At 60.1% G+C, this 57671-nt stretch carries 32 protein-coding genes and 1 pseudogene (2 of these 33 only partly in view); 20 read left to right on the top strand and 13 right to left on the bottom strand.

Annotation, left to right across the window (positions count from 1 at the left end; genetic code table 11):
• Nucleotides 1-102 carry the 3' end of a DUF6894 family protein gene (locus ACSQ3G_RS16405; RefSeq protein WP_436110785.1) on the top strand. It extends 165 nt beyond the left edge of the window, so only the last 102 of its 267 coding nucleotides appear in the window; its start codon lies beyond the left edge, outside the window; its stop codon occupies nucleotides 100-102.
• Between the two features lie 15 nt (nucleotides 103-117).
• Here the strand turns inward: ACSQ3G_RS16405 and ACSQ3G_RS16400 are convergent, their stop codons facing one another.
• A complete protein-coding gene (locus tag ACSQ3G_RS16400; RefSeq protein ID WP_105403137.1) occupies nucleotides 118-651 on the bottom strand; it encodes a hypothetical protein in 534 nt (177 codons plus the stop codon).
• The gene (locus tag ACSQ3G_RS16395; protein ID WP_436110784.1) at nucleotides 593-1405 is read right to left on the bottom strand and encodes a helix-turn-helix transcriptional regulator; all 813 of its coding nucleotides are present in this window, start codon (nucleotides 1403-1405) and stop codon (nucleotides 593-595) included. The genes ACSQ3G_RS16400 and ACSQ3G_RS16395 overlap by 59 nt, the downstream gene beginning before the upstream one ends.
• A gap of 640 nt (nucleotides 1406-2045) precedes the next feature.
• Here ACSQ3G_RS16395 and ACSQ3G_RS16390 point away from each other — a divergent pair.
• From ACSQ3G_RS16390 to ACSQ3G_RS16365, 6 genes and pseudogenes are all read left to right on the top strand, one after another.
• Complete coding sequence (locus ACSQ3G_RS16390) at nucleotides 2046-3701, top strand: hypothetical protein (protein WP_436110783.1); 1656 nt, start codon at nucleotides 2046-2048, stop codon at nucleotides 3699-3701.
• 124 nt (nucleotides 3702-3825) lie between these two features.
• Nucleotides 3826-5859, top strand: coding sequence for a hypothetical protein (locus tag ACSQ3G_RS16385; RefSeq protein WP_436110782.1), 2034 nt, complete (start codon nucleotides 3826-3828; stop codon nucleotides 5857-5859).
• Nucleotides 5860-5870: 11 nt separating this feature from the next.
• On the top strand, nucleotides 5871-8024 hold the full coding sequence (locus tag ACSQ3G_RS16380; protein ID WP_436110781.1) for a type I secretion system permease/ATPase: 2154 nt from the start codon (nucleotides 5871-5873) through the stop codon (nucleotides 8022-8024).
• A gap of 9 nt (nucleotides 8025-8033) precedes the next feature.
• On the top strand, nucleotides 8034-9374 hold the full coding sequence (locus ACSQ3G_RS16375; protein ID WP_105403132.1) for an HlyD family type I secretion periplasmic adaptor subunit: 1341 nt from the start codon (nucleotides 8034-8036) through the stop codon (nucleotides 9372-9374).
• Between the two features lie 976 nt (nucleotides 9375-10350).
• Complete coding sequence (locus tag ACSQ3G_RS16370; protein ID WP_436110780.1) at nucleotides 10351-10800, top strand: acyltransferase family protein; 450 nt, start codon at nucleotides 10351-10353, stop codon at nucleotides 10798-10800.
• A gap of 54 nt (nucleotides 10801-10854) precedes the next feature.
• Nucleotides 10855-10953, top strand: a pseudogene (locus tag ACSQ3G_RS16365) (IS5/IS1182 family transposase); the annotation flags it as partial.
• On the opposite strand, the gene ACSQ3G_RS16360 reads toward ACSQ3G_RS16365, so the two are convergent.
• Entirely contained in the window at nucleotides 10947-12521 is a 1575-nt protein-coding gene (locus ACSQ3G_RS16360; RefSeq protein ID WP_436110779.1) for a hypothetical protein, read from the bottom strand. The pseudogene ACSQ3G_RS16365 and the gene ACSQ3G_RS16360 sit on opposite strands and share 7 nt — an antisense overlap.
• Nucleotides 12522-12811: 290 nt before the next feature.
• Between ACSQ3G_RS16360 and ACSQ3G_RS16355 the strand changes: the two genes are divergently transcribed.
• Nucleotides 12812-14386: an O-antigen ligase family protein gene (locus ACSQ3G_RS16355; RefSeq protein ID WP_436110778.1), complete on the top strand. Its 1575-nt coding sequence runs from the start codon at nucleotides 12812-12814 to the stop codon at nucleotides 14384-14386.
• 40 nt (nucleotides 14387-14426) lie between these two features.
• Here ACSQ3G_RS16355 and ACSQ3G_RS16350 read toward each other — a convergent pair whose 3' ends face one another.
• Nucleotides 14427-15440 carry a glycosyltransferase family 2 protein gene (locus ACSQ3G_RS16350; RefSeq protein ID WP_436110777.1) on the bottom strand — a complete coding sequence of 338 codons (1014 nt, stop codon included), beginning with the start codon at nucleotides 15438-15440 and terminating at the stop codon, nucleotides 14427-14429.
• Between the two features lie 242 nt (nucleotides 15441-15682).
• Here ACSQ3G_RS16350 and ACSQ3G_RS16345 point away from each other — a divergent pair, with 242 nt between their 5' ends.
• Nucleotides 15683-16888, top strand: coding sequence for a glycosyltransferase (locus ACSQ3G_RS16345; protein ID WP_436110776.1), 1206 nt, complete (start codon nucleotides 15683-15685; stop codon nucleotides 16886-16888).
• 24 nt (nucleotides 16889-16912) lie between these two features.
• Here ACSQ3G_RS16345 and ACSQ3G_RS16340 read toward each other — a convergent pair whose 3' ends face one another.
• From ACSQ3G_RS16340 to ACSQ3G_RS16325, 4 genes are all read right to left on the bottom strand, one after another.
• On the bottom strand, nucleotides 16913-17902 hold the full coding sequence (locus tag ACSQ3G_RS16340) for a glycosyltransferase family 2 protein (protein ID WP_436110775.1): 990 nt from the start codon (nucleotides 17900-17902) through the stop codon (nucleotides 16913-16915).
• On the bottom strand, nucleotides 17902-18657 hold the full coding sequence (locus tag ACSQ3G_RS16335) for a P-loop NTPase family protein (protein ID WP_436110774.1): 756 nt from the start codon (nucleotides 18655-18657) through the stop codon (nucleotides 17902-17904). The genes ACSQ3G_RS16340 and ACSQ3G_RS16335 overlap by 1 nt, the downstream gene beginning before the upstream one ends.
• 104 nt (nucleotides 18658-18761) lie before the next feature.
• Nucleotides 18762-20252: a GumC family protein gene (locus ACSQ3G_RS16330; protein WP_436110773.1), complete on the bottom strand. Its 1491-nt coding sequence runs from the start codon at nucleotides 20250-20252 to the stop codon at nucleotides 18762-18764.
• A 54-nt stretch (nucleotides 20253-20306) separates the two neighbouring features.
• Nucleotides 20307-21560, bottom strand: a complete 1254-nt coding sequence (locus ACSQ3G_RS16325; RefSeq protein ID WP_436110772.1) for a polysaccharide biosynthesis/export family protein — start codon at nucleotides 21558-21560, stop codon at nucleotides 20307-20309.
• A 131-nt stretch (nucleotides 21561-21691) separates the two neighbouring features.
• Here ACSQ3G_RS16325 and ACSQ3G_RS16320 point away from each other — a divergent pair, with 131 nt between their 5' ends.
• The 6 genes from ACSQ3G_RS16320 (at nucleotide 21692) to ACSQ3G_RS16295 (ending at nucleotide 27944) form a co-directional block, all read left to right on the top strand.
• Complete coding sequence (locus tag ACSQ3G_RS16320) at nucleotides 21692-22918, top strand: hypothetical protein (RefSeq protein ID WP_436110771.1); 1227 nt, start codon at nucleotides 21692-21694, stop codon at nucleotides 22916-22918.
• A 267-nt stretch (nucleotides 22919-23185) separates the two neighbouring features.
• Complete coding sequence (locus ACSQ3G_RS16315; protein ID WP_436110770.1) at nucleotides 23186-24184, top strand: glycosyltransferase family 61 protein; 999 nt, start codon at nucleotides 23186-23188, stop codon at nucleotides 24182-24184.
• Nucleotides 24181-24810: a serine O-acetyltransferase gene (locus ACSQ3G_RS16310; RefSeq protein ID WP_436110769.1), complete on the top strand. Its 630-nt coding sequence runs from the start codon at nucleotides 24181-24183 to the stop codon at nucleotides 24808-24810. The genes ACSQ3G_RS16315 and ACSQ3G_RS16310 overlap by 4 nt, the downstream gene beginning before the upstream one ends.
• 28 nt (nucleotides 24811-24838) lie before the next feature.
• Entirely contained in the window at nucleotides 24839-26476 is a 1638-nt protein-coding gene (locus tag ACSQ3G_RS16305) for an AMP-binding protein (RefSeq protein ID WP_436110768.1), read from the top strand.
• Nucleotides 26473-26706, top strand: coding sequence for a phosphopantetheine-binding protein (locus ACSQ3G_RS16300; RefSeq protein WP_046666358.1), 234 nt, complete (start codon nucleotides 26473-26475; stop codon nucleotides 26704-26706). The genes ACSQ3G_RS16305 and ACSQ3G_RS16300 overlap by 4 nt, the downstream gene beginning before the upstream one ends.
• The gene (locus ACSQ3G_RS16295; protein ID WP_436110767.1) at nucleotides 26706-27944 is read left to right on the top strand and encodes a type III PLP-dependent enzyme domain-containing protein; all 1239 of its coding nucleotides are present in this window, start codon (nucleotides 26706-26708) and stop codon (nucleotides 27942-27944) included. Before ACSQ3G_RS16300 ends, ACSQ3G_RS16295 begins: the two co-directional genes overlap by 1 nt.
• 28 nt (nucleotides 27945-27972) lie before the next feature.
• Here ACSQ3G_RS16295 and ACSQ3G_RS16290 read toward each other — a convergent pair whose 3' ends face one another.
• A complete protein-coding gene (locus ACSQ3G_RS16290) occupies nucleotides 27973-29412 on the bottom strand; it encodes an exopolysaccharide biosynthesis polyprenyl glycosylphosphotransferase (RefSeq protein WP_436110766.1) in 1440 nt (479 codons plus the stop codon).
• Between the two features lie 274 nt (nucleotides 29413-29686).
• On the opposite strand from ACSQ3G_RS16290, the gene ACSQ3G_RS16285 reads away from it, so the two are divergent.
• Nucleotides 29687-31426, top strand: a complete 1740-nt coding sequence (locus ACSQ3G_RS16285; RefSeq protein ID WP_436110765.1) for a GMC oxidoreductase — start codon at nucleotides 29687-29689, stop codon at nucleotides 31424-31426.
• Here the strand turns inward: ACSQ3G_RS16285 and ACSQ3G_RS16280 are convergent.
• The 3 genes from ACSQ3G_RS16280 to ACSQ3G_RS16270 form a co-directional block, all read right to left on the bottom strand.
• Nucleotides 31398-32594: a glycosyltransferase family 2 protein gene (locus tag ACSQ3G_RS16280; RefSeq protein WP_436110764.1), complete on the bottom strand. Its 1197-nt coding sequence runs from the start codon at nucleotides 32592-32594 to the stop codon at nucleotides 31398-31400. The genes ACSQ3G_RS16285 and ACSQ3G_RS16280 overlap by 29 nt on opposite strands.
• 279 nt (nucleotides 32595-32873) lie before the next feature.
• Entirely contained in the window at nucleotides 32874-33524 is a 651-nt protein-coding gene (locus ACSQ3G_RS16275; protein ID WP_436110763.1) for a 4'-phosphopantetheinyl transferase family protein, read from the bottom strand.
• 2 nt (nucleotides 33525-33526) lie between these two features.
• On the bottom strand, nucleotides 33527-37993 hold the full coding sequence (locus ACSQ3G_RS16270) for a MupA/Atu3671 family FMN-dependent luciferase-like monooxygenase (RefSeq protein ID WP_436111728.1): 4467 nt from the start codon (nucleotides 37991-37993) through the stop codon (nucleotides 33527-33529).
• 458 nt (nucleotides 37994-38451) lie between these two features.
• Here ACSQ3G_RS16270 and ACSQ3G_RS16265 point away from each other — a divergent pair, with 458 nt between their 5' ends.
• The 3 genes from ACSQ3G_RS16265 to ACSQ3G_RS16255 all read left to right on the top strand — a co-directional run bounded on the left by ACSQ3G_RS16265 (nucleotide 38452) and on the right by ACSQ3G_RS16255 (nucleotide 47786).
• Entirely contained in the window at nucleotides 38452-44985 is a 6534-nt protein-coding gene (locus ACSQ3G_RS16265; RefSeq protein WP_436110762.1) for a type I polyketide synthase, read from the top strand.
• Between the two features lie 125 nt (nucleotides 44986-45110).
• Entirely contained in the window at nucleotides 45111-46574 is a 1464-nt protein-coding gene (locus ACSQ3G_RS16260) for an oligosaccharide flippase family protein (protein WP_436110761.1), read from the top strand.
• Nucleotides 46575-47000: 426 nt separating this feature from the next.
• Nucleotides 47001-47786 carry a helix-turn-helix transcriptional regulator gene (locus ACSQ3G_RS16255; RefSeq protein WP_105403112.1) on the top strand — a complete coding sequence of 262 codons (786 nt, stop codon included), beginning with the start codon at nucleotides 47001-47003 and terminating at the stop codon, nucleotides 47784-47786.
• Between the two features lie 392 nt (nucleotides 47787-48178).
• Here the strand turns inward: ACSQ3G_RS16255 and ACSQ3G_RS16250 are convergent, their stop codons facing one another.
• Nucleotides 48179-49282, bottom strand: coding sequence for a hypothetical protein (locus tag ACSQ3G_RS16250; protein WP_436110760.1), 1104 nt, complete (start codon nucleotides 49280-49282; stop codon nucleotides 48179-48181).
• A 740-nt stretch (nucleotides 49283-50022) separates the two neighbouring features.
• Between ACSQ3G_RS16250 and ACSQ3G_RS16245 the strand changes: the two genes are divergently transcribed.
• Nucleotides 50023-57671, top strand: the 5' portion of a protein-coding gene (locus tag ACSQ3G_RS16245; RefSeq protein ID WP_436110759.1) for a beta strand repeat-containing protein. It continues 6019 nt past the right edge of the window; the window shows 7649 of its 13668 coding nt (coding positions 1-7649); the start codon lies at nucleotides 50023-50025; the stop codon falls past the right edge of the window.

Raw genomic sequence — 57671 nt, 5'->3', positions numbered from 1 at the left:
ATTTCCATCACCGACGATGCCGGCCATCTCATATCGATCGTCACGCTGGCCGACGCGCTCAAAGGTTTCCTGCCCGGCATTGCGGTATCGGGCCTCGGGTAAGGCCTTGCTGAGGGTTTAGGTGGGGAAGCCGTAACGTTCGGTGATGTCCCAGAACATCCTGTTGATCGCGACGAGCGAATTGATGCTTTCCCGGATCCGGCCGATCTCGCGTGCATCGAGCTCCTCGATTTTTCCGTATTTGATCTCATCCCTGCTTTCGAAGATCCGCATCGATTGCGTGATGTTGCGGCCGCTGTCGGGATCGAATGAATAAATACAGTGATTGTATTTGTTGCGAAGCTTCGCTTCGTCTGAAAGACGGCGAGTGGTCTCCAGGATTTCCTTGCGGCAGGCCGGCGCGGTCTTGCGCATCTTGGTCAGCCGTTCCACGAGATCGACCCGGGCCCGGGTCGTATTCAAGGTCAGGAAGATGACGATCGCCGTTTCCTTGTCCACCTTGGCAAGGCCTGCGATCATGTGGATCAGCAGGCTTTCCGTATTGGTCCAGGTATAGTTCAACTGCCCGATCAGGAGCAGGATGTCCTGGAGCCTAGTACTTGTCGCCTGAGATGGAGCGGCCGTCCTGACCGCGGTTCGTGTCGCCTGCATGGTCGGTCGTATCCTTGCGTCTATATTCGAAATAGAGAGCGACGACTTCTGTTCTGTTATGCACGCCGAGTTTGGTGATAATGTTGTGGATATGTATCTTAACGGTATGCTCGGATAGACCGAGCGCGGCCGCGATGATCTTGTTCTGATTGCCCATGGCCATCCTGACAAGAATTTCGTTTTCGCGTTTTGTCAGCTTTTCGATCGCCGGCTTGCCGGCTTGATAAAAGGCTGGCTTGAGATCCGCCGGCTCTTCGCCTTCGAAAGGTGCGCTTCTCTGGGTCCGGTAAACTGTAGAAGGGAAATATGTACCACCCTTCAATATGATCCGCAGGCCCGACAGGAAGACGTCGAGATTGACGTTGAACGGCAGGATACCCTGGACGATGTCCAGCTCTTTCGCCCTTCGATGATCGGAGGCTATCTCGCCATCGTCGGTCCCCATCAGCGCAAGGGTCGCAGCAGGATGGTGCCTGGCGAGCTCCGGCCAATACTCGGCGAGAGCGGAGGCGAGGCGGACATCCGCCAGCACGAGCTGGACCGGATTGTCGAATTCCACCGACGCCAGTTTCAGGTCGGGGACCGTCTTGACGGAGAGCCATGGAAACTCGCTTTCGATGGCCGCCGTCATTGCGGTGGAGATTGTCCCAGGTGAGCAGATGAAGAGGAGTGTCCGGATCGCATTCATTCTCTTCAAGGCGTTTGTCGCCAGATCCAAGCCGACATGTTGCGAAAGACCATGCGGAATTTGCATGGAAATATCCCCCTCCCGTCGTTGATCGAAAGTACACGCAAAGTGGTGCTCCGAAGATCTTATTAGGGAACGGTAAACCAAGAGCCGAATGCTGGGAATAGACCGAAGGATTTATGAAATAGATCGAATCGGCCACGGAATGGGGCCTTCAAGGTCGTTTCCAGCCGAACGAACCATGATCAGGCAGCGTTTCCTCCCGTTGTGAATGAGTTGCTGCATACATAAGGGTAATTTCGCGCGGATGTGGTATACGTCTTCTTGGTTAGATCATATAGCCCATCTAACTATGCTCACGTAGTATTCATCACGTTGCGCTAGATCGAAATATCACCTTATTTCTTCTGCTCATTCAGGACACAGTGCTCTCGTCCCGAAGCACTGGAAGAACGAGCGCTGAAGAACGCTCGTCGGCGCAAAATGTAGCGAGTATCCGATCCACGCGGCGCCGCTCATTCCAAGTCCCTCGGGAAACGTAGGGGAGAGGAAAAAAATCAGACATCACGAGAGAAAGACCGGCGAACGGTCGCGTTGACGCGCGCCTTGTCGCCAGAGGCAAATGACTCATTTCAACCGCGACGAGCAAAGACCCCAAAAAGATGAATGGTGGTCACGTCGTCGCAGTCACTAAGAGGACTGTGTGATGGTAGACAAACGCAGCGTGTTCGACACATTGGTCGACGATCCTGATAGCCAGGAGCAGGAGCAGGAGCAGCAGCAGCAACAACAGGAACAACAGCAGCAGCAGCAACAACAGGCCAGCGACCAAACCCAGAGCCAGTCGAGCGATTCGACGAACCTCAACGGCAACGGGAACGGTAATGGCAACCTGAACCTCAACGGTAACGGCAGCCTGAACCTCAATGGCAACGGCAACTTCAATGCAAACGTCAACGAGACCACTGTCACGGTGGATGTCGGTGTCAACCTTGAAGAATACCTGCCGTCGGACGACGACTTTGCAGACATCGATATGACGGACAGTTCCATCGACGGGATGTTCAACATCCGCATCGATGATGTGCTCAATGGCTCGCTTAACGGCGAGGGCAATGATGTCGGCAATGTCTTCAGTCAGGTCGCCAACCTCCAGGACAACGACAAGCTCGAAAGCGCCAGCGTCAGCAATGACGGCTCGTTCGAAATGAATCCTACCGCTGAAGGTGGTTTTGCGATCGCCTCCGAAGGGATCAATGCCGGCGGCGGCGGCGGTGACGGCGGAAGCAACGCCGATGCCGACGGCGGTGACGGCGGCAACGGAGGTACGGCGCTCGGCGGGTTCGCACTTGGTGGCGACGGCCTCGGTGGCCTGGCCGCAAGCGCTGCAATTGGCGGTGACGGCGACGGCGGCGATGCCGACGGCGGCGACGGCGACAGCGACGCCGACAGCGGCGATGCCGACGGCGGCAACGGCACTGGCGGCGATGGCGGGCGTGGCGGCGACGGCCTCGGTCTGGGTCTTGGCCTGGGTCTCGGCCTTGGCGCAGGACTTGCATTTGCTGGTGACGGCGATAGCGGCGGCAGCAACACTGCCGGCGACGGTGGCGACGCCGGCGACGCGGATGGCGGCGACGCCGACGAAGGCGGTGACGGCGGCGATTCCGAAGGCGGCGATGCGGGAGCTCTCGTCGGTGGAAGCCTCGGCTTCATCAACCCGATCTTCGTTGAAAACAACGGCGGCAACGGCGAAGACGCCGGCAACGGCGGGGATAGCGAAGGCGGCGACGGCGACTCCGAAGGCGGCAGTGGCGGCGAAGCCTCGGATGCCGGTAATGGCGGTGACGGCGGCGGTGCCCTCGGTGCCGGTCTCGGTGCCGGCTTCGGCGCCGGTCTCGGTGCCGGTTTGGGCGGTGACGGCGCAGCCGGCGGTAGCGGTACCGGTGGCACAGCGGCAACCGGTGCGGCAACCAGCGGTGATGCTACCGGTGGTGACGCAACATCCGGGGCTGGCGAAGGCGGCGGGGCACTCAGTGGCGCATGGGCCGATGGTACCGGCGGCGGAGCCGTCGGTGGATGGGCATTCGGCGGAGCCGGCGCAGCCGGCGGCGCAGGTGGCTGGGCCACCACCGGTGACGGCGCAGCCGGCGGCGATGGCGGTACCTGGGGCTCGAGCAACGGTGACGATGGTTTCGTGACCGGGACGAGTTCAGCATCGTCCGATGCCGTCATCGAAACTCACGCCTTCAACCAGGAAATCGTGATGGGTGCGAACCTGCAGCAGAACGCGATCGATATGACGATCGTCGGCGGGAACCTTTCCAGCACGGTGGCCGGCGACGACACCGAAGATGGCGTCTAAGCGACACAGCTCCCTGCTTTAGGCAGGGACTTCACATCGTGGACTGCGCAGACCATCCTGCGCAGTCCCTCATTCCGAACGACCTGTGATGTGATGCAGGCATGCCAATACAAAGGCAGCGGTCATGACGACGATGGACACAATCACCGAGGAAATCGCTCATTTCATCGGCCTCTTCCACACGAACGTCGAGGATGCGCGCCTGCGGGATAGTTATCAGGACTTCTCGCTCGACACGCCCGAACAATTCATCCCGACATCAGCGGCGATCCGCTCCAATTTCGAGGCGCCTTACGATCTGCTCGGGTTCGATCCGGGCGTGGTCTACAGGGCGCCTGCCAGTTTCACACCGATCTGGCATCCCCATTTCGTCGGCCGATTCGATCATCCGCCGATTCCCACGATGGAAATCAAGACGTATCACGGCCGGCATGAGATGCCGCAATACGAGTACCCGTTCTACCCAAGCGGCAAGTCTTTCACCTGGGAAATACAGCCTCCCGGCTCGGTTGCGAACTTCATCGTTCAGGTCGCCTCGCTTTCCGACAACGACAGCTTCGGCGTCGGTGGACATGGCCTGACGTTCAATCCCACACCGGTTGACAACGGCGAGCTGCTGCAGACGGCCAAGGATGTCCTTGCGGACGCACCTATCGGCGATCTCGAAATGCCCAAGTCCTCGGACGACCTTATCCAGATCATCGAGGCCGTCGCGAGCCAGCTGGAGGCCCTTGCGGCCGAATCCGACGGACCGATGGAGGCTTTCTTCCATCAATCCACCACGATCGAAGGCATTTACGTCAACGGCGTGCTGGTCGACGAGGCACCGAAGCTGGAGGATCATCATTCCTTCAGTGAGGATGAAGATGATGCAGATGATGCCGCCGACGCTGGTGATGAAGCCGATGCGGAGGACGATGCTCCGCCATCCAACGTCCACGTCTATGCGGATGGATCAGTCGAGGTGGAAGTCTCGGTCGAATTGGTCGGCGGCAACAATACCGTCGTCAATGATGCCGTTCTCAAGAATATCTGGACCGGCGCGACGGTAACCGCGGTCGTTGGCAATCACTTCGAGATCAACGCAGTCATCCAGGTGAACGTCATCCAGAATACCGACGCGATCACCTCGGCCATCAGCGGCTGGACGAACGACGGCGCGCCGGATGAAATATTCAATATTGCGACATTCCAGAGGGTCGATCCGCTAGAGGGCGGCAACGCTCCGGCAAATGCCGGCGGCGGCTATCCCGCAAGCTGGGCGGTCACGGAGATCCATGGCGATCTGCTGATCGCCAACTGGCTGGAACAGTACATTTTCATGTCCGACAACGACATCGGCATCCTGTCGTCTTCCGGCGCCACGACCAGGGTCATCGCTGGCGACAATACCAGCGTCAACCAGGTCTCGATCTACGAGCTCAGCCAGGCCTATGATCTGATCCTGATTGGCGGCAATCTGTACGATGCCAATATCATCCATCAGACGAACATATTGTTCGACAACGACGTCGTCGGTGCGGTTACGGGTTTCGGAACGACCGGCGAGGGCACGATATCCAGTGGCGGAAATCTGCTCTGGAACCAGGCTCATATCTACAATATCGGCGGCGCCGACCGCTTTAGCACTCTGCCTTCGGCCTATCTGGATGCGGCCAACGATTTTGCCGCCGGCGGAAGAGATATTTCCCAGGGCATTCTGACCGACCCGGCGTTTGCGGGAACAGGCGGACTGCGCGTTCTTTATATCAGCGGTGACTTGCTGAATATCCAGTATATCAGCCAGACCAACATCGTCGGCGACAGCGACCAGATCGCCTTGGCGCTGAATGCCCTCAACCCCCACGCGGATGCGACGTGGTCGATCTCGACCGGGGGAAATGCGCTCGTCAACAACGCGGCGATCGCCGACCTGGACTCTCTCGGCATTACCTATGTGGGCGGCGAGCAATACTCCCAGGAAACACTTTTTCAATCGGGATTGATTTCGAGCAGTCCGGAATGGGCCGCGCACGATCCCGACGCGCTGGTCAACGAAGCGGTGGCTTTTCTCGACGATTCCATGCTGGAAGCCGATCCGACCGAGCTCGGCTTCGGCGTGCCTGTAGATTCCGACGGCCAGTATCAGGATGACGGACTACAGCATGTGCTCGGATAATGGGGGGAAACATGTCGGATGTCCAAAAAAGGGCCGATCTTGAACAGGCCCACGATCACGATGAAGGTCAGCAACCTGCCGGTGAGGAAATCTATGAAAAATTGGAGCGCGCTGTGGACGAATGCCTGAAATTGTCACCCGGTGGCGCAGCCCCTTCAGCAACGATATCCAGACTGGAACCCAGAAACGCATCGCAGAACCCATCCCGGCCGAATGAAAACTCCGCCGGAGCCGATATTCTGCCCATGCCTGCCAATGACAGGATCATCGAACCGGAAATCGAGCCGAAGCCAACGGTGCGCGAAGCGACGGAGGCGAAGGCGCCGGAAGGCATGATCACGATCGATGCCGACACCGGACCCTTGCGGACCGAAACAAAGACCTTCGGAAAATCGCCGTCAACCGGCGGCGGCCGCGGCGGCGACGGAACGTTTCACAAGCGTCTCGCCCCCGTCGACTTCTCGGCCAGCCTGCGCGCAGGCATCAATGCCGTGCGGCGGAACCTGGCGGTCGTCATGCTGTTCACCATCGCCAGCAATGTCCTGGTGCTGGCGATCCCGATCTACCTGTTCCAGATATCGGACCGGGTGCTGACCAGCCGCTCTCTCGACACCCTGATGATGTTGACGATCGTGATCGTCGGTGCCGTCATCCTGCAGGCTGCCTTCGATGCGCTTCGGCGGTTCATCCTGATGCGGACCGCGGTGGAAATTGCGGCACAGCTCGGGGCACCGATCCTGAGCGCGGCGGCCCGCGCCTCGCTTCAAAGCAATGGCCGCGAATATCAGGTACTCGGCGATCTTCAGCAGGTTCGTTCGTTCCTGGTCTCCAGGACCTTGCTCTCGTTCCTCGATGCGCCGATCGCCCCTCTGTTCGTGGTGGCGGTCTTCCTCATCCATCCGCATCTGGGTCTGATCGTAGTCCTGACGGCCCTCATGCTGCTTGTTTTCACCCAGATCAACCAGCGCATGACGGCCGAGCCGTTTGCCGAAGCCAATACGGCGCAGATAAAGGCCAATCTTCATCTGGAATCGATGTCGCGTAATTCGCAGATCATCAATGCGCTCGCCATGATCCCCGAGACGGTACAGATCTGGGGCAAGGATACCGCCACCTCGCTGAAGTCGCAGGTCATTGCCCAGGACCGGAATATCACCATTGCGGCCATATCGAAGGCCTGTCGTCTTCTGACGCAGATCGCGATGCTCGGCTGGGGCGCCTACCTGTCGATCGAAGGGCAGATCACCGGAGGCATGGTGATTGCGGCGTCCATCATTGCGGGTCGCGCGCTGGCGCCGATCGAAGGGGCCATCGAAGGATGGAGCCAATACAGCCAATCCCGCGCGGCCTACGGTCGAATAACGGCGCTGCTGAAATCCTCACCCTTGAATTTCGACCGCCTGAACCTGCCGAAACCCGAGGGGCGCCTCGATGTCGAACGCCTCCTTTATGTGCCGCAGGGCACCAAGCGCGTCGTGCTCAACGGCGTTTCGTTTGCCCTGCAGCCAGGAGATTCGCTGGCGATTATCGGCAATTCCGGTGCTGGCAAGACCACTCTTGGAAAAATGCTCGTCGGATCGATCCTGCCGACATCGGGCAGCGTCCGCCTGGATCTGATGGACCTGAGGAACTGGGACCAGCGGCAGTTCGGCGAAAACATAGGCTACCTGCCGCAGGATGTGCAGCTCTTTCCGGGCACGATCAAGGCCAATATCGCCCGCATGCGGCAAGATGCGGACGACGAGCAGATTTACCGCGCCGCGATGCTGGCTGATGTTCACGAGATGATCGCCAGCCTGCCCCACGGATACGAAACCGTGGTTGCGGCGGATGGCTCTCCCCTTTCGGGCGGCCAGAAGCAGCGCATCGCGCTCGCCCGGGCATTCTTCGGCGATCCGAGGATGGTGGTGCTGGACGAGCCGAATTCCAACCTCGACAATGCGGGTGATGCGGCGCTGCTTCATGCACTTGAGCATGCCAAGGAACACAAGATAACCGTCGCGACGATCACGCAACGTCCGGCACTCCTCAGCAACGTCGACAAGGTTCTTCTGCTGGTCAACGGCACCGTTGCGCTGTTCGGGATGCGGGCGGATGTGCTGAAGGCCATCGAGGCCCGCGGCATCGATATCAATACCGGTTCATTCGGCCATCTGTTGCAATAGGGGTTGGGCATGTCTGCTGTTGCCAAGGTACACGATCTCGAATGGTACTCGGAGGTTCCCCGGTCGGTCTGGAAACAGACGGTGACCGGTCTGGCGCTGACGGCCATAGCGTTTGGCGGTTTCGGCACCTGGGCTGCGACGGCTCCGCTTGCGGCGGCCGTCATTGCACAGGGCAGTTTCGTCGCAACCGGCCGCAACAAGATCGTGCAGCATTTCGAGGGCGGCATCATCAGGGAGCTGCTGGTCAGCGAGGGTGATCAGGTTGTCGAGAACCAGCCGGTGGTCAGGCTCGACGAGACCGCATCGCAGGCCAAGAAACGGGAATTCTTCCTCAGGCGCGTCAGGCTGGAGGCGACGGCCGCCCGGCTTACCGCTCAATCCGAGGGCGCCGACTCCATGGCGATTTCGCCATACCTGAACGACTTCAGGGATGACCCGGATGTTTCCGCGATCATCCTCACCCAACAGCTCAACTTCAAGGCCCAGCGCATGAAGCTGGCGACCGAGCTTTCCCTGCTGAAGCAGAACATGAAGGCGCTGGAGTTCCGCAGCGAAGGCTATGTCCGGCACCGCGAGGCCATGTCTCGCCAGCTTGCGATGCTCAAGGAGGAATACGATATCAAGCGGGTCCTGTTGACCAAGGGATTGCTGCGGGCAACCGAGGTCAGAGCGCTTCAGCGGGCGATCGCCGATGCCGAAGGGCAGATCGGCCGGCTGGAGGCGGAGGTATCGGAAACCGGGGCCCAGCTCCTGAAGGGGCAGCAGGAGATCATGCGCGCCGAGGAGACATATCGGGAGGAAGCGCTCGACCGCCTGCAATCGATCCAGGGCGAGCGTGATACTTCACGTGAACAATCCCGCGAAGCCGACGACGTTCTGCGCCGTGCGACGATCCTTGCTCCGGTGTCCGGTACCGTCGTGCGGACATATTACCATACGACCGGCGGCGTTATCGAAAGCGGCAAGGGGATCATGGAGATCCTGCCTGCCGGCGTGCCGCTGATCATCGAGGCAAAGGTGCCTCGCAACGAGATCGACAGCGTCAAAGTCGGCCAGAAAGCCACGGTCCGTCTCATAGCGTTGAACCAGCGCACGACCCCGGTCCTGGAGGGCGAGGTGTTCTATGTCTCGGCGGACGCAATGGAGGATAGCAAGGCGGGGCTCGCAAACCACGACGTCTACGTCGCGCGCATCAATATCTCGTCCGACGAGATCGCCCGGATCAAGGGGTTTACTCCGCAACCCGGCATGCCGGCGGAAATCATGATCCAGACTGCGGTCAGAACGTTCTTCAGTTATCTGGTCAAGCCGATTGTGGACAGCATGTCGAGGGCGTTCACGGAGCGCTGATAAGCCCCATCTGCTCGGGCCTACGCCAGGGGGCTACCTCTTAAGGCGTAGGCTCGCTGCTGTCTTCAACGCGTCCTCGCGAAGCCATTCGCCTTTACAGGCTTCCATCCGGCGCTCCGGAGACGGGCGGCAGGCTGGTTTTCCTCGCTTGTTCCTAAAAGAAACCCTCGCCGATGAAACAGCGAGGGCGTCCGCAAGACGGGAAATACTCGAGGCTGACAGGACGCCTCGGGCAACATAACACCACGAGCGTTGACAAATGTCAGGTTCACCAAAAGGAGAAGGCCCGACCGTTTTTCCCGTTCGAGCCTTCAGCAGTCTGTTTGGCAGAAGTATTATTCCTTTATCTGCAAGAGACATCAACTCAATCAAAAGGATTAGGTTCTCTCATTCGTTGTGGATAGGATAAAATTTAATAATCACAGGTTGTTTTCTATTTTTACATGCGCGGCTTCGGGTGAAGTACACGAAACTCGACGGCAATTCGTTCGGCGTTTGGCTGGCTAAATTAGGCGTTCGAAAATTACACTTGAGGTGTGGCCTGATTGCAATATCGTCGATCTATGATTGTGTTATTTTATAGTGCGGACTTGAGCAGAACGCCTCGGGTTTCGGCGTAGTAGACTGGCCGGCTGCCCCCTAGGCAGCCGGCCAGTTGTTTGATCGATACTTTCATCGCGATGCCTTCGGTGCTGTGCCATGAAAGCGTGAATATTCCGGCCCCGTGAATCATACAGGCCGACAGCGTCGACAAAGATCTGACGATCGTGTCTGTTGATCTTCCTTCCAAGATCGTAGTTTCGGACGCCACCATTCCTGGTGGCTTTCACGCTTTGGCTATAGATGACATCCGCCGTCGGGCTGGCTTCTTCACTCTCCAGCTCGTAGGCCTCCCAATCGGGCGGAAAGTCCTCCGGCTCTGTGAACCGCACCATCCTCGGCCGGACAGACTTCTGAGCGTGATGGCCTATTGGGCATGGCGGGTGCCGAAACTGGTGCCGCTTTTCGGAGCCTTGCCGGGATAATCTTTCTAGCCGGCGTCTCCTCGGGTAATGCCTTTGGCGTGGTCTGCTCGGCCGCCGCATTCGTTCTTTTCGGCTCGGCGGTGTCCGGGCGGATCAGTTCCGGGCTGAACTGGCGATGGCTGCAGTTCCTGGGGTTGATCTCCTACTCGCTCTACCTGACCCATAACCTGGTTATAGGCGCGGTGTTTCGGGTAGCCGCGATGGTCGGAGCCGTCTCGCCGCTGGAGGTCCTCATTTGGTGGATCGTGTCGCTGCTCTGCTGCGTTGCCTTTGCCGCTACATTCTGGCTGCTGATAGAGCGGCCCAGCATGGAGTTGTCGAAGCGACTCGGCCAGCGCAAGGCCCCAGATTTGCCTCCGCAGAACGTCGCTCTTCTCACCGTTCGGCATCTGCCGCAATGATGTCGCGCCTTGCTTCCGCGTCGGGAGCGTCCTGGCCGGCTCGGCGATGGATGAAGGCTGGCGAAGGACGTCGAGAAATCCGTTGCCTCAGCAGCGGCGTGGATCGCTCATACACGCCGCATGACGATACGGCCGGCGGGAGATTGCTATCGCGCAATCCTTACGGAGCCCGATTCTGATTGGAGCTCCCTCCGCATGAGGATCTTCTCTATTGCCAGCCACTTGGGATTACTGTCGCTCTCATTTTCCAACAGCCCCCAACTGCCCCACTTGCTGGCATACGTCATCGAAGAATATAGGGCATAGGCATCTCCACCGGATCGCTGCCAGATATTCAGATGGAGGAGGTAGAGTTCACCCATCCGTCTGTCACGATTTGCCGCTATGAAGAGGTTCGTCAGCCTCTCGTTGTTTTCCGCACCACTATGTCCGACAAGATGTTGTCCGCCTTCATAGGCGTAAAGCTTGACGCCATATTTCCTGGCAACGGAAGCCTGCGTCTCGATCATCTTCCGATTGTCGTTCAATACATCCCGTTCAAGTTCCGTGAACAACTGGGCCAAAGGCCATCTGGAAACCTGTTCGGTTCGCTCAGGCGACCCGAGACCGCCGCCGAAATAGGGCGCGATGGCAAGGACGTCCGCATGCGCCCGCACGCCCTTCCACGATAGTATCGTTTCACTGGTCCAATCATTTACGGATTGAGCGGCATAAATCCCAACGATCCTTTGCGCCTGTCCGCGAAATACGTCTTTCCAGATGGCAAGAATTTCCGTTGTCCGCTGGGCGTAATAGCGGAGTTGGGCTTCGAACTCATTGCTCGACAGTCCCAGCGCGAGCCCCTTTTCCTTCGCATACTCGGCTTGGCCGAAGCCGGAATTCCAGACTTCGTTGGAATACTCCACATTCACCACCAGGTTTCCGTCCAGGCCGTCTTTCACCTGCTGTGCGAACCGGCGGATGTAATCGTCATCGGCCTGGTGAGGCATGTTGAACCAGGGGTCGATTTGTAGCTCGTTACTCAGTTCGATCATGTACTCGAGCGGCGTTCCGGCATCGGATTTACCGAAGTGGCCGACGCGCGGCCGATCATCCCAGCTGCGGACCGTCGAGTTATTGGTAGCCATCCAATCCATGAAGCGTAGCGTAGACATGCGCTTCAATCGCTTGAGGAAGGGCTCGCGAAATCGTTGTGTCGGCCTTTTGCCTCGTTCGTAGACACGGATGTTGCGGACCGGATCGGAAGGATCGGTTTCCATCATGATTGTGGTGAAAGCCGCGTCCTTGCGAAGATTGCGCACATCATCGCGTCCAGGCAGACGCGCCTCCAGTTCGGCGCCGTCGCGATATCCGAGTTTTCCCTTGCCATCATAATAAACTGAGAGGTTCACAGGCAGATTTCTCCGTTCACGAGAGAAAATCAGGGCGCTCTCGATCGTGGAGTTCTCCGGGACGCTCAAGGGGTAACCGTCGGGTGTCATCGGCGGCAACGGCGTGTCCCATGTAAAGGGCGCACCTTTGATCTGCAAACGCCAGCGCGAGGCGTTATAGGCCAGGTCGGAGAAAGCCTGCTCGGTCGCCCAATAGTTCATCGGGCTTAGGTTCACGCCCAAACGGCTTGGATAATCCTCGCGGGCCGAGGCTTGCCCAAGCGAAAAGCCGTTGAAAGGTTCGCTGGCTGCAAGACCTGCCAGCATTTGAAGAAGCGTTCGGCGGTTCACGGCAGATGTCCTCCGTATTCGCTCGGATATCTATTGCAGTGCTTGTCGCGGAACGTAGCCGTCCACTGCCAATGACGAGATAATACAAGGCGCCCGCAAGCAAGGTGCGCATTAGTCGTATGCCGCCTCCAAAGTTAGTAGGTGGAAATTCCTTTTACCGTGTGGCGACCTGCAGCCGAATGAGTAGCATTTCCCGTAGCGGGATACTTTGCTCGATAGCGGCAGGTGGCGGGGATAGAGACAATATGCAGGCGCTCCTCAGATCATTGCGGCGAGGCAAGAGACGTTAGATGCCAGAATTCCTGCGCTCTCTTGTCTATGTATTGATAGTTACTGCCCCCGCCCTTTATGTCGGCGGGAAGATAGCGGTGCCGATAATCGGCCTGGCTGAGTTCCGCCTTTGGCGAAATTGTTGGCTGCTGGCGACCGTCATCACCTTTCTATCCAGAGGCTTTTTTGACTTTGCCGTCGCACTGGCTTTCGTGAGCTTTTATGTTCACCGACACTCCCGGCAGCCGGCTTTTTTCTATATAGTCCTGATGTTCGTTGCACCCTGCGTGCCTATCCCCAGCGGCATACCCGGCATCTTCAACAAGATCCTCGAGCTTGACCCTCCTCGTTGGCTGGCGATTACAATTCTCCTGCCGATTGCGCTCAGGTTATTGAGGGACCGAGGCACTCGGGAAGTTCGGGGCTTGGATGTTCTTGTGATTGCCTTCGTCGGCTATACCTCGCTGCTTTCCGTAAGGTTGGGAGATTTCAATGCCATTCTTCGGGTTCTGGCCGGCAATTTTCTCGATATCTGCCTTCCTTACTTTGTCTTCAGCCGAGTGATCCGCTCCAGTCTTGATATGAACAAAGCGCTTCTCGCCTTCGTAGTCGGCGTGCTGCCCCTGAGCGCCATCGGGGTTCTGGAGATATCGAAAAGCTGGCGGCTCTATTATGTCGTCGTCCAGGAATGGGACGTGGTTCTCATAACCGCCTATCTTTTTCGAGACGGGCTCTTGCGTGCTTCGACCACGTCTATCGAAGCGATCGCATTCGGCTTCGTCTGCATGACCGGGGCTGGTTGTCTCCTGGCTCTTCGAACCCCAGTCTCGCTGGGTGCCTGGCGTTATGCGGCACTAGGGATACTGGTGCTCGGGCTGCTTTCGAGCGTGTCACGAGGCCCGTGGTTGGGTTTTGCATTCTGTATCTTGTTCTTGACCATCACCAGCCCGAAGAGGTCTTTCAGACTTGCTCTTGCAGGTTTGCCGGTGGTGGGCGCGTTGCTGTTCCTGCATCCCCCATTTCTTGACCGCTTCATAAACCTGCTTCCGTTTGTCGGATCGGCAGACAAGAGCAGCGAAACTTACAGATCCAGCCTTTTCGAAAATTCCTTGATAGTCATCCAGCGTTATCCGCTGTTTGGTTCGGATTCATTCCTGAAGGAACCAGAGATGCAGACCATGATACAAGGGCAGGGCATCATTGATATAGTGAATACTTACCTGCAGGTGGCGCTATATTACGGCTTAATCGGATTGTTTCTGTTTGTCTTGTATTTTGCCTTGATTTCATCAAAGCTGGCTCACAAATCATTCGGAGATGGCTTGGATCAGGTGAACTGCAAAGCAGTTTTAGGTATCCTGGTAGCGATGCTCCTGGTGATCATTACAGCCAGCAGTGTGTCTTTCATACCCTATATATATTGGACTTTCTCCGCCATGTGCGCCGCAATTCTCGCTCCGAACTTCGCCAGAAACCGGGAAAATCTTCCACTGCAGGTCACGAGACGTCTGAAGGTCGTTGGCTTGAACCCGGTGGCCCACCAGGATTTTCCGGACGATGGCAGAAAGAAGATGCGAGTGTTGGGGATGCACTGAAGGGACGCAAGCGCGAACCTTCGACATATATTGATTTGAACTATTTATACTCGATGATCCCCTGTCGACGATTGATCAGCCGGTTCAGGTAGAACTGCGCGATGCCCTGCATTTCCGGGAATTTGCCCAGGACGTCGAAAGTTGCGAAAAGCAGAGTATTCTCGAGCGCCGGTCGCGTACGCCGAGCCAGGCGCCACAGCTGAAGCGGATAGAGCAGCAGAAGCGCCAGGGCGGCAGGATGAAAAGCCGCGCCCGCGATTGCGACCAGCGGCAGCAAGCCGCCCCAGAAAACTGCGCGGCGGAGATTTTTCGTCCATATCCGGGATGGCGATGTCCGATGGAGATGAGATACCTGCGCATAGGCATGCCCGCAACGCACGCTTCTCCGCCACCATTGGCTCAGGCGGCTTATATCCGCATCGTGGCGTGTCATTTCGGAAGGGAGGCGCCAGATCTTCCAGCCTCTCTCGCGCAGGCGGACGCAAAGTTCCGGCTCCTCTCCCGCGATCAGCCCCGCGGAGTAACCTCCGAGATCCCTGAGGACGAAGGCTCTGATGAGGATATCGCCGCCGCATGCCTGGACTTCGCCCGGGGTCCCATCCCATTCGCGGTCGCACATGGCATTGAAGATGGTGCGTTCCGGATACCGTTCGCGCCGTCGTCCGAAGACCAACGCAACATCCTTGCGCATGACCAGAAAGGTCGTGGCTGTCGCTATCCATCCGGTGTCGAGTTCGCAGTCCCCATCCAGGAACTGCACAAAAGCGGTTTCGGGCCAGCGCCGCATGACGGCGTCGAAACCTGCATTGCGCGCGCGCGCCGCGGTGAAGGGAATTGTCATATCCAGCGGCACTACCTCCGCGCAGAGGCCGGCCGCCGCTTCGACGCTTCCGTCGGACGAGGCCGAATCCACGTAGACCGTGCGGTTGCGATGGGTTTTGAGCGAACTGAGGCAGTCGATGAGACGCTGTCCTTCGTTGCGTCCGATCACCACGATGCCGACATCGGCGCCGATCCCGGTATAGCCGCGGTGCCTTAGGATATCTGCGTCCATGTGTGCTTGTTCCCGGCCGTTGGTTTGGCGGTCGTCGCCAGTCGCGATCTCGGCCTGCCAACCTGGTAAGCCTATATTCCATTTGTAGAATTCGAGATCGCGGCTGTAAATTTACCTCTTTGGTGGAAGCCGATGCCGCGGCCCTAAGCTCTTTGTCCCACTGAGCCTCCGAAGCCCTTTTTGATATACCGGTTCCAAGGGGAATTGCCGACGATCGGCAAAGATGAAGGGATGTTCGTGGAATGCGGATTGCGTATTTCACCAACCAGTATCCGGCGCCGAGCCACACGTTCATACGGCGCGAAATCGTAGCGCTGGAGGCGAGGGGGAATCGGGTCCAACGATATGCGGTGCGTCCTTTTCGTGGCGTGCTGAAGGATTCCGACGACATCGCAGAAGCTCGACGTACCAGGCATATCCTGCGCAGCCCGATGATACGGGCCATGGCGAGCGTCGCCCGCCAACTGCTTTCCCGCCCCGGGAATTCCTTGAAAGCACTGGGAACTGCGTTCCGGTTCGCGAGGACGGCCGGCGGACGTTACCCGCACCACCTCGTATATTTCTTCGAAGCGATGATCCTGGCCGATTGGTGCCGCAGGGACGAGATCGATCACCTGCATGTGCATTTCGGCACCAATCCCGCGACGGTTGCGACACTGGCGCATCAAATCGGCGGCATGAAGTTCAGTTTCACCGTCCACGGGCCGGAGGAATTCGATCGGCCCGAAACGCTGGGGCTCGGCGACAAGATCAAGGCTTGTTCATTTGTCGTCGCCGTCAGCTCCTATGGACGCAGCCAATTGCTGCGCTGGGCCGACCTTGGAGATTGGCGGAAGATCGAGGTCGTTCATTGCGGCATCGACCAGCGCTATCTGAGCGACGACGTGGACGTGCATGGCACCAGCCAACGTCTTGTCTGCATTGCCCGGCTGTCCGAACAGAAAGGTCATCTCCTTCTGCTGCAGGCGGCGGCAAACCTGCGGGCCGAGGGGATGTGCTTCCAACTCGTCCTGGTCGGCGACGGCCCGTTGCGGGCTGAAATAGGACACGAAATCGAACGGCTCGGCCTCGGCGATACGGTCGTGCTGACCGGCACGATCTCGCAGGACGATGTGCGCAGCGAAATCCTTCGGGCCAAGGCTCTGGTCCTGCCGAGTTTCGCGGAGGGCCTTCCCGTTGTGCTGATGGAAAGCATGGCTCTGAAGCGCCCGGTGATCTCGACCTATATCGCCGGCATCCCCGAGCTGGTTCAACCGGACAATGGCTGGCTGGTTCCCGCCGGCGATCTGGAGGCGCTGACCGGCGCAATGCGGCAGGCGCTGTTCGCAAGCGATGTCGAGTTGTTTCGCAAAGGCGAGGCGGGGCGGCGCCGGACGCTCGAACGGCATGACATCAACAGATCGGCGGCGGCGCTGGAAATACTGATGGCCCGACCGGCAGTTGTTTAAACCGGTCGGTATTTGCGAAGGCGGTCAGACCCTGCGAAACGGCCCTGAATGACGAATGAAATCCTGCAGCAGATGTGGCGGTCCGCTTGAGGGCTTGCCTTCTGCGAGAAGGCGGATGCGCCAGGCGATGTGTCCGCAAAGCCAGGCAAGGTCGGAAAGGACCGAGAATGCGGCTCCGTGATGCTTGAGATGGTAGCGCCGCCGGGACTCGAACCAGTAGGCTGGCCGCCTGGACGGCTTGACGTGTCGCGTCACGCCCGTCGACTGGCCGACCAGGTGGATGATGCGGCTTTGCGGCACGTGCCAGCAGGACCATCCGGCGCGCGCTGCCCGGATACAGAAGTCGACCTCCTCGTAATAGAGGAAATACCCTTCGTCGAGCATGCCGATCTGGTCGAGGACCTCTGTCCTGATCATCAGGCTGGCCCCGGAAACCCAGTCGATCCGGCTTGGCTCCTTCGGCATGTCGGGAACGATACGCCAGCGCCCGAGCAGGCGGGTGACCGGGCCGAGCCTGGCCTCGCTTTCGAATTCATTGGCAATAGAAGGAAAGCGGAAAGCGCAGGCCTGGCCCCGCCCGTCCGGATGTTCCAGACGGCTGCCGGCAATGCCGGCATCAGGCTTGCCGTCCATGAATTCCACCAGACGGGTAATGCTGCCGGGGCGGGCGATGGTATCGGGATTGAGGAGCAGGACATAGTCCGGCCGGCCGAAGTTCGCCGTGGCATACTCGATGCCTCGGTTGTTGCCGTAGGCAAAGCCACCATTGGTCTCGAGCGGGAGACATACGGCGTTCGTCCAGCCGTTCTTCTCTATGGCGGCCGCAATGAGTTCGGCCGAACGATCGCCGGAGCCACCCTCGACGGCAACGATCCGTGTCCCATCCGGAACCGTGCCCGGCACGCTCAAGGAGGCAAGGCAATCGATGGTCAGATCGGCGGTCCGATAGTTGACGATGACGACGACCAGTTTCAGCCGGGAGGCGTCGTCTTGCCGGCTATGTTCGACGTCCATCAAAGGCCGTGCCTCTTCGTCTTGTTCAGGACCACCTGCATGTTTTTTTCGGAGCCGAGATAGCTCCGGCAGATTTCCAGTTCCGAAAGCCTTGACTTACCGATGGCGAGTACGATCACGGCGGTGTCCGACATATCGACGAACGGGATCACCTCGTCCGAACTCAACATCGGCGGTAGATCGAAGAGAACGATCGTCGGCTTCAGCATCTGTCGCGCGAATTCCACCTGCGCCGTCATGCGGGCCAGGTCCGCCGGCAGGGGAATTCTGCCGGGCCCCCAGGCGGTGCGCAGCAGATGGCAATGAAGGCCCCGTATATCCAGCGTCGTCAGCCATCCGCGGATCGGGTCCTCCAATGGCGGACGAGGCGGCAGTCCGAGTATGTTGCCGATTGCGGGATCCCGGAAATTTGCGTCGACCAGCAGAACATTGGATCCGGGTACGCGGGCAAAGCTGAGCGCCAGATTGATGGCGGTTACTGTGGTGCCGCAGCCGATCGTCGGGGCGGTCACGGAGATCACCCGCGTGTCCTCATCCCTGTGTTCGGTCAGCAGCTGGTTTCGCAGGACGTCATAGGCGTGTGCTATCGAACTGTCGCTGTCGAAAGCGATGATGCGATTTGCATACAGAAAGGTGGGAGAGACCGGCGAGAGATCCGGCGGACATTCCTCGTAGGAATGGATTCCATTGACCGAGCCGTTGAGATAGCCGGCATTCAGCTCGGCGAGACCGGTGCTGTCCAGTCTTTCCGCCATTCTTCCTCGAGCTGAGATATTCTTGATGATTTCCATAAAATTCCCTGCCCTATCCCATCGGTGCGAATTTCAACTAAAGGCGGTCCGGCCGGATTGGTGTGATGTCACCCTCCCGCGATCGGACTTGGGTTGGTGAATGCGGAATTGCGGAATGCCTTGGCTATGCGTCGCTTCGGCTTCCAATGTGGAATGACCACCAGAGTTTCTCCCGCCAGAGCGCGGCTGAGATCAAACGTGCCGCGAACGGTCCGGTCAAACAGATGCCCGGCGTAAATTCCTGCAGCCGCGGCCATCGCCGCTGCGGCGCAAGCCGCGCCGGCCAAATGAAGCCGCCGCGGTCCTGAAGCAATTTTGGCAACTTCCGGCTCCTCGATCACCTCGATCTGCAGGGCGGCATCGCCTTCCTCCAGGCGCTCGCCGAGACGCGCGGCATCGAGCTTGGTCTGCATCTCGTCCATGTTTCGCTGCAGCGAGACCTTCTCGGCTTCGTTCGCTTCGATCTGCGCTCCAACTTCGGGAGCGTGAGAGATGAGCTCCCGCAGCCCGGCGATGCGTTCGACGAGGGACTTCCTTTGTGCGAGGTTCTGTTGCTGGCGTGGCTTTGCCATTGCGATACGTTCAGCAATCAGCATGAGTTCGGGTGAAAGCGTCTTGATCTGTTCCGGCGTCGGCATGGTCGCCGATCCATCGCGCGGTGCGGCGGGTGCAACCTGAGTCCGCATCTCTTCGAGACGCTGCTTCATGGCACGGATTTGCGGATGGGTATCCGAATAAATGATGGACTTCACTGCGAACTCACGCTCAAGCTCGATGAGCTGCCCATGAAAACGCGTAACCTCTGTCGTCTGCCCGGGACCAATACGCAGCTGCGCCTCATAGATCCCGATCTCTTCATTCAACGCAATGGCCGCCCGATCGAGCGTCGCGAGTTCCAGTTCCTTGGTCTGAAGCTCGATCAGCAGGGTTGGGATCCGGGTGGGATGGGACTCCTTGTTTTCTTCGAGATATCTGGTCCAGGCACCTTCCCTCTCGTGGAGGCGTTGCGTGACGTTATTGACTTCCTGCGTCAGGAACTTGGTCGCTTCCGAAGCACGCGCCGTGCGGATGCGCCGGTTTTCTTCGATGACCTGCGACACGAGGTCCGACACCATATTCGCGGAAACGACGGGATCGTCATATTTAAAGCCGATCCTGACGGAGGCATTGCTTGCGGTGCGGTCGGCTCCGTCGGTCACCGATATCTGGAGCGTGATGTTGTTGCGTATCACGGCGGCAAAATTGTTCTTGGCCAGGGTCTCGCGCAGATCCGGAAAAAGACCATGCTTGTCGGCCAGCGCCAGCAGGCTGTTGCGTGACATTACCCGTTGCTCGATGAATAGCAGGCGGTCGTTCGATACGGTCGGCGATACGAGCGTTGTCGGTATCTGCTGGAATTCCATCAGCAGCAGCGCGTCGGAGTAATAGCTCCGAGGCATGGCGTAAATGAAGTAGGCCCCCACTATAAGGGTAACCAGAGCGGGCACGATGGCATAGAAGGGTCTGGCGAGTGCGATCTCGATAAAATAAAGAATATTGCGTCCTAATTCATTGATCATGCTGTCGCCTCATTGCTTCGCGTACGAAATACGTTGGTCATCACGAAGTCTCCCTTATCGAGCCGCTCTCGTCGTTAACCCGGACGTACGGCTTCCGACCTGGGCCACTGGCTGTACCGCTCCCGCATCCCGGTTGTTCGCGGGATCGCTGTAGGCCACGCGCAGCAGGTCGCCGGGCAGGATCGGGGTCATCTCGGTTGCGGCGAACTCCCGTGTTTCACCGTTGACGGTCCGCACGATCTGATAACCGAGCATCCGGCGCTCTCTTTGCTGGTTCGAGGCGGCGTTCTCGCCATAGATCGTCATGATCCGCGTGCTGTCGGCAAGCCGCGCCGCGGCCTCCTCCTGTTCGCGCTGGGCTGCATTGAGTTCGACCAGCAATTGGGTCCGTTGCGCCTGGCGTGCGCTGTCATAACGGGCGAGTTCCGCCATTTTCGCCCGCTCGGCGACTGCGATTTCAGAGGTCAATCGGCTGACCTGTCCCTCGAGTTCAGCGACCGTGCCTTCCTGGACCATCTGCTGGGAACCTTCGGTCACGCCCTTGGCGACGAGCCCGTTGATGCTCTGGAGGCGACGCCTTGCCAGGTCTATCCGTTTCGTCAGGGTATCGGCCTGCTCCTGCATCGCGAGGCTGTTTCGCTCCGAGAGCTGGCTGGCCTGGGTCTGGGCTTTTTCCTCCATGGCGAGCGTTTCCATCCGGGCATTCAGGAGCGATTGTTCCTGGGCAAGGGCCGGATCGGCGGCGAGGGTTTCGGCCGTGCCGATGGATTTTTCTCCGCGCATTTCCGCCTCCAGGCGGGTGATGCGTGCCCGCAGTTCCTGCAGGCGTTTTTGGGAGTGTTCGACTTCGCGTTTTACCACAACCGACCGGTCCTGATCGGCGGCCAGCAAGGGCGTGCGATACACGCCGCCGGCGACACTGATGCCATGAAGGACGGTCATGTTGGCCCGATACGCATATTCGCCGGGGTTGTCGACTTCGCCGAGGACATAGATCAGCTGCGGGTTCTGGGAATTGGGACGCAGCATGATCGTGAGATTGGGGCTGTCCTTGAAATAGGTCTTCAGCCGCCCGAGAAGTTGCGCTTCCAGTTCCGAAAGGGAAAGGCCCGCGCTCTGAATATGGCCCGCGAGCGGGAACGACAGCCACCCATCCGGAGCAATGACGACTTCGCGGGTAAGCTCAGGCTCCTGAGCAATCCATACCTGCAGCGTATCTCCCGGCTGCAGGCGATAGGTCGTCTGAGCTGAAACGTCCCCAAATGTCAGGCAGAGCAAAAGCCCCGCGAGACTCGTTATCCCACGCATACAGACCCCCAATGATCGGTAACCCCTTCCCGTCCAACTGGGACAAGACGGTTTATACTAGGGCGGCCTTCGACACCTGCAAACAGAGCACAAAGAGGTAAGCTTCCGGTCTCGAGTCCTCCATCTAACGGATGAGCCTGAAAGTACTAATCGACTTTAAGATGAGCGCATCGCGCACGGAGCCGCTTGCGAAACGACCGGCCGACCTTAACCAATATCTCCTGGGGGCAAAGGTGGTTCAGCCGAGCGGTGCGGCCATGCCTGCGCGGGCAACGACCGTGGTGCTTAACAAACGTCGGAGACCATTCCAAATGTGTTTTTCGAGGATTTTGACGGCCGCTTTCGCAACATCTACGGTCGGTGCGCTCGCACTTGGCGTGGCCATGTTCAAGCCTGATCCAGTTAGCGCCGAGCGTGATCTCGATGCTCCACTCCGGGCCTTTTCGGCCGGCAACCGAGATCATATCCTGCTGTCCGGGCACAGCCTGACTGATCAACCCTATCCCGATCATTTGGAAGGGATCGCCCGGCAGGAAGGGATTGCCGTGTCTTGGAGGTTGGAGAACCTGACCGGTTCTTCAATCCAGCAACGAACCGCCGGGCTCGTCCGACTGACCGACGAGCCTTACAACGTTCTCATCATCACCGAACAACATCGTGTTCTGGATGCGTTGATGTGGAGCGAAACTGTTCGTTACCTCCATGGCTACCACCATGCGTTCACCACGGCAAATCCAGCTGGGATCACATATTTCTACACCCCCTGGATAAGCCTTTCGTCTTTAGCGGATCCCCATCCGTGGATCGAATACGAGAGGCTGGCTCTGCCCGTCTGGCGATGCGTCGTAAACCGGGTAAACGATAAGATCGGGGCGGCTGGCCGAAAAAACCATATTCACTTCATTCCGACATCGCTTGCGCTTGCCGAGCTCGTCGCGCGTCTGGCGTCCGATCCAGCCTTTAGCGGGTTCGAGGATTGGAATGCGGCGGACCGCTTGAAGGCAATCTTCTCCGATGAGGTTCATCTGACGGAACTTGGATCCTACTACGTGGCCGCCGTAAGCTTCGCGGCGATCTACGGAGTGGATATCCGTCAGCAAAGGCCGCCCGCCTTGCTGGATGCCCGGCAAGCCGACGCGCTGAGGCTGTTTGCTGCCGACTTCATGCAACGCTATCGGGCAACCAGGATGAATGAAGCGCGTGATTGCAAGGCGCCGGTCTCGCTCGCCTTCGCGTCCCACTACGCGAACTATGTGGCGCGCGCCTACCCTCGTGAGGGCAGCTATCTCATTACAGAGTTGCTACGCATCCGGAATATTGTCCGTTTTACCTGGCGCTTCAGGAAAAGCCTGGAGTGAAACGGCTAAGGTGATTGCCTCAGTTCAGAGCCGACGGCGGGGCTTCGGGAGGCCTAGGGAGCCAACGTTGCCCGATACGCCGAAATGAGTAACCCGATAGCCCAAAGACTAGCGGCGAAACCATTGGCAGCTATGCGAATATCTTCGCTGGGATGCGGAGTTTCGCACAAGGAAAGCTCCCCTTGTCCGATGCTGATTGTGCCTTGCGAGGATAGTTGATTGATATCTTTTTTGCCGATTGTGCATTCTTTGAGAAAGATTGCCGGGATGCCTTTCCCGGATATCGAAGCGGTTGCGGTCGATCGCTGGACGATTGCCCCGCAGACCCGGCGCTTCATTCGCCCCGCAAAGTTTCTGCCGCATCATCTCGACCGTATAAAGGGCACTCAATTCGGGCCGGTCACAGAGATCGTGAAGGGCTTTCGTGGAAACTACGAAACCACTCAGGAGGCCACGGTCGGTTACCGGATCAAGAATGTCGACCTCATCGATGGCGTTCTCTATGCGCCGAAGTCTTCGAAGAGCCTCAGACCCCGCAGCCGCCGGATGCCTGTCTATGTGCCTCCCAAGCACTCGACCACCGGTGCGCTGTTCGAGAGCTGGGTCGGCAATCGCTGGTTCGGCAACTGGCTTTCGGATGATTGCCTGACCTATCCATTGGCGGAGGAATACGAAACTCCGATAACGACGCGGCCGATCACGCGGGGGCACGAGCCGCAATATGCCGCCAAACTCGATCTCAAGCCGATCTATGTCAGCGACGTCCATTTCGACGAGGTCATCCTCTTCAGGGACAAGGGGCAGAACGAGGGCAAGAAGAAACGGGCCGATCAGGTTCGCGAAAAGCTTCTGGCATCGGCGCCACCTTTTCCCTTTCATCCTGGCGTCTTCATCCTGCGGGGGAGCAAGGGCGAAAGCCGCCTGCTGTCGAACGAGGCCGATATCGCCGAACAGTTTGCGAAGAAATGCGGTTTCCGGATCCTCGATCCGATGACCTCGTCGGTCGACGACATCATCCACGCCTGTGCCGGAGCCCGCATCGTCGCAGGTGTGGAAGGCAGCCATCTGGTTCACGGGCTGATGATCATGCCGCCGGATTCGGCCCTGTTCGTCATCCAGCCGGCAGATCGGGTGGTCTCGGTTCTCAAGGTCATGACCGATCGTCAGGGACAAGGCTATGCCTTCGTCGTCGGCGAGGGAACCTGCGAGAACTTTCGGGTCGAGTGGAGTGATATCGACCGCACATTGGAGATGGTGCTCGCATGACTTCACGGCTTCGTTTTCTCTATCCTCATTCCGCGGCGATGAGTGACCATAAGGGTGCGGCATCCCAGCACGCCCCTCCCGCCTCGTTTCGCGAACTGGTGCGGAAGGACTACGAGCGCCACGGCAGGAGGGTCCTCAATGCCGGCTTTATCTCGCTGCTGGTCTATCGCTTCGGCCGGTGGGCGGGGAGCCTTCGGAGCCACTTTGCCAGACGGTTTTTCCAGAAGATCTACGGCGCGATCAACATGGTCGTTTCGACGCTTACACGGGTGTGGATACCGGCAGAGGTGACGCTCGGCGAGGGTTTTCACATCATCCACGTAGAGGGATCGATTTCGATCCACCCTGACTCGGTGATCGGAAAACGATGCGGCATCATGCACAATGTGACGATCGGCACGAACATGAGCGCCGGTGCACCCAGGATCGGCGATGACGTCTTTATCGGGGTGAACTCCACCATTCTCGGCGATATCCGCATCGGCGACCGGGTACGGATAGGAGCCAATACAGCGGTCTCCACGGACGTGCCGTCGGATTCGATCGTCGTCGGTTCCCCGGCCAAGATTTATCCCCGCCTCGGCCCGTTTTCGAGCGAACAGACCAAGACCGATGCCAGTCCCTGATTCCACTCACCCGCTGGAGGAGTTTGCCATGAACGCGTTGACCACCAACTTCTATCAGCTTCTGGCTGATAACCTCGTCTCAAGGCCGGGCAAGCCCGCGCTCATCGACGGTCATCGCGCCGCGAGCTATGCCGCGGTTGCGGCCGAAGTGGACCGGCTGGCGGGTTATTTGCAAAGCCGCAATATCCGGCCGGGCGACCGGGTGATCGTGCACCTGCGCAAGAGCATCGCCGAGGTTACCGCCATGTTCGCCATCGCCAAGGTGGGTGGGGTAATCGTCAACGTCAACACGCAATGGACGGTCGAGCAGCTCGAATACGTGGCTAACGACTGCGGCGCGCGCCTGCTGATCGTCGAGGCAAGGGTCGCCGAGGCTCTCGGCGCGCGCAAGCTACCCGACACGGTCGACAATGTTCTGGTCAAAGGCAAACTGCCGGCCGACGCCATATTCGACGTCTGGGATAATCTTCCGGAAGACCTTTCAGGCGACGAGATCGCCCGCCTCGACACAGAACTTGCGATGATCATCTACACGTCCGGTTCGACGGGCATGCCGAAGGGCGTGATGCTGACCCATCGCAACATCGTTGCCGGCGCCCGCTCGGTATCGCGCTATCTGGGCTTGAGGGAAGACGACCGGCTGCTCAGCGTCCTGCCCTACAGCTTCGACTATGGCCTGAATCAGCTGACGACAATGATGCTGATGGGCGGTACCGTCGTGCACCAGGCGGTGCCGATGGCCACCGAAATCGTCCTGGCCATGCAGCGGCATCGGGTGACCGGGGTGGCCGCCGTGCCGCCGCTCTGGAGCCAGATCGTGCGGCTGCTGAAGGACAATCCCGTGGAATTTCCGGCGCTCCGGCGGATCACCAATTCCGGCGGCAAGATTTCGCTCAACATCCTGGAGCAGATACCTCGGGTCTTCCCGGATGCGGATGTCTATCTGATGTACGGGCTGACCGAGGCTTTCCGCTCGACCTATCTCTCGCCGCAGAAGTTTGCCCGCAAGATGGGAGCTATCGGTCAGGCGATCCCCGGTGCCGAAATCTATGTCATCAAGCATGGCGAAGGCATCGCCCATCCCGGCGAACAGGGCGAACTCGTTCATCGTGGCCCGCTTGTCAGCCTTGGATATTGGGGCAAGCCGGAGGTCACGGAGCAGAAGATCCGGCCGTGTCCGGAACTCTGGCACCTGATCGGCGACGAACCGGTCGTCTATAGCGGTGATATCGTCCGGATTGATGCCGACGGCGACCTCTGGTTCATCGGCCGCAACGACGCGATGATCAAGACCAGCGGCTTCCGCGTCAGTCCGGATGAGATCGAGGATCTCGTCTGCCGCAGCGGCGTGGTGGCGGAGGCGGTCGCCTTCGGCGTCGACGACGAGGAACTGGGGCAAACGGTGCATGTGGCGATAACCCCGATCGGCAAGTTCGACGAGGAGGCCCTGCTGCGCTACTGCCGGCGCGCGATGCCGTCCTACATGGTGCCACGGCAGTTCCATGTCTGGCCGGAAAGCATGCCGCGCACATCGAGCGGCAAGCTGGCGCGGCCGGATGTCGTGCGCCTTTGTCGCGAATGGATGCAAGGCGGGGAAATTGTCTTCAGCGCGCCTCCGCCGGCAGCTCAAATCAAAGTGACCGAAACACGGGAGAACCTGCAATGAGCCTTACCCATGGAAAGTTGATTGGTTATCTGCGGGAATCTCTGAATATCGCCCATGCCGACAGCGAGAGCGAACTGTTCTCCTCAGGCCTTCTCGATTCCGTTTCGATGGTGAACCTCCTGGCATTCGTCGAACAAACGACGGGCCTTTCCATTCGCGCCGAAGACGTGACGCTCGAAAATTTCGATACGCCGGAGCGGATCATCCGTTTTGCGGAAGCCAGCGCCTGATGAACCATTTCTCGGCGCTCGATGTCTGGCTGCAGAGTGCGGCGGCATCATTCGGAACCCCCTCCTATGTCTATCTCGCATCGGCGATCGAGAGCCGGGCAGCGCTCCTGAGGCAAGCTTTCGAGCAACGCTTCGCATTGAGCTTTGCCGCCAAAAGCAACCCTAACCCGGCTCTGCTTTCCCTCATGAAGGGCCAGGCGGAATATCTCGACGTCTCCTCGATCGGGGAATTCAGGACGGCGATAACGGCTGGGTGGGAGGCTGAGCGCATCAGCTTCACAGGTCCCGGAAAACGGCAGTTCGAAATCCGGGAGGCGATAGAAGGTGGCATTGGTGAACTGATCCTGGAATCGGTGCGTGAGGCGGTGCTTGCGAATGCGGTCGCCGGCGAGTTCGGACGTGTGCAGCATGTCCTGGTGCGCATCGCGCCGACCACGGTTCCCAAAGGATTCGGCGACCAGATGGCCGGCCGGCCGTCAGCCTTCGGCATAGACTGGGAAGATATCGCACGGGACATCCCCGACATTGCGGCTCTGCCCAATCTCAAGATCGTCGGACTGCACATCTATTCCGGCACGCAATGCCTGAAGCCGGAGGCTATCTGCGAGAACTATCGCAACTTCATCGGCATCTTCCGGGACGTTTGCGAAGCCTACATTCCTCGGCCGGAGAAGCTGGTTTTCGGATCAGGGCTTGGAATTCCCTATCACGACGGCGACTTGCCGCTCGACCTCTCCGCGGTCGTTGCCGGCATCGCAGGGGATCTCGATGGTCTCAAGGCGCTGCCGCAATTTGCCGAGACCCGGCTGGTGCTGGAGCTCGGGCGGTATCTTGTCGGCGAGGCCGGATATTTTCTGACGCGCGTCGTCTCGGTCAAGGAATCGCGCGGCGTGCGGATCGGCATCTGCGATGGCGGCATGAACAACCACCTGCCGGCTTCCGGCCATTTCGGGATGGTGATGCATCGGAACTATACGATGCACAAGGTCGGCGGGCAGGGCGAACCGGAGAAAATCAACCTCGTCGGGCCTCTTTGCACGTCGATCGACCGGCTCGCTGTCGGGGTGATGCTTCCGCGGATCGAAGAGGGTGATCTTGTTGCCGTTCACAACAGCGGCGCTTACGGGCTGACGGCAAGCCCGATCCATTTCATCAGCCACGCGCCGCCCTGCGAAGTTCTCGTCGAGGCCGCCGGCATGCGCGATGTGACACACATTCCGGCACTCCCCTCGGCGTAGCGCCTGCCCAAAATCCCGCAGTACAAAATCAGTAGGCTTTGCCGAAATCGCAGATCTCGATCGCGGTGCGGACGACGATCTTCATATCCAGCCAGAACGACCAGTTGTTGATGTACCAGAGGTCGTGGAATATCCGCTCTTCCATCTTCTCGATGTTCGGCGTTTCGCCGCGGCAATTGTTGATCTGCGCCCAGCCGGTCAGGCCGGGTTTGACGTGCCGCCTGAAGGCGTATTTGGCGATCTGTGCGTCATAGAGTTCATCGTGGGCGAGCGCATGCGGGCGGGGGCCGACGATCGACATCTCGCCGCGAAGGACGTTCCAGAATTGCGGCAGCTCATCGATGCTCGAAGCGCGGATGATAGCCCCGACTTTCGTGACGCGGGGATCTTTCCTGGTCGCCTGGCGAATATCGCCTGAATCTTCCATGACGGTCATGCTGCGGAACTTCAGGATTCTGAACGAGCGGCCGCCGTGTCCCTTGCGGACCTGCTTGAACAGCACGGGACCTTTGGAATCACATTTGATGGCGATCGCCACTACCAGCAGCAACGGAAACAGCGAGAGGATGGCGGTCAGCGAGAAGACGATGTCGAATGCCCGCTTGGTGCCGCGTTCATAGAGGTTCAACGGTGGCCGCTGCGTCTGAAAGGCAGTCATGCTGCCGATCTTGCGGGCAGGAGCGCTGGTCAGCCGGCCGACGACGCCATCGAAGATGACATTGACCGGAAAAGCCGAGCGCCTGAGTTCGCCAAGATAGAATTCGAGATTGGAGACGTTCGGGTCCCGCCAGACGATGAATACTTCGTCTATGCCGTCGGTCTCGCTTTGCCTCAGTCTCTGCAGCGCGTTCGCGGGCAGCAGATTTTCATCAGAGAGGCGTATGATCTGCGCGAGGGTCATGCCGCTTGTGGCCGCCTGATGCTGCCAATGTTCGGCCGAAAACTCCTCGTGGCAGATCAGCAGTACCCGTTTCATCTTGAAGGAGGCCGCAGCTGCCGCCGATGGCAGATACCAATGCCAGAACAGGCGGGTGCAGATCAGCCCGGACAGCGAGATGACGGCGGTCATCAAGATCGCCCCGCGCGAGAACGTCGTGCCGATCTTCAGAAAGAAGATGACGGTCAGCAGGAAGGCAAGGGCGCTTGGGATAAGAATGCAGATCAGCCGGATCTGCGGCCTCAGGAGCTGAATGCTCTCCGGGCTGTAGGCCTGGGCGCTGTGCATGGCGAGCACGAAGATCGTCGATAAAACGAGGCCGATGCCGATGAAAAGCGAAGGATCGGGCGCAGATCCGAAAACGGCATACTGATAGCCCGTGAAGCCGACACCGGTCGCTCCAAGAAGGTAAACGAAGTCCGCCGCGGCGGCCACATAGGCAATAACATGATATTCGAGCCCTCCGTGCGGAGGCTTGTGCTCATACGATATGTAGTCATTTCCGATGTTCGGTTCAAATGGTGTGATCATCGTTAAAAAACCCCTACCAGCGGTACGAGTATAGCCGAGGAGAGGGTGGGCACAATGTATCCTGCCTACCTCCTAAGAATGATCTCCCTATTACCTACTTTTGTTGCTGGAATGATTGAGTACAATCCTTTGTGTATAACGTCCAATTTATGCTCAGGTTTTTAGTAAACCTTTCGATATGACTTAAAATTGGGCATGTGAATTTATTTTATATTTCAGACGGTAAGGCGGAGCTACGGTTTCCGCTGAGAAAATGGACATTGGCAGTGATTGAATGCTGGGCTCCGCGTCCGAAGGAGCCTCGCCGGCTGAAGGCTTGATAGCCACGGCCCTTATTTTTGAGTTGGGGGTGTGGATGGAGTTTGATTGGGACGTTGCCATCGTCGGCGCCGGAATGGGCGGGGCGGCAATGGGATACGCACTGGCAACCGCCGGGCACCGCGTAGTTTTCATTGAAAAGGGTCTGGCCCACTTTTCGCAGGACGAACGTGACGATCCTGATAGCCTGGACGAAGCGAAGCGCCTGAGAAATGGCCGGTGGCCACAGCAGATTTCCGGCTCGGTGGATGCCCGCCCCGTTCGGTTCTTCCCCGCGCTCGGCTGCGGTGTCGGCGGTTCGACACTTATCTATGCGGCAGCACTCGAACGGTTTTCCCCAAGCGACTTCAAAATCGTCGACAAGTCCGGCAGGCAGGCCTGGCCGATAGACTACGAAAACCTTGAGCCTTTTTATCGAAAGGCGGAGCGCCTCCTGCATGTGAACGGCAGCCAGGATCCGCTGCAGCCACGATCGGAGGTCATCGAGCCTCCTGCCATGACGCGATGCGATCAGCATTTTTTCGACTCGGTGCAAGCGAATGGGATGCACCCCTATCGAGTCCACACGGCCTGCCGATATATCGACGGGTGCGGTCAATGCGGCGGCTTCATCTGCCATAAATCCTGCAAGCAGGATGCGCGGCGGGCATTCATCGAGCCGGCACTCGCGACCGGAAACGCCATGGTCATCGATCAATGCAACGTGGAAAAGGTCTCGGCCGACGACGAGGCGGTCACCCAATTGTCGTGCCGAAGGAATGGGGACGAGCTGGCAATAGTTGCCAAGCTCTATGTGCTGGCGGCCGGCGCGCTTTCGACACCCTTGCTGCTCCTCAACTCCACCAACGAATTCTGGCCGAACGGCCTTGCAAACACGTCGGATCTGGTGGGGCGCAACCTGATGTTCCACGCGTCCGATTTCTTCGCCGTCTGGCCCCGGGGCAGAACCCGTGTTTCAGAGCCTGGAAAGTCGATCGGCCTTCGCGATTTCTATGAACATCAGGGTCTCAAGCTAGGCGTCATCCAGTCCACGGGGCTGACCGCGACCGCCAATAACGTGCTTCATTTCCTGAAATCACTGATCGACCGGAACGGCTGGGTCTGGCTGAAGCCGCTCAAGCCCTTCATGCGCATTCCGGCGATGATCGGCGCTCTTATCTCCGGCAACGCAACGATATTCGCGTCCATCCTCGAGGATCTGCCCTATCCCGAAAATCGCGTGAAGCCCGATCCGGAAGATGCCGCCAGCATCTATTTCGAATATACGATTCATAACGAGCTGCGGCAAAGAATGCAGGCCTTCCGCAAGTTATATCGGAAGGCATTCAAGCGGCACCGGATGATGATGCTCGGGTCCGAAGTCAACCTCAACTACGGCCATGCTTGTGGAACGTGCCGTTTTGGTCCGGATCCCTCCACCGCGGTATTGGATGTCAACAACCGCACGCACGACCTGAACAATCTCTATGTCGTTGATGCTTCGTTCTTCCCGACCAGCGGAGGGACCAATCCAAGCCTGACGATTGCCGCTAACGCCCTGCGTGTCGGTGAGCATATTGCTCAGAAACTGTCCGTGACAAAGGCGAACCGGACGGAGCCTTGCGTCGTTTCGGGTTCCGCGCCCCGACCACGAGCTTCCGAAAGGGGCGACGCCCCGGTCTGCCCCATCAGTGGTTCCTGTTCCGATCCGTTCTGATCCAGGCCGCCCCGCCGGCTTGGAGGATATGGCGCGGATAAAGCCTCAGTTTCCTGAACATGTATCCCGGAATGTCTGCCATGGCATGCATGGGAAGTGCACGTCTGCCGTGACGCCACCAGGCAACCGATAGCGCGATATCGAAAGCAAGGATGCCGATCGTCGAGATCGCAAGTGGCGCGATCGCAATTCCCGAAGTTGCGAGAGGGACTGCCGCAAGCAGCGAGAGCAAGAGAAGCGCTGCCAGCAATGTCAGCGGCGGTATGAGCGCATCGATGACGAGCGCCAGATAGGCCCGGTTCCGCAACGTTTTGAGGTCGAGCAGTGCCGAGAAAAGATGAGCCGCCAGCGAGAAGCGGCCCGCGTTCCATCGGGAAGCCTGGGTTTCGAGGCCTTTCTTCGAGTATGGGAACCTGCTGCTCACGGCCGCGGCATCACAGAAAAGCGGAGCGTGACCGATCCGAGCGAGGTCCAGCCCAAGCTTCATGTCCTCGACCAGATCGCCGTTCGCAAGCGCGGCGTCCCGAAGGATGGCCCAGGGGAATGCCATGCCCGAGCCGGTCAATTGCACGGGAAGCCCGAATCTGGCCAGGCCAAGAGGCCGGATCCGGTTCTTCAGAAGGAACGCAAATTCGGAGACCGCAAGATTGATGCTTGCGTCCGGCGGGGCGATCATCAGGTAGCGGGATTGGATGGGTCTGTCAGTTGCCGCGGCCATGTAGGCGAGATTGTCGAGCGCTCCCGGTTCGAGCCAGCAGTCGGCGTCGACAATGACGACTACGTCCGGGGGCAGGAGGCCAAGATAGCTGACGCCAGCGTCGAGGGCGTATCCCTTGCCGCGGCGAACCGGATCGAACCGTACGATGACATCTGCGCCCGCTTCACGTGCCAGAGATGCGGTCAGGTCGTTGCAATTGTCGGCCACGACGACCAGCCGATCGCCGTGGCGCATCTGGCTTTGGATGCTGTGCAGGGTATCGGTGATCTGGAGCTCTTCGTTATGCGCCGGGACAAGAACCGCGACTTGCGGCCGCCGCCCGTTCTGACGTGGCGGCCCGCTCCGCCCGCCGAGACTTCCGGCGAGACATTCGATCGCGAAAAAGACAGTCGGAACCAGGACGACGACGGACAATAACAATGCCGTGGCGATCAGTATGTCCTGTTGCATGGCTGCCCCTCCGACGACCCGTCTCAAGGGGTCAATCATAGCCCGAGGGCCGAGGGTTCTAAGCTGACCACGCTACACCGTTCGAGTGTGCACGGGCTCATCCTATTTCGGGGCAGGTGGAGCCATCGCGAGCATGTCTACGCCCATTTGATGGCTGGTGGATCAATTGAAGCCTGATCCTTGCGCCCAATACGGTTGTCCGATGCGAATCGCTGAGCGAATGCAGACGGTTACGTGGAATATGATTGCGGATTGCTGACCTAGATACGGCCGAGGGCTTCAGCGGATAATCATGCCGGCGACGACATACCCGTCGCGCAGCCTGATCTGGCCCAGCAGCCGGTCCCCCGTCTTGAAGGGCGGGACATCGATCTCGAAATAGGCGGCGAAATGCCCGTCACCCAGGTTCAGTTCGATGCGGATGGCCTCGAAGCCGAACATCGTGCGCGTCAGGCCGTACTGGCACTTGTAGGTGCATTCCTTGGCGCTGAAGATCGCTTTCACCAACCGCCCGCGAATGCCCCATTGTTGGCGGTTGAGCCACTGTCGCTCGCGCGGGGTGCAGATCTCTTGCGCATAGGTGTCGTCAAGCGGCGTCGCCTCTTCAAGATCGAGGCCGAGAGCCTTGATGCCGTCCGAATGGCGGCCGATGGCGGCGACGCAGCGGGTGGTGGAGTGGCTGATGCTTCCGGCGATCCCGGCCGGCCAGATCGGCGCCCGATCCGATCCCACGGGTATGGCCATTCCAGGCAGCCCCAGATGGTCCATGGCCTGTCTGGCGCAGATGCGGCCGGCGGTGAATTCCTGCTGCCGGCTCTTCACCGCATTGGCGATCGCCGTTCTCTCTTCAGGATAGAGTTTCGAAACGTCACCGAGCAGGTCGGCTTCGGCGACCGACACGGAAGGGTCGAATATGCCCTCCAGCAGCATGGCTAGACCTTGGTCTCCACGCGGACCAGCGTGGGGCGCCGTTCCATCGCATTGCGCCGCAATGCGGCTCGCTCGGCTGCCCGGCCGAGCTGCAGGTCTGCCTTGCCCTTGCCGGAGATATGGTCGGCGAGGAGGGCAACCGTCGGGAAACGGAAGAGGTCGGTGATCGTCAGATCCGGCGCCAGCTTCGCCTTCATTTCCCGATGGACCTGAACCGCCAGTAACGAATGCCCGCCGAGAGCGAAGAAGTTGTCGAATATGCCGACCTTTTCGAGCCCAAGTGCGCGACCGAACACCTCGCTGATATCCCGCTGCAGATTGTTGGACGGTTCGATGAACGTGGCCGGTGGGGCCTGGACCCTTTCCGTCGGGGCCGGCAGCTTGTTGCGATCCACCTTGGCGTTCGGCGTCAGGGGGAAGGCCTCCATCGTCACGAAATGCGACGGTATCATCGCATCGGGCAGGGCCTCGGCGATATAGGTACGAAGTTCCTGTTCGGAGACGGACGTCCCGTCGGTGCGGATATAGGCTACCAGGCGCACGTCGCCGGGACTGTCCTTGCGGGCAACCACGACCGCCTCGCGGATGCCGGCGAATGTTCCGATCCGCGCCTCGATCTCGCCGAGTTCGATGCGATGGCCGCGTATCTTCACCTGATGATCGGTGCGGCCAAGGAAATGCAGGACGCCATTCCGGTCGAAGCGGGCAAGGTCGCCCGTCCGATAGATCCGGCCCTCCATGAATGGGTTGGACAGGAAGCGTTCTTGCGTGAGCTGCTCGCGGTTGTGATATCCGCGGGCGACGCCGTCGCCGCCGATATAAAGCTCGCCGACATCGCCGGGTGGCACCGGATTAAGGGCGTTGTCGAGCACGTAGAGCTGGGTGTTGGCGATCGGATGGCCGATCGGAACGACGCCCGTCGATGGGCCGGCCGTGAATGTCGAAGACCAGATCGTCGTCTCCGTCGGACCGTACATGTTTTCGATCGTCGCGTCGGTGACGGTTCGCAAGGCTGCAAGAAGCGAGCCCTGCAGCGCCTCGCCGCCGAGGAAGAGATGGCGGACATCGCTCAAGGCGGCGCGGTCCTCGTCGATCATCATGAACATGCGGGCCATCGAGGGCGTGCATTGCAGATGCGTGACCCGATGTTTGCGGATTTCTTCCGCAAAACCGTCGCCGACCTCGTCGCTGACGGGATTCTTGCTGGTCTTGACGACTTCGGCCAGCAAGGGAAGCCTTTCCAGGACGATATTGTCGGCCAGGCCGAAATCGATGAGGCATGCAATGTCGTCGACGCCGGCCGCCTTGACCTGGTCCAGCCTTTCCAGCGCATCTTCGACGGTGCCGAACAGGCCGCTGTCCTCGAAGTAACGCAGGAAGGCGAATTCCAGGATAGCGTCCATCTCCTCGGGCGCCAGCGACTGGAGGTCGATATCCATCGGCTGGGCGATGCCCTGCGGCTTCTTGAATGCCGGAAACGCCCAGGCATATTGCTTGATGAGCGCGGCTGCGCTGCGCAGGTATTCCTTCATCGGGCCGCGCGCCAGATCCCGCACCTCGTCGCGGTCTTTGCCGATCAGGGTGTGGAGCATCAATGTCACTTTATAATCGGCCGGATTGCGGCCGCTCTCGGCAAGCGTCTGCCGGTAGATCCGTATCTTTTCCGCAAGCTCGTCGACGGACTGGCCGAGCAGGTGGGTCAGCACATTGGCGCCAAGCCGGGCCGCCTCCCGGTAGCTTTCCGGGTTGCCGGCGGTGGTGAGCCACACGGGGAGCTCCTTCTGGACCGGACGCGGCTGGGTCACGACCGCGACCGTGCCGGCGCCGAAATCGAAATCGACGCTCTCGCCACGCCACAATTTGCGGACGACCTCGATATCGCGGGTCAGGCTCGCCTTGTTCTTCGGCGGTGCGTTTTCGGGCCGCAGCACGAAATCCTCTGGCATCCAGCCGGAGGCGAAGGCGAGTGCGACGCGCCCGTTGCTGAGATTGTCGATGACTGCCCATTCCTCGGCGACGCGCGCGGGATGATGAAGCGGCAGAACGCAGCTGCCGGCCCGGATCGAAAGGTTCCTGGTGACAGCTGCGACGGCCGCGCCGGTGACCGCCGGGTTCGGATAGGGACCGCCGAACGCATGGAAATGACGCTCCGGCGTCCAGACGGAATCGAAACCGTTGGCATCGGCAAATTTCGCGCCTTCGATCAGCAGCCGGTATTTGTCCGGACCTGATCCGCCGTCATTGCCCCAGTAAAAGAGGCCGAAATCGAGATTGGTACCTCTTCCGGCGGAAGACGCGCCCTTCGCCTTGGCTTCGATAATTTCGGAGGAGTGGACGACGACCTTGAAGCCGCGGGCGAGCGTCCAGAAGAGTTCCAGAACCGAGATATCGAAGGAGAGGCTGGTGACAGCCAGCCAGACATTGTGACGATCGGCGGTGCGCGGCACCCGTTCGTCCATGCCGGCGAAGAAATTCACGACGTTGCGATGCTCGAGCATCACGCCCTTTGGCATGCCGGTGGAGCCGGACGTGTAGATGACATAGGCGAGATTGCTGGAAGTGACATCGGTTGCCGGGCGATCCGCTGCCGCCTGGTTTCTGAGGATATCCTCGACGCACAGGAAATTGCTGCCATCCAGCGTCTCGGATTTCGACAGCCGTCGCTCGGTCAGAACCAGCTTGGCGCCGCTATCCTTGATCATGAATGCCAGGCGATCGGCCGGAAAATGCGGGTCGAGCGGAATATAGGCCCCGCCCGCCTTCATGATCGCGAGCGCGCCGACGACCAGATCGAGCGAGCGCGGCAGGTATAGGCCGACGGTGACGTCCGGGCCGACGCCCTGGGCCACCAGCGCTTGGGCGATGCGGTTCGCCCGCTCGTCCATCTCGCGGTAGGAAAGGGAACGGCCGTGGAATGCCAGAGCTTCGGCATCCGGCGTCCGGTCGACCTGCCGTTCGATAAGCTGATGGACGCAGGCGGCGGTATCGTATTCGCGCTCCGTCCGGTTCCAGTCGAAGAGGACCATGTTTCTGTCGGCATTCGACATCAGGGGCAGGTCCTGGAGCAACGCCGCGCGGTCCTCGAATGCCGAGGCCAGTATCGCAAACGCCGTCGCCAGATCCTGCGCCTGCCGTTCGTCGATCCGTGCCCGATCGTAGAGCAGGTCGGCTTTGGTCTCGCCGAGCCGGAAGGTCAGGGCGCAGCCCTCGATCTCGTCGGCGAGCGCCGGACTGGAGATGTCTGCGACACCGATCGTCAATTCCGGCGCTGCTAGACCGGGATAACGATCGACAAGATCGCGGCAATAGCCTTGGCGTTGGTCCAGCACCCTCAACGCCTGATCGACCTGCCCGAGCAGGTCGTCGACCGATGCCTGCCCCGCGGCGTTGATCCGCAGCGGAATGGATTTCGCGAAATAGCCGGGATGGCGGGCGTCGAGATCTGCCAGCCGGTCGTTGGTATAGGCGAGATCGAACGCGGTCTGGCCGGAAAGACGCACGAGGAAGGCTGCTGTCAACGCGACCCGCTCCTGGCGCGAAAGCTGCCCGGAAAACAGCAGAGGAATGATGCGGATATCCGGTGCCTGGCCGGCTTCCGATGCTTTGATATAGGGAAGCGCGATATCAGCACCGGCTTCGAGCGCACTGCGGAAGAAGGTTTCATGCCGCGCAACAGCGGCAATCGCTTCCGACAGGGCGGTCTTGTCCGCCTCGCTCATCAGCGGCAGCCGATCGCCAGGACGCAGTACCGAAGAGAGCGTGATCTGCCGGATGCCATCCTTGCGGACGGCCTCGAGCAGGACCGGCATGTCTGCGGTGCCGATCGTCACACCATGGGCGCCGACCGACAGGACGAGACCAGGTTCCCCGTTCAGTTCGCCGTCGAGGACGCGAAGGTTCCTGACGGTGAAGACGTCGTTGCCGAAACGGACCTTGGGCGTTGCCAGGGGATTGAGATAGGTGGGGCCGAAATCCAGGCCGCGTACCAGGCGCGAAAGCTCGCCTGCCGAGGCGGTAAAATCGAGCGTACCGGCGGCCGAAGGACGCTTGAGCTGTCCGTAATAGGTGCGGGTTGCGAAATCCTGCCGGCGCGGCTTCAAGGCGCCGCGCTCGATATCGCCGAGCATGTCGGAGAAAGTCGCGATCCCGGCTTCGAAACATTTCGTATTTAGCGTCAGCGCCGTCTCGTCCGCGCTGATCTCGAAATGCTGTTGCGCATAGATATCGCCTTCGTCGATCCCCTCGGTGATCGCGTGCCAAGTGATGCCGTGTCGGTCATGACCTTCGAGGATCGCCCAGGCGGGTGTGTTGAGGCCGGCCATGTCCGGCAGCAGGCCGTCATGGAAATTGGCGGCGCCGATGTTTGCATGTCGCCAGGCCGCGTCGGGAACCATTTTCAGGTTGGCGATGCTGAAGAGCCAGTCGTAGTCGTATTGGGTCAGCTGGGCGGCGTAGTCGCCTTCTTGCATCACGACGGGGATACCCTGGGCCTGCGCCCAGTTTCTGACCGATCCGTTCGACGTCGCTACGGCCTCGATCCTATGTCCGCGCCCCCGCAGAATTTCAGCGCATTGAACCAGTAATAAACCGCCACCGATCAAAACACACTTCAATTCGCCCATAAAGCTTGTCCCCACTCGTTGCTGTTCCAGGCACTCCGATAGAAACGGGGAGCGGTATAAAACTCAACATGCGCCGGAGCACCCATGCGGATGATCGCGCCTAAGCCTGAATTGCCGGCGATACCCGGCTTTCCCCCATACGGATGATCATGGCTTCCAAAGGAGTAATTGCGATTGCGTCTTGGCTGGCAGCACATTGAGGCTGCGGGTTTGCGCTCGCGGATTTCACTGGGAAGCGGAACGAGGCTCGTGGCATCATTGGGGTGATGTCATCAGGTTGGCCTCCGTGGGTTAGGGCGGTGTCGATGCTTGAGGGGTCAAACCAGGTCTGTGCCAGCGATATTGCAATCGTCGGCATGGCTTTGAGAGTGCCGGGTGCGCGTAATGTTTCGGAATTCTGGCAGAACCTGCGAGACGGCGTAGAGTCGGTCCGGACGTTTTCGCCGGAGGACCTGATCGCTGAAGGCGAGGACCCCGAGCGGCTCCATCACCCCAACTATGTTCCCCGCGGCGCCGATCTTCCCGATATGGAAATGTTCGACGCGGAGTTCTTCGGCCTGAACCCGAAGGAAGCGGCGATCATGGATCCCCAGCACCGCCATTTCCTGGAATGCGCCTGGGAAGCCATGGAGGATGCCGGCCGAACGCCGAACAATCAGCCCGGCCCGGTCGGTATTTTCGCCGGCTGCGGCATGGGCAGCTATTTCTATTTCAACGTCTGCAGCAATCGCAACCTGATCGACCAGGTGGGAATGTTCCTGTTGCGCCACACGGGTAACGACAAGGATTTTCTGGCGACGCGAGCCTCCTTCACGTTCGACTTGCGCGGCCCGAGCGTCAATGTGCAGACCGCCTGCTCGACGTCGCTCGTCGCGGTGCACTATGCCTGCCAGAGCCTGATTTCCGGCGAATGCGACATGGCGCTGGCCGGCGGGGTGACGATCGAATTCCCGCATCGGCGCGGCTACACGTTCCAGGAAGGCGAGATCCTTTCCCCCGACGGGCACTGCCGGCCTTTCGACCATCGCGCGGCGGGGACCGTTTTCGGAAGCGGCGTGGGGGTGGTCGTGCTTCGCCGGCTTTCGGATGCTCTTCGCGACGGCGATGTGATCCATGCCGTGATCAAGGGCACGGCCGTCAACAACGACGGCAGCAGCAAGGCGGGCTATCTGGCGCCAAGCGTCAGCGGACAGGCCGAGGCGGTTCTGGAAGCTCAAGGGCTCGCAGGCGTCGATGCCGACACCATTCAATATGTCGAGTGCCACGGTACCGGCACGTTCCTCGGCGATCCGATCGAGATCGAGGCGCTGACGGCAGCCTTCAGGCAGAGCACCGACCGGACCGGCTTCTGCCATGTCGGATCGGTCAAATCGAATATCGGCCATCTCGATACGGCAGCGGGCGTCGTCGCTCTGATCAAGGCGGCGCTTGCCGTCAACGAGGGTGAGATCCCGCCGACGCTCGGCTTCGAGCATCCCAATCCCTCGATCAATTTCGAAAAGAGCCCGTTCCGGGTCAACAACAAGCTGGTGAAGTGGCCGCATGCGCCGGGCCCTCGCCGGGCGGCCGTCAATTCGCTCGGCGTCGGCGGCACCAATGCGCACGCCATCATCGAGCAGGCACCGACCCGTTACGTGGCCGACGCGGAGATCGGCGCCGAATCCGATCCGATGCTGCTGTTCCTTTCGGCCCGCCAGCGCAAGACGATCGATCAGGCGGCCGAGCGGCTCGGCTCGGCGATCTCCGCACAGCCCGGCCTTTCGCTCGATGACGTCAGCTATACGCTCCAGCATGGCCGCAAACATTTCGACCACCGCATGGTGGTCGCCGTCCGTGGTCGGGAGGACGCCATCGCGGTCCTTGCGAACCCCGGCAGCCGTGGCTTCGTTCATCAGTCCGTGCCGAACAATTCCGGCGCCATATTCCTGTTTCCGGGCGGCGGCGCTCAATATGTCGGCATGGCCAAGCGGCTCTACGAGGAGGATCAGACATTCCGGCGGAGCGTCGAAGAGGGGCTTTCCCACCTGCCCGTCGACGCAGCGAATGAGATCCGCACGGTGTGGCTCGGCGAAAACTCCGCAACGGCTGCGAAAACCTTCCTACGCCCCTCGCTCCAGCTTCCGGCCATTCTGATCACCGAGATCGGATTGGCCCGTCTATGGATGGATTGGGGCGTCAAGCCGAAGGCGCTGATCGGTCATTCCATGGGCGAGAACGCCGCGGCCTGTGTTGCCGGCGTGATGTCCTTCAAGGACGCCGTCAACCTGGTGCATCTGCGGGGCAAGCTGTTCGAGACTATCCGGCCCAGCGGCATGATGAGCGTACCGCTCGATCACGACCGGCTTTCCGAGCTCCTGCCGCCATCGCTCGACATCGCTTCGGTCAATGCGCCATCGCTTTGCGTCGTGTCGGGCGTCAACGAGGATCTTGACCTCTTCCGGGAATTTCTGGCCGGGCAGGGCATCGACGCGACGCGCGTGCCGATCAACATCGCGGCGCATTCGCGGCTCGTCACGCCCATTCTCAAAGCCTTCGAGGCCTTTCTGCGCGGTATTACTCTTCACGCACCGGTCATTCCGATCCTGTCGAACCGTACGGGCCTGCCGCTGAGCGCCGAAGAGGCGACCGATCCGATGTACTGGGTCGAACACCTTCGTTCGACCGTCTATTTCGCGAATGGCATGGCAGCGCTTTCGGCGGAGCCGGGACGTATCTATATCGAAGTGGGTCCCGGGCGCGTTCTGTCGTCACTGACGAAGGCGCAGGGGTCGATCCCCGCAAACCAGGTGATCAACAGCCTGCCGCATCCCGACGAGGCCGGCGACGATCGGCTCCATTTCCTCTCCGCCGTGGGGCGTGCCTGGGCGACCGGCCTCGAGGTCGATATCGACCGCCTCTGGCAGGGCCGTTCGCCGCGCCGGGTCCGGCTGCCGGCCTATCCGTTCCAGCACAAGCGCTTCTTCATAGACCGCGCCGGAGCGAATGAGAGAGGCAAGAGCGCCGAGCCGGTCCTTTCGAAGGAACCCGATATCGAGCGCTGGGGTTATCGCCCCTCCTGGAAGCAGACGCTGGCTGACTACGAGCTGGGCGCTGAGAAAGAGGCGCAATCCTGGCTCTTCTTCCTCGACGAGACCGGGGTCGGCCGGAAGCTGGTCGAAGCGCTGAGGACGGCCGGCCACCGTGTCGTCACGGTGTCCCTGGGCGACGCTTTCATTCGCCGCAGCGCCGAGGACTACATGCTCTGCCCGGAACTGGGCCGTGCCGGATATGACGCCCTCGTTGCCGGGCTTTCCGGTGATGGCGGCCTGCCATCGCGTATCGTGCATATGTGGCTTCTGACCCAGGCCGAGATCTTCCGGCCCGGCTCGAATTTCTTCCATCGGAACCAGGAATGCGGTTTCGACAGCATGCTGCATCTCGCCCAGGCTCTGGGGGATGCAGCCAGCATTGCGGACATGCATTTCACCGTCACTACCAACGGCATGCAGCAGGTCTCGGGCGAGCCGCTGCCCTATCCCGAAAAGGCCACCGTTCTGGGCCCCAGCCTGGTCCTGCCGAAGGAGATGGCCGGTGCCACGGTCAGGGTGATCGATATCGATCTGCCGCCCAAGGCCGAACGGAACGACAAGCGGTTCTCCTTTGCGCGTATGACGGGGCGGGTGGAGAAAAAGGAGGCCGCGGAGCCGGCGGCGTTGATCGAGCAGCTCTGGGAAGACCTGCATGCCAAGCCAGGATCCGAGATCGTCGCCTTCCGCAAAGGGCGGCGCTGGTCGCAGGTTCATCAGCGGCTGCCGTTGAATGACGTATCGTCCGAGCAGGCGACACTGCGCGACGGCGGCGTCTACTTCTTCTCCGGCGGCTTGAGCGACGTCGCCTTGGCGCTTGCCGACGAACTTGCCGGCCGGTTCCGGGCGCGGATCGTGCTTGTCGGTCGCACGGTTCTGCCGCCGCGGGAAAACTGGGAATTCTACGATCGCACCCATGGCCATGGCGTCGTTCGGCGGGCGATTTCGGCAATCCGGAGGCTTGAGGACAAGGGGTCGGACGTTCTTTATCTGGTCGGCGATGTCGGCAATCCGGAGCAGATGAGCCGGGCGGTCGAGACCTCGCTCTCCCGGTTCGGGGAAATCAACGGTGTCTTCCATGCGGCCGGAACGGTCGATGACGGCCTGATGCAGACCAAGACACGCGACAGCATCGACAGGGTCCTGACGCCGAAAGTGCTGGGCACCACTGTGCTGGATGCGGCATTCGAAAAGGTGGCACTCGATTTCTTCCTGATGTTTTCCTCCACCAGTACCGATGTGGTGCGGGCAGGGCAGGTCGATTACGTCGCCGCGAACGCCTATCTCAACGCCTTCGCGCAGAGCCGTTCTCATCGCGCCGATCGTGCCACCGTCGCGCTGCATTGGGGCGTCTGGAATGAAGTCGGCCTTGCGGCACGGGCGCTTGGCGCCTCCGAAGGCGGCGGGTGGATCAAGCCAGTTGCCGGGCCGGCTGCCGGTCCGTTCTTCCAGCACTGGAAAGAGGACGAGACGGGATTGCCCTGGCTCGAGGCGCTGGTCAGCCCCCAAACGGAATGGATGCTCGACGAACATCGGCTGCTTTCTGGCCAGGCGGTCATGCCGGGTACAGGTTATCTGGAGCTGATTGCACAGGCGTCTCGGGAATACGGACTTCCGTTCGAAGCGGAAGTGGCGGACCTCGTATTCCTGAGGCCGCTTGCCTTCAATGACGGCGAGATAAAAGCCGTTCGAGTGCGGTTGGAGCCGGCGGCCGCGCATTTTCGCGTCGTGGTTCTGGCAGGCCCGGCGGATGGCGAGGATGCGTTGTTCGTCAAGCACGCCGAAGCCGTCCTCAAGCCGCAGGCGCAACAGAGGCGCGAGACGGTCGACATCGCCGCTGTCGCCTCTCAATGCGATGGGTCACGGGTCGCCGGAGGCGGGAGCACGCTTCGCGCGGTTCAGGAGAAGCATATCCGCTTTGGCCCCCGCTGGGCCGTCCTGCGCTCGATGGCGATGGCGCGCGGCAAGGCTATTGCGGAATTGAAACTGGACCCGATCTTTGCCGATGATCTTGCAAAAGGTGTCCTGCTGCATCCGGGTCTGCTCGACATCGCGACCGGCTTTGCCATGCAGCTTGCCAAGGACTACGACGCCGAGACCTCGCTTTGGGCGCCGGCAACCTATGGCCGGGTGGTCCTTCACATGCCCCTGCCGGCCGAGGTCGTCAGTATCGTGGAACTCGCCGACAGCAGCGATTTCGGCGAGGGTTATGCGGCCTTTGACGTGACGATCACCGATCCCCACGGCAATATCATCTTCGAAGCTGAAAAATTCGTCATGCGCAGGCTGGAGAACGATCTTGCGCTCGGTCACGCAGCCCAGGCGGACGCCCCGGCTGCTGCCAAAGCGAGGCCGGCCGCGCTTTCTCCGGCGATGTTGAAGCTCGCCACCCAGGTGCGCAACGGTATCCTGCCGGCGGAAGGTTTTTCGGCGCTGCAACGCGCGCTCGCCACATCCGAACCTCAGCCGATCATCAGTTCGATCGATCTCGAAACTCTGCGCGAATGGATTGCCGCCTCTGCCGAAACCGCGACGCCGTCCGGCGACAATTTCGAGAGGCCGGACCTCGAAAGCGAGTTCGTCGAGCCGCGCAATCCGATTGAGGAAGCGCTGGCCGGCTATTGGCGGGAGCTCCTCGGCATCGCCAAGGTCGGCATCCACGACAGTTTCTTCGACATGGGCGGGCATTCGCTGATTGCAGTTCGACTGTTTCGGATGATCAAGAAGCAATACGCGCTTGACCTGCCGATATCGACGCTGTTCGAGGCACCGACGATCGCCCAATGTGCGGAGCGCATCGCTGCGGAATTGCCGGATGGTGGCGAAGCCGCAGGATCGGAGCTCGCGGCGAGCCTGCCGACGACGACGACAAAGCCGGTTCATCTGGTACTGATGAACCCCGGTAAGAATGCAAAAGCAACCCCGCTGTTCATCTGCGCCGGCATGTTCGGCAATGTCCTGAACCTTCGCCATCTGGCGATGACCATGGGTGCGGACAGACCGGTCTACGGATTGCAGGCCCGCGGACTCTACGGCGACCACGAACCGCACGCCACGTTCGAAGAGATGGCGGCCGACTACATCGCCGAAATCCGCACGGTGCAGCCCAGCGGACCCTATCTTCTCGCCGGCTATTCGGGTGGCGGCATAACCGCCTTCGAGATGGCCCAGCAGCTCCAAGATGCAGGAGAAGAGGTTTCCCAGGTGATCATGCTGGACACCCCCATGCCGCGGCAGCCGGGGCTGGGTCTGCGCGACCGTATCAGCATGAAACTGCAGGATATGCGTCGACATAAGATGAGGTTTGTCGGCGCGTATCTGAGGGACCGTCGTGCCTATCAGGAGCAACAGCGCGTCAAGTCCGAGCTGGAGCATCAAGGTGAATCGCCTGAGTATTTCAACAATGTCAGGATTGAGATGGCGTTCAGGAGAGCGTTGCTCAGGTATGACGTCAGGGCTTATTCCGGCAAGGTCACGTTGTTTCGTCCCAAGCCCGATATCTTCTATAGCCTTGGTGGCGGCCGTCACCTGAAGCAGAACCGCGACGTACTGCTGCCCGACAATGGCTGGAGCGGGCATGTACCGCAATTGCGGGTCTCGGAAGTGCCGGGAGACCACGACAGCATGGTGCTCGATCCGTATGTTCGCGTGCTCTCCGAGCACATGCGTGCTGTTCTTGAAGCCTCCGGTGTCTCGGCGGCGCTCCATGGGGCAGCCGATGTGGATGCCAAGGTTCAAAGCAGAGCGCCGGCCCGGGTCGCCGAGATTGCTTAGCCGATGAACGATGGCCGGATCTCGAAGATACCGTTCCCGCAATTGCCAAGACCTGCCCGGGGCACGCTGCTTGCGTGCCTTCAACATCAAGCTGGAAAGTCTTCTTAAAGAACGAGGAGTATTCTGTGACTGACGCAATCATTCCCTCGGATTGGAAGCAGGTGCCTTCCCCTCACGCCAGGGAGCGATTGCTTCTCGACGCTTTGCCCGTGACGGTTCAACCGCCGAAACGGCGTCTTCGCACGACCCTTATCCAGGCCGCAGGCTGGTCGATGATGGGGTATCTCCTCTCGCAGGTAGTACGCATCGCAAGCAACCTGGTGCTGACAAGGCTGCTGATACCGGAAATGTTCGGCATCATGGCCGTCGCCACCATGATTCAGGTGTCGGTCGCCATGTTGTCGGATCTCGGGCTCAGGCCCGCGGCCATACAGAGCCAATATGGCGACGACCAATCCTATCTCGACACCGCGTGGACGCTGCAGATCATCCACGGCTGCCTGATCTGGTTTGCATGCGTCCTGATCGCCATCGGGATCGGGCGTGCGGCCGAGTATGGCCTGTTCCCGGCCGGATCGGTCTACACGGTCACGTCGTTGCCAGCCATCATCATGGGGATGTCTTTTTGCACCGTGATCATGGGGCTGCAATCCACGAAACTGATCACTGCGTTCAGGCACCTCGATCTTGGGCGCGTCACTTTAATCGAGATAGTGGCTCAGGTCGTCAGTCTGGCGGTCGGGATCTCGCTTGCGTGGTACACCGGCTCGATCTGGTCGTTCGTGGCCGCGACGCTTTTATCTGCGTTGACGACCACTATTCTCACTCACATATGGTTACCGGGTCAGCATAACAGCCTTTACTGGGAAGCTCCGGCGATAAGGGATCTTGTTCGGTTTGGCCGCTGGATCATGCTGTCGTCCATCCTTACGATGATAGCAGCCAATGGAGACCGTATCTTTCTCGCCGGATGGACAAGCCCCCTCATGCTTGGCTTCTATAGCCTGGCCTTCAATCTTATCTCGATGCTGGAAGGTGCCGGTGGCCGGCTGTTTTTAAACGTGGCAATGCCGGCCTTGGGCAGGATCGCAAGGGAACGTCCGGAGCAGCTCGGCTCCATGTTCTGGAAAATGCGATTGCCGCTGGATCTTGTTTTCATCGGAAGTGCGGGCGCGATCTATTCGAGCGGCACGGCAATCATCGAAGTGCTCTATGATGATCGCTATCGAGATGCTGCTCCAATTATCCAGATATTATCGTTCAGCCTTCTCATCATGCGTTACGGTCCTCTGTCCGCGGTCTATCTCGCTGTCAATGAACCGCGTAACCAGACTGTCATGAATTTCATTCGCGCGGTCTCCAGCTTTACATGCCTGCCCCTCGGTTATTACTTGTTCGGCTTCGAGGGTGCAGTATGGGCGGCCGCACTTTACGGACTGCCCGTATTGCCGGCGATTCTTTACTTCAATCACCGTCATGGCCTCAACAATTTCCTATATGAAGCGGGTGTATTGTTGGCTTGGCCTGTCGGGTATCTGGCTGGAATTCTTGCAACGGGCATTCTCCACCACGCTGGCCCGCTGTTTTAAGAAAAGCTGCCAAAAACTTCCTGTTTTGCTATTTTTATATGCCGGCTGGCCGATTATTTGGCGCCGAGATGCCCGGATGTCGCTTGCGTGCCCGCCGCAGTGCTCGTTGTCCCGAAATGCAGCGTTTTGCGTCGGAACAGGTCACGCCTCCGAAAGTTCATGGGCGGGGCCGGGATCGAGCTTTAAGGGGGTCATTTTGACGTGGACGTTAACTATAAGCGGATATCCAATTCCCTATCGGAACTTAGCTTGCACCCCCCGGTAAATATTTTTATCTAGCTGCTTACTTGCGCATAGACTAAATTACGTATCTGCTGTATATTGACCTTAATAAAAGGTTGAGAGGTGTAAAGACAGTCTGCTGGCGTACTTATAGTTGCGGTCCTGAAGGGGACAATCATCCTAGACTTCAGGTAAGGGGGTAAGATGAGTTCCACACCAAGCGGCTACAGCCGTTCTCCTGCTGTGGCAGAATCCTTTCGCATTATGAATGACATCCCAAAGCTCGCCGAAAGAGATGATCGAGGCAGTGAGGGAGTAAATCACGACGGATGCCTTGTGATCATCGACGCGAGAGCGCTTGATCGCGAATGCCTTGCCAAAGCCCTCATCGGGCGTGGCCTCGAGATGGATGTCTGCGCTGTCGGCTCCATCGACGAATGGAAACTAGAAAAAGATCTCTATCCGCCTGTCCAGGCCGTTCTGTTCAATATCGGCGGCCGAAAGGCCGACGATGCCGCACTTGCGACTGACATCTCGAAATTGACGGCCGAGTTCAAGTCGCCGCCGATCATCGTGCTCTCCGACTCCGACGACCTCGCCCAGGTGGTGAAAATGTTGGAATATGGGGCTCGAGGTTTCATTCCCTCTTGCGTCGGCATCGGCGTCTGCGTGGAAGCGATCGGCTTGGCCGTTGCCGGCGGGATCTTCGTTCCGGCAAGCAGCGTCCTCTCCATGCGGCACCTGGTCACCGCTGCGACGTCGGCGGCGGAACACCGGCCACTTTCGGGAATGTTCACGCTGCGCCAGGAAGCGGTGGTAGAAGCCCTTCGCAAGGGCAAGGCCAACAAGATCATCGCCTACGAGCTCAACCTGCGGGAAAGCACGGTCAAGGTCCATATCCGCAACATCATGAAGAAGCTGAAAGCGACGAACCGTACCGAGGTCGCCTACAAACTCAATGATCTCTTCCCATACGGAGCGGCCAACTAGCCGTTCGCCGGTCGGTTGGCGGACCGACCCGAGATATCACGGCTGCGAAGTCGAGCCTTCGCAGCTGCGTGAAGGGACACCATAGAAAACCACGACAGCGCTGACAGGGGCGTTGCCGCGGCAATGCCTCCCGGAGCGACGAACTCTCGACATGGATGTTTGTCGGCTGGCGATCGTGCATATGTCATGCACTTGGCGAAAGATATGAGAACGGCGCAGCGCGCAGGTTCCGAACATCGACAGTTTATCTGTTCATCTTCCATCTGACAGTCGGGTGATGCCGGAAAGGGGTCCGGTGTGCCGCGACTGTGAGATCGCCCCCTCGTGTCCCGGCAAATCAGGTTCGGTCATCCAGGCTCGGACAGATATCCCACGTGGGATGGACGAAGGAGCTAACGCGCCGGCTTTGGCAGGGCGTTCCAATTCGGATCCGGCCAGACGAAGGGGTTGCCCCCGGGGGCCGGCTGGGTTTCGGCAAAATAGCTCTGGCAGCCACCCGCCTCGTTCGGTTCGCCGACATGCACCCAGAAGCTTCGGCAGACTTTTTCGACGACGACGCGCCGGCATTCTGCCATGCTCGGCGGGTGCAAGCTTTCCTGCTGCAGAAAATCTCGGGTGACCGCCCATGCAATCTTCTGCAGCTCCTTGGCAAGGTCCCGGGGCACGGTCGGCGGCGCCGCGGCACCCTCGGGCGACTGGCGATAGATTGAGGCGTAGTGGACCGCAGCTACAAAATAGACGCCTATATCGGTCAGATGGACCTCGTCGCGGAATATCCGATCGAGTTTTTCCCTGGTGCTTCCGGTAAAACCGATAATCTTCCCGTCAAGTGTCCTTTTCACCAATTCCACGAGAGCCGTTCCGGCAGGCACGACGGAAAGGTTGGCCGGTCGCCTTTCAGCTCGCAGTGTCAGCTTCACTTTCTCCGCTACGCATTGCCATACGACGGAAGCGTTTGTCTCGTGTTCCAACCAGGGCTGCGGATTGTCCTTGTCGACGCCAAGCCAGGTGTGGACATAAAGGGTTCGGCCTTTCGGGTTGCCGTCGAGAAGGCGGTCGTGAAAATGGCGCAGATAGGCAATCGCGTTTTCCCATACGATCATGTTTAGCAAATTGTGGTTTTCCGCTGCGACAACAGTGTCGTAAGGGCGCCCCGTGGCGATGCGCCGCGGGCGAAGCAGTTCCTCGATGACATCCATCTGGTCGCCGTTGCGGTTCTTCCCGTACCTATATCCGGCCCAGCTGAAATCCTGGTCGTACTCACCTCGTGTTCGATACCTCAGCGGGGATCCAATGACGATCTGCTGCTCCCAGGCAATATTTTTGCCGCGGCTTTTGGCAATCATCTCGACCCAGTTGGCCAGGGGATTATCGATCAAGCTATGTCCGGTGAAAAGAACCTGCGCGGAGTTCTGTGGGGCATCGCCCGGTGTGGTTTCCTGCGAAGACGCCACGCCGGACAATAGCCATGCCAGGGACAAGATGACGGTACGCATCGCTGTCATAAGAGTTCCACCTTGAATGAGCGCGAGAACAACTCTGGCGGACGGAAATACGGCCTGGGAGCATAAACGCCGGGGATCCTGTCCAGCATCATGCACAAAAGGCGTAGGCCTTACCGTAACGGCGATGCGGCCGTCTGGCCGAATATCCTTATGGGGAGGCGGGGCAGCACTTGCCCGACCAGCTCGCCATCACCGCGTTCTGTGGCAAGTCGAGAAAATTTTATTAAATTTATACAGTATATATGGGTGGCGCTTCTCTGTTGCTGCAGTAATTCCTTGTGCCGAAAGCTATTCGCAATTCCTTCGGCCGCTTTGCCGGCCTTTTGAAAAGCAAATCAAGGCTTTCGGGCTCCGTTGAAACTCCGGCTATAGCTTGGCCGACCTATTTGACGTCCATGCCGAGTGTGCAGCCGTCATGGCCGGGGGCAGGCTTGAGAACCGAATCAGGTTCCCCGTCACAGACGAATCGATCGCCCAAGGCGCAAGGTCATTCGGCCAAGGCGCGTCTCTTGTCGTAACAACCGCCCCGGATAACTCTTTGGAAACCATGTTTTGCGGCCGATCGGGGCAAGATGTGTGGCTTTAATACGTCTTCCGCCGCCCCAGTTAACCTTCTGTCAATAAATCCGTTCCCGACACATAACCGGCTATATCGCGAAGGTTAAGGAAGTCTTGCTTTATATTTGGGGGCGGAGTTGATTGCGGCACAGTTTTTATTGGGGGTTAGAGTCATGTCCGTTGAAGATCCGCGCCTGTCGAACATCTCGGAAGAAAATCTGACTGAGAATTTCTCGTCGGAAATCCAGGAAGAGATCGCAGCCTCTTCTACGCCTTCTCCGATCGAGCATGAGATCCAGGTGGCGCAGGCCGGTGATGGTCGCACCCCGACGACGGGCCGCGTCCCGACGGATCCGAACGTGCCGGCCGCTGCTCCAGCAGCCCCGGCCGCGGAAGTGACCCCGGACGTCAACAACATCGTTCACCTGGCGACGAGTGTATCGATCGACGATATCCGGGTCGACGGCGCAAACCTGATCCTGGTGCAGGCGGACGGAACCGAGATCGTCATCGTCAACGGCGCGACCAAGATCCCGACGATGCTGATCGGCGAGGTGGAGGTACCCCAGCAGGTGCTCTTCGCCGCCCTGGAAGACAGCGGCATCAACGTCGCAGCCGGCCCGGACGGATCCTTTAGCGCCAGCGGACGCCCGGACAGTTCCGGCGCTGAATTCGACGACTCGATCCAGGGGAGCCAGAACGGCCCCATTCAGCTGGCCTCGCTGCTCGGCGATACGGAATTTGGCGATGGCGGAGGGCTTGACGACCGGACGGCGGCGGACGATCAGCCGGACGCCTTCGACATGGGTTCGCCGTTCATCTTCGCCGAATCGGTTCTGGCCGATGACGTTATCGGCAACGAGACGATCACGGGCACGCTCGGTTTCGACGGCGGTGACGATTTTGGCGTTGTCTCCTCGGTGAATTACCAGAGCACTTTCGACATGGCGGAAGGGACCGGCAGCGGTGTTGCCGCGCCGCTCACGTCCGGCGGTCAGGCGGTCACGGTATCGACCTCGGCTGACGGCCTGACGGTCACCGGCACGATCATCGTCGGCGAGACCACGGTCACCGTCTTCACGCTGACGGTCACCAACCCGACCACCGGCGCCTTCACCTACACGCAGTCGCAGCCTCTCGACCATCCGGATCTCGGTGAGATCGGTGCCGATGACGCCCTGCGACTGAACTTTACGTTCACGGTCACAGACAAGGATGGCGATTCCGATACCGGTTCGTTCTCGATCGAGATCGGTGATGACGGCCCGGTACAGAGCGAGGCGGGCAACGCCTCGCTGAACGAAGACGATGTTTCGACTTATCCTGCCACGGATGGCAGTGACGCTGCCAAAAAAACCGGTGACATCTCGCTCGGCATTTCCTGGGGTGCGGATGCCGATACACGCAATGGCGAAGGCGACACCTTCGGTCGTTCGGTCGGTTTTGCAAACGCTGCAGGCGCGGTTCCTGCCAATGCCGGGGGCGTCTACACAGATGCCACAGATGTCGGTCTCTCCGTCACTGGCGGGGCTCTGACCTCGGGTGGCAGCGAGCTTTATTACGTGATCACCGACCTTGGGAATGGTGGCCAGACGCTGACGGCTTATGTCGACGGCTCGGAACCGGCAGCGAAGGTATTCGAGATCTCGCTGGATCCGACCTCTGCAAATGGGTCTTACACGGTCGAGATCTTCCAGGAACTGGATCACAGCTCGGACTCGGATGCGTTGACGATCTCGTTCCAGTTCCAGGGTGTCGATGCCGACGGTGATGCCGCAGCGTCCGGCACGGCTTTGATCACCATCGCTGACGACGCACCGGTGATCGGCGCGGCCGGCGAAGGCGGCGAAGGCAAGGTCGACGAAGGTGGCAGCAATACCGCCCAAGGTTCGCTTGGCATTTCCTGGGGAGCGGATGACGGCAATACGAGCGAGGACGGCGGCTACGACGGCACCCAGGACGCCGGAGACCGGTCCGTGGTCTTCACCCCGGGCGAGGTCTCTGACCTGCCGCCCGAAGACGGCGATGACATGCCTGCGCTGAAGGTCGGTAGCCCGGCACTTTCGACGGCTGCCGTTTCGGCATTCATGCAGGTATGGAGTGGCGAGACCGAGATCGCACTTGGGAACCTGACTTCAGGTGGCCAGCCGCTCGTCTACACACTGTCGCCGGATGGCACTGTTCTGACGGCGGCCGACCAGGAGGGCGGATCGGTCTTCACCGTGACCCTCTCCGACACCGGCGCCGGCGGCTACACCTTCGATCTCCAGGGCGTTCTCGACCATCCCGGCCATGGCGAAACCGGCAGCGAGACCGACATTCTGACCTTCGAATTCACCTACACCGTGCGTGACGGCGACGGTGACGTCGCCGAGAGCACCTTCACGGTCGATGTCAAGGACGACGTTCCGGTCGCCACCGGCAACGCTGTCGAGGCCACGGCCGACGAGGACGACATCTCCAACTGGCTTTCGTCGGGCACCCATCCAAACGACGGAGCCGACGACGGTTCCACCTCGGACTTCTCGCGGATCGGATGGGGCGATGCGGCGACTGTGTCCGGCTCGATCGCCTCGGTCGTTGCCTTCGGCGCTGACGGCGCGGCAGCCGGCGGCGGTTTCGGTTTTGTCGCCGATGCAGCGGCCAAGATGCAGGCGCTGGCCCTGACCTCGAAGGGCGGCACGCTCTCCTATGCGATGATCGGCGATACCCTGGTGGCCTATGTGAATGTCGCCGGCGGCGCCGGCATCGGTTGGGGCGACCGGCCGGTCTTCTCCCTGACCCTCGATCAGGCCACCGGCGCATTTACCTACCAGCAGTACGACCAGCTCGACCACGTCGCCGGCAATGGCGAGAATACCGCCCTCAAGAGCGGATCGGGTTCGATCGCCGCCATCGACTTCGGCGCGGTGATCCAGGCGACCGACGGCGACGGCGACCAAATCGGCCTCGGCGGCAAGTTCTCGATCACCATCACCGACGACGTGCCGGTTCCGTCGATCACCACTACCGGGCGTTCAACCACGATCGATGAGACGGTCAATAATCAAAATCAATCAAACGATACCGGCAACCAAGCGGTAAGATCGCTGTTTGCGGCGGTTGCCAATGTTGGCCACGACGCCGACATGGGCAATGCGGCGATTTTTGCACGTAACGGCGACGCTCTGGTCTCGACGTCCTCCTCGAAGCCAGGCGCCGACGAGACGACCACCACGGTTCTTTCCCTGGAAATTGCCAGCGCCGGGCTTGATTCCGGCCTGGCGACGACCGGTGGCAAAGCGATCTTCCTGTTCGAAGAGGGCGGGTTGATCGTGGGCCGCTTCGACTCCGACGGCAACGGGACCCCGGACACCGCGGCGTTTGCGGTCGCTATCGACCAGTCCGGTCGCGTCAGCGTCGCGCAATATGTATCACTGCACCAGGGCAACACGGCGACCTCCAACGAGACTGTCAATCTCGGCGACAAGATCTCGGCGGTCGTCACCGCCACCGATTATGACGGCGACGTCGTGCGGGACACGGTCTCGATCGGCAGCCATATCCGCTTTGCCGACGACGGGCCGCTGGCATCCGGCGCGAAGGTATCGGTCACGGCCGACGAGGACGACATCTCCAACCTGCTGTCGTCCGGCAATCATCCGAACGACGGCGCCGCCGACGGTTCCACCTCGTCACCTTCGTTGCTCGGACTAGGCGATGCGGCGACCGTGTCCGGTTCGATCGCCTCGGTCGTTGCCTTCGGTGCTGACGGCGCGGCAGCCGGCGGCGGCTTCGGTTTTGTCGCCGATGCAGCGGCCAAGATGCAGGCGCTGGCCCTGACCTCGAAGGGCGGCACGCTCTCCTATGCGATGATCGGCGATGCCCTGGTGGCCTATGTGAATGTCGCCGGCGGGGCGGGCTTCGATTTGTTCACCGACCGACCGGTCTTCTCCCTGACCCTCGATCACGCGACCGGCGCATTTACCTATCAGCAGTACGACCAGCTCGACCACGTCACGGGCAATGGCGAAAACACTGCCCTCAAGAGCGGATCGGGTTCGATCGCCGCCATCGACTTCGGCGCGGTGATCCAGGCGACCGACGGCGACGGCGACCAAATCGGCCTCGGCGGCAAGTTCTCGATCACCATCACCGACGATATTCCGGTTCCGTCGATCACCACTACCGGACTTTCGACCACGATCGACGAAACGTCCGGCTTCCAGAACGACGACAGCGGCGCGGGCAGCATTGGCAGCCTGTTCGCCGGCGTTGGCAACCGCGGCGTGGACGCCGATCTCGGCGGGCCGATCTATGCCCGCGACGACGTAATCGATATCTCGGTCGAGAATGGTGCGGACGACAACGTCTCCACTGCACTGACCTTACGGATCGACGGTGGAAACGGCATCGATTCCGGCCTGATGACCACCGGCGGCGCTCACATCTATCTGTACCTGGAGGGAGAAGTCGTGGTCGGCCGCGTCGGCGGTGCCAACGGGTTGGCGGCCTTCGCGATCGCCATCGACGGCGACGGCCGCGTCAGCGTGGCGGAATATCTGTCGCTGAAGCATCCGAGCAATGCCTCCTCGGACGAAGGCATCAATCTCTCCGGGAAGATTTCGGCCGTTCTGACCGCTACCGACTATGATGGCGACGTGGTCACCAAGTCGGTTTCGATCGGCGACAAGATCGCCTTCGAGGACGACGGGCCGAGTGTTGGCGGAAACAGTGCCGTATGGGTGGACGACGACGATGTCGTCGGTGCCCAGGGAAATAACGGCGGCACGGGAGACCACGCCCGGGCAAACATCACCGGCGAACTTTCTCACGATTTCGGCGCCGACGGAGGGTCGATCGCCTGGAAGACGACGGGCGCGCCCACCGGTTTCATCTATGTGCGTGACGGCGATGCCCTGCTGGTCAAGCAGGGTGCGACCACTGTCATGACGATCACGCTCGACACGGCGACCGGGGCTTATTCGGTTACCCAGAATGCGGCGATCGGCCACCCGGCCGGAAACAACGAAAACGACGTGGCGTTCAACCTGACCTACACGGTGACCGACGGCGACGGCGATCGTGTCGATGGCACGTTGACGATCAATGCCGACGACGACACGCCGATCTCCTCCGGTGTAATCGGTACCGGCGCTATCACCGAAAGCGCCGCAGGCGGTTCGATTGCAGGCGAGCTTTCCGCCCTGGTATCGCCGGGCGCCGATGGCATCGGTCGCTACTCGGTTGAAACCACCGGTCTGTCCTCCAGTCTGACTTCCCTGACTTCCGGCGGTGTCGCCCTTACCTACTCTGTGGTCGGCAACGCGCTTGTGGCGAAAGCCGGCGCGGTGACGATCTTCACCTTCACCGTTGATCCGGCCACCGGCCATTACGCCTTCGCGCAGACCGGCCCTCTCGACCACACCCAGACGGTGGTCATCGATGGCGCATCGATCCCGGCTGCCGCTCTCGGCGTTGTCGGCAGTCACGCCGCAGTGCCCGATGTCGGTGGCAACCATCTTGCCTTCCTGGGGCGCATGCCGGACGAAGACGTCATCATCCGCGTCACCAATGGCGGGAATAGCGCTGTCACATGGATACTGAATAACAAATCCGGCGGCACGGATTATTCACTCGAAATCCCGGCCCACACCACCTGGTATGTGAATGTCGGCAATGTTGCCAACAGCACGAAATTCGAACTTGACGGTGACGGCTCATCACAGAGTACGACCGTCAACAATGGTCATCACCAGCCGATCGTCGTCATCGGCAACAATAGCGCGCTGGCGCTCGACCTTTCCTCCGCGGTCACGGTAACCGACGGCGACGAGGACCGCGTGGCGCTCAACGGCCAGCTGATCGTGACGGTCACCGATAGCGTGCCGACGGCCGGCCCCAATGCTTCCGGAACGGTTGAGGAAGGCGGCACGGAAACCATCACCGCCGCCCTGACGGGCCTTGCCTGGGGCGCGGATGCCGGCAGCGCGCGCACGCTTTCCTTCACAGGAAATGTCGCGACAACGGATCAAAACGGTGCTCCAGTGGCGGGGCTCAGCTCGAGCGGCCGACCGGTGACGATCGACGTCATCAATGGCGTGCTGACCGGGTTCGTCGGCTCTGCCAACCCGCCGGCGCCAGGCGATATCGTCTTTACGGCATCGCTCAATGTGGCCACCGGCGCCTACAGCTTCTCGCTGCTTCAGCCGCTCGATCATACGGCTCCGAATGCGACGAGCCAGTATCTCGACCTGGCGCTCAGCTTCACCGCAACCGACGCGGACGGCGACGCCGCCACCTCGACGGTCACTGTTCGCGTCGATGCCGCCGGAACGATCGGCTCGATCAACTATTCCAACCTCTCCACCAGCGTCTTCGTCAACCTTGACGATGCCGCCCACATGATCGGCGGCCAGACGGTGGCTGCCGACACCGCCACCGACGGTGCTACCGTGATCGACAAGGTCATCGGTATCGACAGCGTCTCGGGCATCGTCGATGCCCTGGGTGGTGCCGGCAACGATGTGTTGATCGGTGGCGACGAAGCCAACAAGCTCACCGGCAATGGTGGCAGTGACCATCTGGACGGCGGTCTCGGAGCCGATATTCTCGATGGCGGCGCCGGCAATGACACCTTCGTCCTCGGCGCGGATGTGACCGGTTCCGGTACCCGCAACATTCAGCGCGCCGACGGCAGCCTCATGGCAGTCAGTATCGCCGGTCTTGCCGGCACGGCCGACAAGGTCGTCGGTGGCGCAGGATACGACACGATCATCCTCGATCGGAACGGCAAATCGGGCTTTGTGGCCGATTACCGCACGGCTCCGGATTATCTTTCCGGCATCGAAAAGATCGTCGGCACCGATGGCAACGACGTCATTCTATTGGCTGCAGGTTCCACCGCGGATGGCGGGCCGATCACCATCGAAGGCGGTGCCGGCAACGACATCATCGGCGGCTCGAATTCTGCCGATGTCATCAATGGCGGTATGGGCAACGACCTGATCTTCGGCCTCGGCGGCAACGACACGATCAACGGCGGGACCGGTGGCGACACCTTCAACTATGCCATCGGCGAAGGCGTGGACACCATCGATGGCGGCGCGGATCCTGACGCTCTCCTCACTTCCGGAAACGCTACTGCGGAATCGGCAATTCTTACTGTCACCTCGACCGGCTTCACCCTGGATGTCGACGGTGATGGCATTGTCGATGTCAACGCCACCAACATCGAATCGGTGGTGCTCTATCAGGCCGAGGGTGCCGACAAGATCACGGTACGTGGCCAGGATGCAGGCGAGACGATCACGATCTCAGGCAACTCCAATCTCCTGCAGGTTTTCGGCAACGGCATACCCTCCATTGCCGGGATCAGCACGTCCGAACTGACCATCGAAGGCAAGGGCGGCAATGACGCCATCAATGCCAGCAGCCTCAACACCGTTGCGCTGCCGCCGGTCGCCCTCACCCTGGATGGTGGTGCCGGCAACGACACCATCACCGGCTCGGCCGGCGCAGACACGATCCTCGGCGGCGAAGGTAACGATACGGTCCTCTACAAGGTCGGCGCCGGCGCCGACATCATCAATGGCGGCTCGGAAACCGGATCAGCCAACCCGGACTACGACATACTCAAGATCGCCGGTGACGCGGTTCAGCGCAGCTTCAACATCGCCAAGGCCACCAGCGGTACCGATATCGTCGCGGGCGTCAATGCCACCGACATCCTGGTCAGCTATACCGGTGCCAACGGTGCAACTGTCCGCGCCGATGAGATCGAGCGTATCGAAGTCACTCTGGGAAGCGCCGGCGACAGCATCTCTGTCGGCGACCTGAGCGG

The organism is Neorhizobium tomejilense (assembly GCF_964254135.1).
Lineage (GTDB): Bacteria > Pseudomonadota > Alphaproteobacteria > Rhizobiales > Rhizobiaceae > Neorhizobium > Neorhizobium tomejilense.
Note: the sequence above shows the minus strand (reverse complement) of the source record. Positions and strands in the feature narration are given on the sequence as shown.

Bases quoted from the DNA above. Each gene is read 5' to 3' on its own strand.
- ACSQ3G_RS16400 (WP_105403137.1), bottom strand. From the start codon at position 651: ATGCAGGCGACACGAACCGCGGTCAGGACGGCCGCTCCATCTCAGGCG.
- ACSQ3G_RS16395 (WP_436110784.1), bottom strand. From the start codon at position 1,405: ATGCAAATTCCGCATGGTCTTTCGCAACATGTCGGCTTGGATCTGGCG.
- ACSQ3G_RS16390 (WP_436110783.1), top strand. From the start codon at position 2,046: ATGGTAGACAAACGCAGCGTGTTCGACACATTGGTCGACGATCCTGAT.
- ACSQ3G_RS16385 (WP_436110782.1), top strand. From the start codon at position 3,826: ATGACGACGATGGACACAATCACCGAGGAAATCGCTCATTTCATCGGC.
- ACSQ3G_RS16380 (WP_436110781.1), top strand. From the start codon at position 5,871: ATGTCGGATGTCCAAAAAAGGGCCGATCTTGAACAGGCCCACGATCAC.
- ACSQ3G_RS16375 (WP_105403132.1), top strand. From the start codon at position 8,034: ATGTCTGCTGTTGCCAAGGTACACGATCTCGAATGGTACTCGGAGGTT.
- ACSQ3G_RS16370 (WP_436110780.1), top strand. From the start codon at position 10,351: ATGGCGGGTGCCGAAACTGGTGCCGCTTTTCGGAGCCTTGCCGGGATA.
- ACSQ3G_RS16355 (WP_436110778.1), top strand. From the start codon at position 12,812: ATGCCAGAATTCCTGCGCTCTCTTGTCTATGTATTGATAGTTACTGCC.
- ACSQ3G_RS16350 (WP_436110777.1), bottom strand. From the start codon at position 15,440: ATGGACGCAGATATCCTAAGGCACCGCGGCTATACCGGGATCGGCGCC.
- ACSQ3G_RS16345 (WP_436110776.1), top strand. From the start codon at position 15,683: ATGCGGATTGCGTATTTCACCAACCAGTATCCGGCGCCGAGCCACACG.
- ACSQ3G_RS16340 (WP_436110775.1), bottom strand. From the start codon at position 17,902: ATGGACGTCGAACATAGCCGGCAAGACGACGCCTCCCGGCTGAAACTG.
- ACSQ3G_RS16335 (WP_436110774.1), bottom strand. From the start codon at position 18,657: ATGGCGGAAAGACTGGACAGCACCGGTCTCGCCGAGCTGAATGCCGGC.
- ACSQ3G_RS16330 (WP_436110773.1), bottom strand. From the start codon at position 20,252: ATGATCAATGAATTAGGACGCAATATTCTTTATTTTATCGAGATCGCA.
- ACSQ3G_RS16325 (WP_436110772.1), bottom strand. From the start codon at position 21,560: ATGCGTGGGATAACGAGTCTCGCGGGGCTTTTGCTCTGCCTGACATTT.
- ACSQ3G_RS16320 (WP_436110771.1), top strand. From the start codon at position 21,692: ATGAGCCTGAAAGTACTAATCGACTTTAAGATGAGCGCATCGCGCACG.
- ACSQ3G_RS16315 (WP_436110770.1), top strand. From the start codon at position 23,186: ATGCCTTTCCCGGATATCGAAGCGGTTGCGGTCGATCGCTGGACGATT.
- ACSQ3G_RS16310 (WP_436110769.1), top strand. From the start codon at position 24,181: ATGACTTCACGGCTTCGTTTTCTCTATCCTCATTCCGCGGCGATGAGT.
- ACSQ3G_RS16305 (WP_436110768.1), top strand. From the start codon at position 24,839: ATGAACGCGTTGACCACCAACTTCTATCAGCTTCTGGCTGATAACCTC.
- ACSQ3G_RS16300 (WP_046666358.1), top strand. From the start codon at position 26,473: ATGAGCCTTACCCATGGAAAGTTGATTGGTTATCTGCGGGAATCTCTG.
- ACSQ3G_RS16295 (WP_436110767.1), top strand. From the start codon at position 26,706: ATGAACCATTTCTCGGCGCTCGATGTCTGGCTGCAGAGTGCGGCGGCA.
- ACSQ3G_RS16290 (WP_436110766.1), bottom strand. From the start codon at position 29,412: ATGATCACACCATTTGAACCGAACATCGGAAATGACTACATATCGTAT.
- ACSQ3G_RS16285 (WP_436110765.1), top strand. From the start codon at position 29,687: ATGCTGGGCTCCGCGTCCGAAGGAGCCTCGCCGGCTGAAGGCTTGATA.
- ACSQ3G_RS16280 (WP_436110764.1), bottom strand. From the start codon at position 32,594: ATGCAACAGGACATACTGATCGCCACGGCATTGTTATTGTCCGTCGTC.
- ACSQ3G_RS16275 (WP_436110763.1), bottom strand. From the start codon at position 33,524: ATGCTGCTGGAGGGCATATTCGACCCTTCCGTGTCGGTCGCCGAAGCC.
- ACSQ3G_RS16270 (WP_436111728.1), bottom strand. From the start codon at position 37,993: ATGCAAGAAGGCGACTACGCCGCCCAGCTGACCCAATACGACTACGAC.
- ACSQ3G_RS16265 (WP_436110762.1), top strand. From the start codon at position 38,452: ATGCTTGAGGGGTCAAACCAGGTCTGTGCCAGCGATATTGCAATCGTC.
- ACSQ3G_RS16255 (WP_105403112.1), top strand. From the start codon at position 47,001: ATGAGTTCCACACCAAGCGGCTACAGCCGTTCTCCTGCTGTGGCAGAA.
- ACSQ3G_RS16250 (WP_436110760.1), bottom strand. From the start codon at position 49,282: ATGCGTACCGTCATCTTGTCCCTGGCATGGCTATTGTCCGGCGTGGCG.